The organism is Streptomyces guryensis (assembly GCF_021261325.1).
GTDB lineage: Bacteria > Actinomycetota > Actinomycetes > Streptomycetales > Streptomycetaceae > Streptomyces > Streptomyces guryensis.
Genome location: NZ_JAJSBI010000014.1, coordinates 57,253 through 113,861, shown reverse-complemented (window position 1 = coordinate 113,861; position 56,609 = coordinate 57,253). Strand labels below are relative to the sequence as shown.

General features: G+C 71.4%; 51 protein-coding genes and 1 pseudogene (2 of these 52 only partly in view). 24 read left to right on the top strand and 28 right to left on the bottom strand.

The window, feature by feature from the left end; all coding sequences use genetic code 11:
- Together LJ657_RS26635 and LJ657_RS26630 are read right to left on the bottom strand one after the other, a co-directional pair.
- Positions 1-1,002: the 5' portion of an SDR family oxidoreductase gene (locus LJ657_RS26635; protein ID WP_232651276.1), read on the bottom strand. Its footprint begins 36 nt before the window's first position; only the first 1,002 of its 1,038 coding nucleotides appear in the window; it begins with the start codon at positions 1,000-1,002; its stop codon lies off the left edge, out of view.
- 6 nt (positions 1,003-1,008) lie between these two features.
- Complete coding sequence (locus LJ657_RS26630; RefSeq protein WP_232651275.1) at positions 1,009-1,551, bottom strand: phage holin family protein; 543 nt, start codon at positions 1,549-1,551, stop codon at positions 1,009-1,011.
- 148 nt (positions 1,552-1,699) lie between these two features.
- On the opposite strand from LJ657_RS26630, the gene LJ657_RS26625 reads away from it, so the two are divergent.
- Positions 1,700-2,248: a hemerythrin domain-containing protein gene (locus LJ657_RS26625; RefSeq protein ID WP_232651274.1), complete on the top strand. Its 549-nt coding sequence runs from the start codon at positions 1,700-1,702 to the stop codon at positions 2,246-2,248.
- Positions 2,249-2,338: 90 nt separating this feature from the next.
- The gene (locus tag LJ657_RS26620) at positions 2,339-2,686 is read left to right on the top strand and encodes a VOC family protein (protein WP_232651273.1); all 348 of its coding nucleotides are present in this window, start codon (positions 2,339-2,341) and stop codon (positions 2,684-2,686) included.
- 67 nt (positions 2,687-2,753) lie between these two features.
- Here LJ657_RS26620 and LJ657_RS26615 read toward each other — a convergent pair whose 3' ends face one another.
- The 12 genes from LJ657_RS26615 to LJ657_RS26560 all read right to left on the bottom strand — a co-directional run bounded on the left by LJ657_RS26615 (position 2,754) and on the right by LJ657_RS26560 (position 19,323).
- Entirely contained in the window at positions 2,754-4,682 is a 1,929-nt protein-coding gene (locus LJ657_RS26615; RefSeq protein ID WP_232651272.1) for a DUF5107 domain-containing protein, read from the bottom strand.
- Positions 4,683-4,822: 140 nt separating this feature from the next.
- Entirely contained in the window at positions 4,823-5,389 is a 567-nt protein-coding gene (locus tag LJ657_RS26610; RefSeq protein WP_232651271.1) for a GNAT family N-acetyltransferase, read from the bottom strand.
- A gap of 19 nt (positions 5,390-5,408) precedes the next feature.
- Positions 5,409-5,654, bottom strand: coding sequence for a LapA family protein (locus tag LJ657_RS26605; protein ID WP_232651270.1), 246 nt, complete (start codon positions 5,652-5,654; stop codon positions 5,409-5,411).
- A gap of 59 nt (positions 5,655-5,713) precedes the next feature.
- Complete coding sequence (locus LJ657_RS26600; RefSeq protein ID WP_232651269.1) at positions 5,714-7,489, bottom strand: CocE/NonD family hydrolase; 1,776 nt, start codon at positions 7,487-7,489, stop codon at positions 5,714-5,716.
- A 133-nt stretch (positions 7,490-7,622) separates the two neighbouring features.
- Entirely contained in the window at positions 7,623-8,546 is a 924-nt protein-coding gene (locus LJ657_RS26595) for a S66 peptidase family protein (RefSeq protein WP_232651268.1), read from the bottom strand.
- Positions 8,543-10,495 (bottom strand): prolyl oligopeptidase family serine peptidase, encoded by a 1,953-nt coding sequence (locus LJ657_RS26590; RefSeq protein ID WP_232651267.1) that lies wholly within the window; start codon positions 10,493-10,495, stop codon positions 8,543-8,545. The genes LJ657_RS26595 and LJ657_RS26590 overlap by 4 nt, the downstream gene beginning before the upstream one ends.
- Positions 10,496-10,512: 17 nt before the next feature.
- Positions 10,513-11,817 carry a M20/M25/M40 family metallo-hydrolase gene (locus LJ657_RS26585; protein ID WP_232651266.1) on the bottom strand — a complete coding sequence of 435 codons (1,305 nt, stop codon included), beginning with the start codon at positions 11,815-11,817 and terminating at the stop codon, positions 10,513-10,515.
- A complete protein-coding gene (locus LJ657_RS26580; protein WP_232651265.1) occupies positions 11,810-12,643 on the bottom strand; it encodes a M55 family metallopeptidase in 834 nt (277 codons plus the stop codon). Before LJ657_RS26580 ends, LJ657_RS26585 begins: the two co-directional genes overlap by 8 nt.
- A 108-nt stretch (positions 12,644-12,751) precedes the next feature.
- Positions 12,752-13,486 (bottom strand): class I SAM-dependent methyltransferase, encoded by a 735-nt coding sequence (locus LJ657_RS26575; RefSeq protein WP_232651264.1) that lies wholly within the window; start codon positions 13,484-13,486, stop codon positions 12,752-12,754.
- A 162-nt stretch (positions 13,487-13,648) separates the two neighbouring features.
- Positions 13,649-16,156, bottom strand: a complete 2,508-nt coding sequence (locus LJ657_RS26570; protein ID WP_232651263.1) for a SpoIIE family protein phosphatase — start codon at positions 16,154-16,156, stop codon at positions 13,649-13,651.
- 153 nt (positions 16,157-16,309) lie between these two features.
- Entirely contained in the window at positions 16,310-18,733 is a 2,424-nt protein-coding gene (locus LJ657_RS26565) for an MFS transporter (RefSeq protein ID WP_232651262.1), read from the bottom strand.
- Positions 18,734-18,879: 146 nt separating this feature from the next.
- Positions 18,880-19,323, bottom strand: a complete 444-nt coding sequence (locus LJ657_RS26560) for an SRPBCC family protein (RefSeq protein WP_232651261.1) — start codon at positions 19,321-19,323, stop codon at positions 18,880-18,882.
- A 179-nt stretch (positions 19,324-19,502) separates the two neighbouring features.
- On the opposite strand from LJ657_RS26560, the gene LJ657_RS26555 reads away from it, so the two are divergent.
- From LJ657_RS26555 to LJ657_RS26540, 4 genes and pseudogenes are all read left to right on the top strand, one after another.
- Positions 19,503-20,546 carry an Rv2578c family radical SAM protein gene (locus LJ657_RS26555; protein WP_232651260.1) on the top strand — a complete coding sequence of 348 codons (1,044 nt, stop codon included), beginning with the start codon at positions 19,503-19,505 and terminating at the stop codon, positions 20,544-20,546.
- Positions 20,547-20,681: 135 nt separating this feature from the next.
- Positions 20,682-22,265: an alpha/beta hydrolase gene (locus LJ657_RS26550; protein WP_232651259.1), complete on the top strand. Its 1,584-nt coding sequence runs from the start codon at positions 20,682-20,684 to the stop codon at positions 22,263-22,265.
- 62 nt (positions 22,266-22,327) lie between these two features.
- Positions 22,328-22,726 carry a RidA family protein gene (locus LJ657_RS26545; RefSeq protein ID WP_232651258.1) on the top strand — a complete coding sequence of 133 codons (399 nt, stop codon included), beginning with the start codon at positions 22,328-22,330 and terminating at the stop codon, positions 22,724-22,726.
- A 20-nt stretch (positions 22,727-22,746) separates the two neighbouring features.
- Positions 22,747-23,232 (top strand): annotated as a pseudogene (locus LJ657_RS26540) (GNAT family N-acetyltransferase); the annotation flags it as partial.
- Between the two features lie 30 nt (positions 23,233-23,262).
- Here LJ657_RS26540 and LJ657_RS26535 read toward each other — a convergent pair.
- Positions 23,263-23,838 carry an adenylosuccinate lyase gene (locus tag LJ657_RS26535; protein WP_232651257.1) on the bottom strand — a complete coding sequence of 192 codons (576 nt, stop codon included), beginning with the start codon at positions 23,836-23,838 and terminating at the stop codon, positions 23,263-23,265.
- Between the two features lie 396 nt (positions 23,839-24,234).
- Between LJ657_RS26535 and LJ657_RS26530 the strand changes: the two genes are divergently transcribed.
- From LJ657_RS26530 to pssA, 9 genes are all read left to right on the top strand, one after another.
- Complete coding sequence (locus LJ657_RS26530; protein ID WP_232651256.1) at positions 24,235-26,040, top strand: 3-hydroxyacyl-CoA dehydrogenase family protein; 1,806 nt, start codon at positions 24,235-24,237, stop codon at positions 26,038-26,040.
- 118 nt (positions 26,041-26,158) lie between these two features.
- Positions 26,159-26,992, top strand: coding sequence for a TetR family transcriptional regulator (locus LJ657_RS26525; RefSeq protein WP_232651255.1), 834 nt, complete (start codon positions 26,159-26,161; stop codon positions 26,990-26,992).
- A 414-nt stretch (positions 26,993-27,406) separates the two neighbouring features.
- Positions 27,407-28,750 carry a crotonyl-CoA carboxylase/reductase gene (gene ccrA, locus LJ657_RS26520; RefSeq protein ID WP_232651254.1) on the top strand — a complete coding sequence of 448 codons (1,344 nt, stop codon included), beginning with the start codon at positions 27,407-27,409 and terminating at the stop codon, positions 28,748-28,750.
- Between the two features lie 17 nt (positions 28,751-28,767).
- Positions 28,768-30,816, top strand: coding sequence for an ethylmalonyl-CoA mutase (locus tag LJ657_RS26515; protein ID WP_232651253.1), 2,049 nt, complete (start codon positions 28,768-28,770; stop codon positions 30,814-30,816).
- Positions 30,813-31,778: an HpcH/HpaI aldolase/citrate lyase family protein gene (locus LJ657_RS26510; RefSeq protein ID WP_232651252.1), complete on the top strand. Its 966-nt coding sequence runs from the start codon at positions 30,813-30,815 to the stop codon at positions 31,776-31,778. Before LJ657_RS26515 ends, LJ657_RS26510 begins: the two co-directional genes overlap by 4 nt.
- Position 31,779: 1 nt before the next feature.
- Positions 31,780-32,286, top strand: coding sequence for a MaoC family dehydratase (locus LJ657_RS26505; protein ID WP_059195327.1), 507 nt, complete (start codon positions 31,780-31,782; stop codon positions 32,284-32,286).
- A 5-nt stretch (positions 32,287-32,291) separates the two neighbouring features.
- Positions 32,292-33,497: an acyl-CoA dehydrogenase family protein gene (locus LJ657_RS26500; RefSeq protein ID WP_062710448.1), complete on the top strand. Its 1,206-nt coding sequence runs from the start codon at positions 32,292-32,294 to the stop codon at positions 33,495-33,497.
- A gap of 170 nt (positions 33,498-33,667) precedes the next feature.
- A complete protein-coding gene (locus LJ657_RS26495; RefSeq protein WP_030936947.1) occupies positions 33,668-34,324 on the top strand; it encodes a phosphatidylserine decarboxylase in 657 nt (218 codons plus the stop codon).
- A 22-nt stretch (positions 34,325-34,346) separates the two neighbouring features.
- Entirely contained in the window at positions 34,347-35,165 is an 819-nt protein-coding gene (gene pssA, locus LJ657_RS26490; protein ID WP_232651383.1) for a CDP-diacylglycerol--serine O-phosphatidyltransferase, read from the top strand.
- Positions 35,166-35,426: 261 nt separating this feature from the next.
- On the opposite strand, the gene LJ657_RS26485 is transcribed toward pssA, so the two are convergent.
- Positions 35,427-36,545: a glycerate kinase gene (locus tag LJ657_RS26485; RefSeq protein WP_232651382.1), complete on the bottom strand. Its 1,119-nt coding sequence runs from the start codon at positions 36,543-36,545 to the stop codon at positions 35,427-35,429.
- A gap of 289 nt (positions 36,546-36,834) precedes the next feature.
- Here LJ657_RS26485 and LJ657_RS26480 point away from each other — a divergent pair, with 289 nt between their 5' ends.
- Both LJ657_RS26480 and LJ657_RS26475 read left to right on the top strand, forming a co-directional pair.
- The gene (locus LJ657_RS26480) at positions 36,835-37,908 is read left to right on the top strand and encodes an ADP-ribosylglycohydrolase family protein (protein ID WP_232651251.1); all 1,074 of its coding nucleotides are present in this window, start codon (positions 36,835-36,837) and stop codon (positions 37,906-37,908) included.
- 230 nt (positions 37,909-38,138) lie between these two features.
- Positions 38,139-38,633, top strand: a complete 495-nt coding sequence (locus LJ657_RS26475) for an NUDIX domain-containing protein (protein ID WP_232651250.1) — start codon at positions 38,139-38,141, stop codon at positions 38,631-38,633.
- A 12-nt stretch (positions 38,634-38,645) separates the two neighbouring features.
- Here the strand turns inward: LJ657_RS26475 and LJ657_RS26470 are convergent, their stop codons facing one another.
- Entirely contained in the window at positions 38,646-38,846 is a 201-nt protein-coding gene (locus tag LJ657_RS26470; RefSeq protein WP_232651249.1) for a type II toxin-antitoxin system VapB family antitoxin, read from the bottom strand.
- A gap of 76 nt (positions 38,847-38,922) precedes the next feature.
- On the opposite strand from LJ657_RS26470, the gene LJ657_RS26465 reads away from it, so the two are divergent.
- Positions 38,923-39,660: an SIR2 family NAD-dependent protein deacylase gene (locus tag LJ657_RS26465; protein WP_232651248.1), complete on the top strand. Its 738-nt coding sequence runs from the start codon at positions 38,923-38,925 to the stop codon at positions 39,658-39,660.
- A gap of 51 nt (positions 39,661-39,711) precedes the next feature.
- On the opposite strand, the gene LJ657_RS26460 is transcribed toward LJ657_RS26465, so the two are convergent.
- The 4 genes from LJ657_RS26460 to LJ657_RS26445 all read right to left on the bottom strand — a co-directional run bounded on the left by LJ657_RS26460 (position 39,712) and on the right by LJ657_RS26445 (position 43,908).
- Positions 39,712-40,956, bottom strand: a complete 1,245-nt coding sequence (locus LJ657_RS26460; RefSeq protein WP_232651247.1) for a serine hydrolase domain-containing protein — start codon at positions 40,954-40,956, stop codon at positions 39,712-39,714.
- A gap of 151 nt (positions 40,957-41,107) precedes the next feature.
- Complete coding sequence (locus tag LJ657_RS26455) at positions 41,108-41,881, bottom strand: DeoR/GlpR family DNA-binding transcription regulator (protein WP_232651246.1); 774 nt, start codon at positions 41,879-41,881, stop codon at positions 41,108-41,110.
- 42 nt (positions 41,882-41,923) lie between these two features.
- Complete coding sequence (locus LJ657_RS26450; RefSeq protein ID WP_232651381.1) at positions 41,924-42,406, bottom strand: methylated-DNA--[protein]-cysteine S-methyltransferase; 483 nt, start codon at positions 42,404-42,406, stop codon at positions 41,924-41,926.
- A 20-nt stretch (positions 42,407-42,426) separates the two neighbouring features.
- The gene (locus tag LJ657_RS26445) at positions 42,427-43,908 is read right to left on the bottom strand and encodes an AlkA N-terminal domain-containing protein (protein ID WP_269786964.1); all 1,482 of its coding nucleotides are present in this window, start codon (positions 43,906-43,908) and stop codon (positions 42,427-42,429) included.
- 147 nt (positions 43,909-44,055) lie between these two features.
- Here LJ657_RS26445 and LJ657_RS26440 point away from each other — a divergent pair, with 147 nt between their 5' ends.
- A complete protein-coding gene (locus LJ657_RS26440; protein ID WP_232651379.1) occupies positions 44,056-45,201 on the top strand; it encodes an MFS transporter in 1,146 nt (381 codons plus the stop codon).
- A 494-nt stretch (positions 45,202-45,695) separates the two neighbouring features.
- Here the strand turns inward: LJ657_RS26440 and LJ657_RS26435 are convergent, their stop codons facing one another.
- Positions 45,696-46,583 (bottom strand): M56 family metallopeptidase, encoded by an 888-nt coding sequence (locus tag LJ657_RS26435; protein ID WP_232651245.1) that lies wholly within the window; start codon positions 46,581-46,583, stop codon positions 45,696-45,698.
- A gap of 95 nt (positions 46,584-46,678) precedes the next feature.
- Complete coding sequence (locus LJ657_RS26430) at positions 46,679-47,062, bottom strand: BlaI/MecI/CopY family transcriptional regulator (RefSeq protein ID WP_232651244.1); 384 nt, start codon at positions 47,060-47,062, stop codon at positions 46,679-46,681.
- A gap of 135 nt (positions 47,063-47,197) precedes the next feature.
- Here LJ657_RS26430 and LJ657_RS26425 point away from each other — a divergent pair, with 135 nt between their 5' ends.
- The 4 genes from LJ657_RS26425 to LJ657_RS26410 all read left to right on the top strand — a co-directional run bounded on the left by LJ657_RS26425 (position 47,198) and on the right by LJ657_RS26410 (position 51,555).
- A complete protein-coding gene (locus LJ657_RS26425; RefSeq protein ID WP_232651243.1) occupies positions 47,198-48,706 on the top strand; it encodes a hypothetical protein in 1,509 nt (502 codons plus the stop codon).
- A 152-nt stretch (positions 48,707-48,858) separates the two neighbouring features.
- Positions 48,859-49,758 (top strand): lysylphosphatidylglycerol synthase transmembrane domain-containing protein, encoded by a 900-nt coding sequence (locus LJ657_RS26420; protein ID WP_232651378.1) that lies wholly within the window; start codon positions 48,859-48,861, stop codon positions 49,756-49,758.
- 46 nt (positions 49,759-49,804) lie between these two features.
- Positions 49,805-50,665 carry a COG4705 family protein gene (locus tag LJ657_RS26415; RefSeq protein ID WP_232651242.1) on the top strand — a complete coding sequence of 287 codons (861 nt, stop codon included), beginning with the start codon at positions 49,805-49,807 and terminating at the stop codon, positions 50,663-50,665.
- On the top strand, positions 50,662-51,555 hold the full coding sequence (locus LJ657_RS26410; protein WP_232651241.1) for a COG4705 family protein: 894 nt from the start codon (positions 50,662-50,664) through the stop codon (positions 51,553-51,555). Before LJ657_RS26415 ends, LJ657_RS26410 begins: the two co-directional genes overlap by 4 nt.
- Here the strand turns inward: LJ657_RS26410 and LJ657_RS26405 are convergent.
- From LJ657_RS26405 to LJ657_RS26385, 5 genes are all read right to left on the bottom strand, one after another.
- Positions 51,536-52,963 (bottom strand): sensor histidine kinase, encoded by a 1,428-nt coding sequence (locus LJ657_RS26405; protein ID WP_232651240.1) that lies wholly within the window; start codon positions 52,961-52,963, stop codon positions 51,536-51,538. The two genes, LJ657_RS26410 and LJ657_RS26405, sit on opposite strands and share 20 nt — an antisense overlap.
- Positions 52,960-53,622: a response regulator transcription factor gene (locus LJ657_RS26400; protein WP_232651239.1), complete on the bottom strand. Its 663-nt coding sequence runs from the start codon at positions 53,620-53,622 to the stop codon at positions 52,960-52,962. Before LJ657_RS26400 ends, LJ657_RS26405 begins: the two co-directional genes overlap by 4 nt.
- A 46-nt stretch (positions 53,623-53,668) precedes the next feature.
- Positions 53,669-54,751 (bottom strand): phosphatase PAP2 family protein, encoded by a 1,083-nt coding sequence (locus LJ657_RS26395; protein ID WP_232651238.1) that lies wholly within the window; start codon positions 54,749-54,751, stop codon positions 53,669-53,671.
- Between the two features lie 398 nt (positions 54,752-55,149).
- Positions 55,150-55,755 carry a phosphatase PAP2 family protein gene (locus LJ657_RS26390; RefSeq protein ID WP_232651237.1) on the bottom strand — a complete coding sequence of 202 codons (606 nt, stop codon included), beginning with the start codon at positions 55,753-55,755 and terminating at the stop codon, positions 55,150-55,152.
- On the bottom strand, positions 55,752-56,396 hold the full coding sequence (locus LJ657_RS26385; protein WP_232651377.1) for a DedA family protein: 645 nt from the start codon (positions 56,394-56,396) through the stop codon (positions 55,752-55,754). Before LJ657_RS26385 ends, LJ657_RS26390 begins: the two co-directional genes overlap by 4 nt.
- A 140-nt stretch (positions 56,397-56,536) precedes the next feature.
- Between LJ657_RS26385 and LJ657_RS26380 the strand changes: the two genes are divergently transcribed.
- Positions 56,537-56,609, top strand: the 5' portion of a protein-coding gene (locus LJ657_RS26380; RefSeq protein WP_232651236.1) for a BlaI/MecI/CopY family transcriptional regulator. Its footprint extends 353 nt past the window's final position; the window shows 73 of its 426 coding nt (coding positions 1-73); it begins with the start codon at positions 56,537-56,539; its stop codon lies beyond the right edge, outside the window.

Sequence of the window (56,609 nt, the reverse complement as noted above, 5' to 3'; positions counted from 1 at the left end):
CAGGACGCCTGCGCCGACGGTGAGCGCCGTCCCCACCCGGCCCCGGTTCCGGGACATCCACTCCTGCGGACTGTCCGCCCGGGACTCGTCGTCGAACCGCCCGTGCGCCCCGAAGTCCCGTCCGTGCGCCCCGTCCGCCGGGGTCCACAGGTTGCCGAGTTCGCCGTGCTCACCCTCGTCCTGCTGGGCGTCGAATCCGGTGCGGGCGAGATAGCGGTCGAGCACTCCGGGAGCCACCGCGTTGGCGATCAGGGTGGCCACCGTGGAGCTTCCGACCCAGTACTCGCGCCGTCGGCCGTGGGACGCCGCGTGCACGATCGCGCGCGCCGCTACCTCTGGCTGGAACACCGGCGCCACCGGTCGGGCCCGCCCCGGCATCCGGCTCAGCACCCAGTCGAACTGCGGGGTGTTGACGGCCGGCAGCTGCACCATCGTCGTACGGACCCCGCTGCCGCTGTGCAGCAGTTCGCACCGCAGCGACTCGTTGAACCCCTGGATCGCGTGCTTGGCCCCGCAGTACGCCGACTGCAGCGGGATGCCGCGGTAGGCGAGCGCGGAGCCGACCTGCACGATCGTGCCCCGGTCGCGCGGCAGCATGTGGTGCAGCGCGGCGCGGGTGCCGAACACACAGCCCAGGTAGGTCACTTCGGTCACCCGGCGGAACTCGTCCGGGGTGACCTCGGTGAACGGCGCGAACACCCCGGCGAAGGCGTTGTTGACCCACACGTCGATGTGCCCGAACGTGTCGGCGACCTGCTGGGCCGCGTCGTCGACCGCCTTGGCGTCGGACATGTCGACGGTGACCACGAGAGCCTCGCCCCCGGCGCGCTGCACCTCGTCGGCGGCAGCGGCCAGGCCCTCACGTCCGCGGGCCAGCAGGGCGACCCGTTCGCCCCGGGCGGCGAAGGCCAGGGCCGCGGCCCGCCCCACGCCGCCACTGGCTCCGGTCACGACGACGGCTTTGCGGCCTCCCGGCACGGGCACACCCCAATGGCTTCGCATGGCGCATCACGCCCGGTGGTGCGGCTGCTCGGGGTCGGTGTCGTCCGGGCGCGGCGCCGGAGTGACCGCGCCGCCCGGTTCGCCCGCGACGGGCGCGCCCGCGGCCCCGCCCAGACCGCCGGGCGCGACCGGCGGCATCGGCGGATACGGTGCCCCGAGTCCGCTCGGCGGCGCGGCGGGTGCCCGGCCGCCGACGACGGGGTCGCCCTGACTCGCGGCGGCCTGCTCCGCCGCCCGCTCCGGCGTGGGCCGGGACGCGGCGGGGCGGGCCATGCCGCGCAGGACATAGGCGACGACTCCGAGAATCACCGCAGTGATCAGCGCGGCGGCCCAGCCGGGCAGGCCGACCGCGAGGGCCAGTCCGAGGGTGAGCGCGAGGGCCGCGCCCGCGTACAGGGCGACGGCCCCGGACACGGCGTACAGCATGGCCCTACGCCGCTGCTTGCGAGTCTGTTCGCGCAGTTCGTCGCGCACGGTCTCGCGCGCCACCTGCGCCAGCTCGTCGACCAGGTGCCTGTCCAGGTGCTCCAGATGATCCAAGCCTTCCATGGCCGCCGAGTACCCGTACGGGCGTACGGATAACGCGGTCCGTCACGGCCGGAAAGCGGTGCGTCAGCCCACGGCCCCCGGGTACCCGGCCCGCTCGCACGACCGCACGACCAAAACCCTCACAGACCCCTCTACCAGGAGTTGCAGGATGACCGAGCGCACCCATGTGGTGGAGCTGCTCAAGGCTCAGCACATCCGGATCCGAGAACTGTTCGACGAGGTGGCGAACGCCAAGGGCGAGGACCGGGCGCGGCACTTCCACGACCTCGTCCGGCTCCTCGCGGTGCACGAGACCGCCGAGGAGGAGGTCGTCCACCCCTTCGCCCGCAAGCACCTCGACGGCGGCGAGCTGGTCGTGAAGGACCGGATCGAGGAGGAGGAGAAGGCCAAGTCGGCCCTGTCCCGGCTGGACGACATGGATCCGGACTCACCCGAGTTCCTGGACCAGTTCGCGGCCCTGCGCCAGGACGTGCTCGCCCACGCCGCCAACGAGGAGCGGTACGAGTTCGCCGATTTCAACCGGGTCGCCGACCGCGGCAGGCTGGAGACCCTGGCCCGCGCCGTGCAGGCGGCCGAGGCGCTGGCGCCCACGCGTCCGCACCCGGGCACGGACACCGCCCTGAAGAACGTGGCGGTGGGCCCGGTCGCGGCCGTCGTCGACCGCACGCGTGACGTCGTACGCAAGGCGATGGGCTGATCCACGCCCCGGGGCGGCCGGGCCGAGGACGATCTCCCGAAACAATCGGAAGTGATCTCCTCGCCCGGCCGCCCCAACTAGGCTTTCCGCATGGACATTCTGGGAGCCACGCTGCGCATCTGCGTCGACGACCTGGAGACCGCGATCCCCTTCTACGAACGGCTGGCGGGCGGCGCAGCCCAGCGCTTCGAGCGCGGCGGCGTCCAGGTGGCCGCCGTCGGCTGCTTCCTGCTGATGAGCGGTCCCGCGGCCGAGCTGGACGTACTGCGCAAGATCTCCGCGACGATCGCCGTCAAGGACGTCGAGGAGACCCACCGGGTGCTCACCGGGCTCGGCGCGCACATCGTCGCGGGCCCGGTACCGACGCCGGGAGGCCGCAACCTGATCGCGATGCATCCGGACGGCATGGTGTACGAGTACGTGGACCGCAACGTGTAGGTCCCTGGGGCCTGTCGTTCGGATCAGGTCGGCTGCACAGAACGGTGCCTTGTGGCTGTGACAGGGCCTACGCCTGCGGCGGTCGCATGCGGAAGTCGTGGTGGGCCGGGAGCGGTTCGTCGGTGAGCCTCGACCACAGGCGGCCGATCGCCTCCGCTCCCTCCCGCAGATCGGCGGCCTCGAAGCCCGCACGGAAGACGTCCAGGGCCTCCTCCCGCCGCCCCTCGGCGAGCAGCAGCCCGGCCTCGATCAGCCGGAACCGGCCGCGCTCCCGGGTGGCGGGGTGCAGCCGCTCCCAGACGCCGCGTGCCTGAGCGGTGCGGCGTACGGCGAGCAGGGCCTCGATCGTCTCGCGGCCCAGCGCGGCCGTGGCCGCCGTCCACCGTTCCCCGCCGTCGCGCCGCTCGTGGCACAGGTCGTCGAAGGCGTCGGCGTACCGGTCCGCGGCGCGCTCGTGGTTGCCGCTCTCCTGGTCGGCGACGGCGAGGCAGCGCAGCAACGGCCAGAGAGAGGGGGCGAGTTCGAGGGCCCGCTCCCAGCTGCGCACCGCCTGCGCCCGGTCTCCGGCGTGCCACTGGGCCACCCCCAGGTGGTACTCGGTGAGCGGGGACGCGGGTGCGGTCTCCAGCATGTCACGCCAGTGCGGGGCGACCAGGGTCTCACCGGGCGGCCGTACCCGGCGCGGCTCGGGGAGGGCACCGGTCCGCAGCAGCTGCAGCCAGGGTTCCTGGGCCTCGCCGAGCGTGGCCTCGCCGAAGGGTGTGCCGGGCAGCTTCCAGTCGGCGCGCAGCACTTCGAGCGCACCCCAGCCGGAGCCGACGGCGAGGATCTCGCCGGGTTCGGTGTCGGCGTGCGGCTTCCAGGCGGCGTGGGCCGTGTCGACTGCGGCGCGCGGGAGTGCGGTTTCCAGGCGGGCTTCCACTTCGTCGGCCGCCTCCGGGGAGCTCAGCGGACCGTAGGCCTCCAGCCAGGAGACCTCGCTCTCCGGCTCCAGCCGTACGTGCTCCGACTGGGTGCGGGCGAGCCCGGCCTGGATCTCGCAGTAGCCGCCCGTGCCGGGTTCGGTGAGCCACTGTTGCCAGCGGCGCCCGCCGGGGCCCTTCCCCCAGACGAAGAGCTTGCGTCCGCGCAGCAGGTCGGTGGAGGTCTGCACCAGACCGTGCCCGTCCTCGTCGAGGGCGGCGATCCAGCGACGTCGTGCGTCGGTCAGGTCGTAGAAGTAGTCGGCGGCGTAGGGGAGTTGCTGAATCTCATCGCACGACGGGGCGGGCACCCGCCGCAGGTGCCGCTCGTGGCCGAAGTGCCAGGCCTCCTCGGCGGGGGCCAGCACCCGGCGCTCCTCCGGTACGGCGATGTTGGACCACCAGTAGGCCGGCACGGGCCGCTCGTGCGGGTTGCGGATGCGGACGCCGACGTACAGGAAGTCGGAGTCCTCCGGGAGCCAGAGGTCGACCTGGAAAGGCAGGTCGCGCAGGCGTTCCCACTCCCACAGCCGGAGCATCTCGCCGCCGTCGGGGGCGGGGACGCGGGCGGCGTGGAGCGGGGCGCAGGAGAGGGTGGTGTGGCCGGTGGCGCCGATGTTCCATTCGATGCCGCCGGAGTACCAGGCGCCGTTGAGGGCGAAGTTCGCGGGCTGGAACACCGGGTTGCGGTAGAGGAGTTCGCGGCCGGTCGGCTTGTGCACAAGGGAGGCGACACGGCCGCCGAGACCGGGCAGTACGGTGGCGCGCAGCCGGCCGTTCTCGATCACGAGGGCGTCGAACTCACGGGGTTCACGCGCCCGCCCGTACCCGTCCCGGACCGGCACCGGCAGCAGACTGCGCAGCGGCTCGTAACCGACCTGCCGGGCGATCTCACGCGGCAGGTCGTCCCGGTCCCGGTCCTCGATGCGGTGCACCTCATGCGGCGACCGCAGCGGGGGCAGTGGATTGTCCGGCCCCAACTCCGCGGCGGGCAACGTCAGTACCTCACGTCGGATGGTCGTCACGATCACCATGGAAGCCGCTCCCCGGTGAACCGGCCAGGGGCCCTACCGGTCAGGATTCCGCAAAGGCGGACGCGCGCCCCGAAGGGGCGCGGGGAACCGCGCGCCCGGCCACGGCGGCGAGGCGGCCAACCGACAACCCATCGCCGCCCTCACAGCGAAGCGCGCCGCATCTCTGCCGTGACCGCCCAGCGCTCGTGATCCCGCCAGTCCCCGTCGATGAAAATCATCTTCGGCGAGAACCCTTCGAGCCGAAAGCCACAGGCGCGCGCCAGCGCGATCGACGCGGCGTTCTGCGGCTGCGCGTTGATCTCCAGCCGGTGCAGCCGCATCGGTCCGAACGCGTACCCCACCACCAGGTCCAGCCCCTCGCGCATCAGCCCGCGCCCGGCGGCGTGCGCGAAGGCGCCGTAGCCGAGCGCGCCGCACTGGAAGCCGCCCTCGACGATGTTGTTGATGTTGATGTACCCGGCGATGGCCCCCTTGCCCTGCGCACCGTCCTTCTCACAGACGAGGAACCCGGCCTTGGTCGGGTCCTCGATCAGCCGGCCCGCGTACGCGGCGTACGCGCCCGCGGTGTCCGGCGGGAACAGCCAGGGGTGGTGCAGGTCCTTGCTCTCGCGGGCACGGGCGGTGAACTCGGCACCGTCCTCGTAGGTGAAGTGACGTATACCCACGCGGGGGCCTTCGGCGAGGTAACGGGATGCGGTGTGCGGCATCCCGCCACCCTACGGCGGGCTAACGCCTCCGCCTCATCACATACGCCCCGAAGAACGAGCCGATCAGCGCCGCGACGAGCAGCGCCGTCGACAGTGGCATCGTGACCTCGGGGATCAGGAGGCGGATCCTGGTGTGGCGGGTGTTCTGGAAGATGAAGATCAGGGCGAAGACGGCGAGCAACAGGACCGCGACCCGGCCGGGCGTCACGGCCGGGCCCCGCTCACCGCTGCGCGTGGCTCCCCGCTCGGAGGTCCTCGGGCTCATACCACCAGGATGCGCCCGCAGACCCCCTCACGCACGGTGAGGGCTCCCCGCAAAGCTCCTCATCCGCCCAGCACGGGCAGCTCCAGCACCCCGGTGTTCCCGGGCGCACTGACCACGGTCACCGCCTTGATCCCGCGGTTGCCGAAGTACGCGTCGTCGCTCGCGGCGATCACGAACCGCAGCCGGTGCCCCTTCTCGTACCGGTGCACGATGCCCGGCAGGGTCACGGTGAAGCTCTTGGACACGTCCGGCACCCGGACCGGCGCGACCAGCCGGTGCACCAGCGTCTTGGTGCCGTCGCGCGCGACGTCGTACAGCTTGGCGAACAGGACCAGCCGATCGGCGGCGTTGCCGGAGTTCTGCGTCCGCGCGGCCTGCGGGGAGACGACCCTGAGCGTGGCCCGGGGCGCGCCGACGACGTCGGTGGTGCGGGTGAGCGGTTCGCTGGTCCAGCCGAGGTAGGTGCCCTCGGTGTCGAACGGTGCCGGGTCCGGCAGCCCGCCGATCGCGGCCAGCGAGGTCTCCGAATGGCTCGTTGGAGTCAGCTGGTTGGCGTACGTGCGGCTGCCGGCTGCCACCTTCTTGCCGTTGTCGACGAGTTTGCCGTCCCCGGAGAGGTAGAGCTTCCGGCTGAGGGCGGGGAGCCGGCCGGTCGTGGCGTAGGTGTGGTTGGGGTCGGTGATCCAGTCACGGTAGTAGGCGAGGGCCGGTCCGGTGTCGGTGTGCTGCTTGCGGAGGTAGTGGTCGAACCAGGAGAGGATCCGCCTGCCGACGTAGCTGCTGTCCAGGTTGCCCTGGGTGAGGTTGAGTTCACCGTCCACCATGCCGCCGCTGTGCCCCCAGGACTGCCAGATCATCTTGGCGGGTGTGCCGCGGGCCTTGAGTGCCTTGTACGTGGCTGTCGCCTCGTTGAGGTTGAAGAGGCTGTCGGCCTGCCCCTGGATCAGCAGGGTGGGCGCCTCGACCCGGTTCAGGTACGACGCCGGGGAGACGCTGTTGGCGTAGGCGAGCATCGCGGCGGTGGGGCCCGCTCGGTAGCTTCCGGAGTTCAGTGTGCGGATGGTGGCGCAGGCCCGGGTGACGAAGTGCAGACAGGTCAGGGAGTTGATCCGGGACGGGTCGAGGTTCGGCTGGGTCAGCGCCTGGCCCTCGCCGAGGAGGTAGAACCCGTTGGTCCACTGCCATTTGAAGGCGCCCGGGACGGTGGCGTCGGCGTTGTTCGGGTCCAGCGCGTAGGCGAGGCTGTTCCAGGTGATCAGGGGGACCAGCGCGTCCACCCGGTGGTCCACGGCTGCCGTGGCCAGCTGGATGGCACCGCCGTACGAGCCGCCGATCATGCCGACCCGTGGGTCGCCCGCGCCGTCGAGGGTGACGAAGTCGGCCCTGGTGCCGTCGTCGGCGGCGCGGCTGCCGCCCAGGAAGTCGATCAGCCGGGAGGCGGCGGTGCCGTCGATGCCGGGGTCGTCGAGCGAGATCAGACAGCCGGAGCGGCCGAAGCCGAGGCCGGAGTAGATCAGGGACACATAGCCGCGCGAGGCGAGGGCCTTGCCGACGGCGTCGGTCGTACCGTCGGACTTGCTGCCGCCGAAGCCGTTCGTGGCGAGCACGGCCGGGGCGCGGTGGGCGCTGTCGACGCCCGCCGGACGGTACAGATCGGCGTCGACCGCGCAGCGGCGGCCACCCGCCTGGACGGTGAACTTCAGTGCCGTGACGCTGTATTGGCCAGCCGCGGACACGGGAGCGGTGAGCGCCTGGGGCACGGCGAGCGCCGCCCCCAGGGCGAGAGCGAGCGGCGCTCGCGATCTGAACACGCCTCGGGACACTGAGACCTCCACACTCAGGGCAGCCCTGCTTACCGACCAGTAAGTAACGACCGCTAGTCATGGTGTGGCAGGCGTCATGCGAGGTCAATCGCCCAGACGAGTGTTCTTGACGGATATTCAGCAAAAAGGGTGCGGTGGAGGCGGCTCAGCGAAGAGCGGGCCGGTCGAGTGTCAAGGTGCCCGCGTCGGCGTCGAGTTCGGCCGCCACGCCGAAGGGGATGGTCAGCGCCCCCGCACAGTGCCCGAAGCCGAACTCCTCGACGACGGGAACGCCAAGGCCTCCGAGCCGGTCGGCGAGGACAGCGCGCACTTCGTCGTAGGGACCGCAGTTGACCCATGACCCGAGCGCGATCCCGCTGACGCCGTCGAGCCATCCACTGCGCAGCAGCTGGGTCAGCATCCGGTCGATGCGGTACGCCCGTTCGCCGACGTCCTCGATCAGAAGCAGCCCACCGCGGACACCGTCGTGGGCGTGCGGCGTCCCCAGGTCGGAGGCGAGCATGCTCAGACATCCGCCCAGCGTGACGCCCCGGGCCCGTCCGGCGACCAGAGCGGTGCCGTCGGAGACGAGGGTGCGCACCCTCTCCGGAGCGAACAGGGTCGCTTTCAGGTGTTCCTGCGCCCGGGCGTGCTTGATGAAGTCGATCCCGGCGGCCGCCGGTCCGTGCAGGGTGACCAGGCCCAGCCGGTTGGCGAACGCCTGGTGCAGCACCGTGATGTCGCTGAAGCCCACGAACACCTTGGGCCCGGCGGCCCGCATCGCGTCCCAGTCGAGCAGGTCGACCGTCCGCTGCGCCCCGTAGCCGCCCCGCGCGCACAGCACCGCGTCCACCGACGGGTCGCACCAGGCGGCCTGCAGGTCGGCGGCCCGGTCGGCGTCCGTGCCCGCCAGGTAGTCGAACTCGCCGTGCCGGTCCAGCACATGCGGTGCCACCACCGGGTCGAGGTCCCACCCCCGCAGCAGGTCGAGCCCGGCCTGCACCCGCTCCTCCGGCACCGGCCCGCTGGGCGCGACGACGGCCACGCGCGCGCCGGGGGCAAGCCGGGACGGCCGCAGGAGCTCTCTCATTTCGTCAGCTCCAGTGTGGGGATACCGCGCGGGTTGAGCCCGAAGGCCTGGGCGTAGAGGGAGAGTTCGGACTCCAGGACACGGATCATGGTCTCCGCCCGCCGGAAGCCGTGCCCCTCCCCCTCGAAGGCGATGTAGGCGTGCGGCACCTGTCTGCCCTCCATCCGTGCCAGGAACCGTTCGCACTGGGCGGGCGGGCAGATCACGTCGTCCACGCCCTGCAGCAGCAGAAAGGGCGCGGTGATGCGGTCGGCGTGCTCCGCGGGCGACCGCTCGGCGTACCGGCCGGGGACCTCGGCGAGCGGCCCGACCAGGGTTTCCAGGTACTGCGACTCGAAGTCGTGGGTCTCCCCCGAGCCCCACCCTGCGAGGTCGAGGACGGGGTAGAGGATCGTGCCGCAGGCGTAGACGTCGGTGGCGGCCAGGGAGGCGGCCGTGGTCCAGCCGCCCGCGCTGCCGCCGCGGATGGCGAGCCGTTCGCGGTCGGCGGTGCCCTCGTCGGCGAGGGCGAGGGCGACGGCCGCGCAGTCCTCGACGTCGACCACGCCCCACTGCTCGCGCAGCCGGTTCCGGTACTCGCGCCCGTGTCCGGTCGAGCCGCCGTAGTTGACCTCGGCGACGCCGATGCCCCGGGAGGTGAAGTAGGCGATCTCCAGGTCGAGCACGAGCGGGGCCCGGCTGGTGGGGCCGCCGTGCGCCCAGACGACGTAGGGCGGCAGCGCGTCGCCGGGCGAGACACAGCGCGGGTTGTGGGGCGGGTAGATGTGCGCGTGGATGTCGCGTCCGGCGGGTCCGGTGAAGGTGCGGATCTGCGGTTCGGGGTAGTACGCGGGGTCGACCGCGTCCTCGTGCTCGGCACCGACGACGCGGGCCCGGCCGGCCCGGGTGTCGAGCTCCACCACCTCGTACGCGCTGCGCGGGCTGGCTCCGACGGTGACGACCCGCTCCCCGTGCACCGCGAGCGTGGACGCGAACTCGGTCCAGGGTCCGGCCGCGTCGACGACCTCGCCGGTCTCGGGGTCGAGGACTCCGAGCGCGGTGGCACCGCGGCCGTGCACGACGGCGACGAGTCCGCTGTCCAGCGGGGCGAACCAGCGCTGCCCGAGCTTCCACAGCGGCCCGCCGAACTCCTCCTCGCGCGGACAGAGCGGCACGCCGTCGCGGTAGAGGTTCCACCAGCCGCTGCGGTCGCTCGCGTAGAGGAGCGAGCCGTCACGGGCCCAGTCCGCCTGTGCGATCGACTCGTCCGGACCGCCGACGAGCGTGCGCGCGCCCGTCAGGGTGCCGTCCTCGGCGACCCCGGCCAGGACCAGTTCCGTGCCGTCCCACGGCATCCGCGGGTGGTCCCAGGCGAGCCAGACCGCGCTGCGCCCGTCGGGCGAGATACGCGGCCCCGTGACGAACCGGTGCCGGTCGTCCGTGAGTTCGCGTACCGCGTCCCGGTCCTGGACCGCCGAGCCGTCCAGCGGCACCGCGGCCAGGACGCGCCGCACATCAGTGGGTCCGTCGCCGGTGAACTCCTCCAGCACGCACCACACTTCGCCGCGGTCGACCCGCAACTGCGGCTCCACCCAGCGCAGTCCGCCGCCCACGAGCGACACGGGCGTGAGGGGACGCGGGTCGCCTCCGGGCTCGTAGCGGTAGAGCCGCTGGTCGGCGAAGTTCACGAACACGACGAGCGGCCGTCCGTCCACGACCGTCCCGGCCCAGGGCTGTCCGCCGTACTCGATGACGCGGCTGCGGACGTCCCACGGTGCGGGCAGCAGGGACTCCTCCCGGCCGTCGGCGCTCCGCCGCACCAGGGTGCGACGGCCGCCCTCGGCGGGCCGTGGCTCGGTCCACCACGCCTCGTCGCCGACGAAGCCGGCGTACTCGGGACGCCCGTCGTGCGCGGCGGCGAGCGCCGCGTCGATGGGCGAGGGCCAGGAACCGTACGGCAGTCTCTGCACGTTCTCCCCCAACTCGCCTAGGCCGTCCGCAGGAAGCGGTCGAGGACGCGGACGCCGAAATGCAGCGCCTCGACCGGTACCCGCTCGTCGACCCCGTGGAACATGGCCTGGTAGTCGTACCCCTCCGGAAGCCTCAGCGGTGTGAAGCCGTACCCCGTGACGCCGAGCCGTGAGAACTGCTTGGCGTCCGTGCCACCCGTCATGCAGTACGGCACCACATGCCCTTCGGGCGCGAACTCCTCGACGGCGGCACGCATCTTCGCGTACGTCGGTGAGTCCAGCGGCGCCTGGAGGGCCACCTCACGGTGGTGGAACTCCCACTCCACGTCGGGTCCGGTGAGCAGGTCAAGGGTCGTGCGGAACTCGTCCTCGCCGCCGGCCAGATACCGCCCGTCGACATACGCGACCGCTTCCCCAGGGATCACGTTGACCTTGTAGCCGGCGTCCAGCATGGTCGGGTTGGCGCTGCTGCGGACGGTCGCCTCCACCAGCGTGGCGGCCGGGCCGAGCTTGCCGAGCAGCCCGTCGATGTCGTCCGGGTCGACGTCGAGGCCGTAGAGCGCCGCGAGTTCGGTCAGAGCGGCCCACACGGTGGGGGTCGGCCGCAGCGGCCACTCGTGCTCGCCGATGCGGGTGATCGCGGCGGCGAGACGGGTGACCGCGTTCTCCCTGTTCACCTTGGAGCCGTGTCCGGCGCGTCCGCGCGCGGTGAGCCGCAGCCAGCCCGTGCCGCGCTCACCGGCCGCGATCGGATAGATCTGCCGCCCGCTGCCGTCGTGGAAGGTGAACGCCCCCGACTCGCTGACGCCCTCGGTGCACCCCTCGAAGAGTTCCGGATGCTCGTCGGCGAGGAATCCGGACCCGTCCCGGGCGCTGTCCTCCTCGTCGGCGGTGAACGCGACGACGAGGTCACGCCGGGGCCGCACCCCTTCGCGCGCCCAGCTCCGCAGCACGGCGAGGATCATCGCGTCCATGTTCTTCATGTCGACGGCGCCGCGCCCCCACACCACCCCGTCGCGGATCTCCCCGGAGAAGGGGTGCACTGTCCAGTCGTCGGCCTGGGCGGGGACGACGTCCAGATGACCGTGGAGGAGCAGCGCGTCGGCCGCCGGGTCGGTCCCCTCGATGCGCGCGACGACGTTCGTGCGCCCCTTGGTGCGCTCCAGCATCAGGGGTTCGAGACCCGCCGCGGCCAGCTGCTCGGCGGCGTACTCGGCGGCGGGCCGCTCCTGGCAGTCGCCGCCGCCGCGGTTGGTGGTGTCGATGCGGATGAGGTCGGAGGTGAACCGGACGACCTCGTCCAGCGCCTGCTGGTCAGCCATACTGCTCCTCCACGGCGGCCGAGACGATCGTGGTGACCGCCTTGAAGGTACGGATCCCCTCGTACATCGTCTCGCTGGTGTACGCCACCTTCCGCTCCCCGATGCGGCCGACTCCCGGCACGACGGTGGCGGCCATGGCGAGATGCTCCGCGTCGAATTCGAGGGCGACGGTGAACGGCCCTGCCTGGGCGGGCTGGTGGCGGACCGCCAGCTGTGCCGCCTCCTTTGCGGCGGCCCGGATGTCGGACGCGGTCCTGGCCGGAGTACGGCACACGGCCGCGTACCTCGACACATGGTCCTTGACCGCGACCTTCAGCGCCCCGGGCGCGTACCCGAGGGCGTCCTCGCAGGCCACGTCGTCGCCGGTGACGAGGACGACGGGCACCCCGTACTCGGCGACGACGTGCGCGTTGAGCAGCCCCTCACTGGCGCGTACGTCGTTCAGCCACACCCCGGTGATCGAGTTGGCGAGGTAGGTGTGGGCGAGGACGCCCTCCATCCCGGCGCCGGCGTGATAGCCCACGAAGGCGATGCCGTCCACGTCCCCGTGCTGCACGCCCTCGACCATGGAGAGGGACTTGTGCCGCCCGGTGAGCATCTCGGTGCGCTCGTCCAGCTGTTCCAGGAGCAGGTTGCGCATGGTCCAGTGGGCCTCGTTGACGAGGACCTCGTCCGCCCCGCCGTCGAAGAACCCCAGCACGGCGGCATTGACGTCCGAGGTGAACAGGGCACGGCAGCGCTCCCACGGCGGTGTCCCCGGCAGCACGTCGGCCGGCCAGGTGACCCCCGTGGCACCCTCCATGTCGGCGCTGATAAGGATCTTCATGCTGCGTCACGTTACGCGGCGAAGCGCATCGAGACCAGGAATGGCCCGGTGACGTGACGAAGCGGCCGGCCACGAGGCCCGGCCGGCCGCCTTGCCCGGTCCGGACGCCTACTCGGCCGTCTTCTCACCGCCCGCGAGGACGAACCAGCGTGCGGGCAGGTCGATGCGGGTGCCGTCCGCCAGGTACTCGGTCTGCGGCAGGCTCGTCTCGCCGGTTGCGAGGATCTCCAGGCCGGCTGCGCCTAGCAGGCTCGGCACCTCCTCGTCCTGTGCGTCGGCGGGCTTGAGGCCGTGCTGGAAGACCCGGCGCAGCTTGGGCGGCGGGCCCCCCGGATCGTCCACGGCACGGCCCAGCACCTGTCGCGAGCCCGAGGTGAGTTCGACGACGAACGCCCGTCCGCGGGCACCGACGAGCTCGGCGACGGCACGGGCCACCGCGGGGCGCGCTTCCGGTTCACTCTGATGGATGACGGCGCGCATGTACACGTTGCTGTCACCGAGGCGGGAGTGAAGCACGCGTACGGCCTCGGTGTCCGTCAGGTCGAGCTGCTGGAACTCCACGGCGTGGCCGTCCGCGGCACGGCGGGCGTGCTCGATGGCGGCGTGCGAGAGATCGACGCCGACGGCACGGGCGAACCGCGTGGCCAGGTACCGCGTCTGGGTTCCGTTGCCGCAGCCGAGGTCGACGATGGTGCGCGTGGTGTCCGCGTGCGGCAGGAGCAGCTCGCTGTGCGGCATCGCGGTCAGGGCCGGGTCGGAGTCCCAGATCGCCTCACCCGGCGCGTCGGTGGTCTCCAGCCAGTAACTCTCCCAAGCATTGCGGTAGTCCTCCGAGACGTTCATGCGAGCTCCCCACGGTCGGTGCCGTGATCGGAGTATCGCGGGTGGCGGGTACACCGCAAGTAGCAGGTGCCTTCTTTCGCGGTATGTCCGAGCCCGCGCACGCCGGGGCGCACAGGAAGAACTGTCAGAAGACGGTGTCCACGGGGCTCGTCCGGCTTCCTCTCAACGTTCCCGTCGAGGAGGCGTCAGCGGCTGCTCGAACCACACCGTCTTGCTGTGCCCGGCGACGCTGGCGCCCCATTCGCGGGCCAGGCGGCTGACCACGCGCAGGCCGCGGCCCGACTCGTCGTACGGGCCCGCGCCGAGCAGGGCAGGCAGGTCCGGTTCACCGTCCGTGACCTCGCACAGCAGCGCGTCGGTACACACCAGCCGCAGCCCGATCCGGTCGCCGGTCGCGTGCCGTACGGCGTTGGTGACGAGCTCGCTGACCAGCAGCTCCGCTGTGTCCACCGCGTCGGCGAGCCCCCAGTGCAGCAGTTGGGCGCGGACCAGTCGGCGGGCGCGCGCCACCTCTCGTGGATCGCGGGTGAGCTGCCACTCGGCGACGTCGTCGGCCAGGATGCCGTTGAGCCGAGCCATGAGCAGCGCGACGTCGTCCTTGCGTCCGCCGTGCGTGTTGAGTGCCCGGATGATGGTGTCGCAGGCGTCGTCCATCGAGGCCGCGGGGTGCGCCGCGGACTCGCACAGCGCGGCGAGGCCCTCGCCGATGTCGACGCCGCGCACCTCCACCAGTCCGTCGGTGCACAGCACCAGCCGGTCGCCTGGCCGGACCCGGACGACGGTGGTCTCGAAGGCCACGCCGCCGACGCCGATGGGCGCGCCGGTCGGCAGATCGAGCAGTTCGCTTCGGCCATCCTCGGCGCGCACCAGAACGGGCGGGATGTGCCCGGCGTTGGTCAGCTGGAGTTCGCCGCGGATCGGGTCGTACACCGCGTACAGACAGGTGGCGAGGTAGGTCTCACCGAGCCGCCTGGCCAGGTCGTCAAGGTTGCGCAGGAGTTGCGCGGGCGGCGTCTGCATGGCGGCCATGGTCTGCACGGCTGTGCGCAACTGGCCCATCATGGCGGCCGATTTGAGGCCGTGCCCCATGACGTCGCCGACCACCAGCGCGGTGCGCGAGCCGGGCAGTTTGACGGTGTCGAACCAGTCGCCGCCGACCCTGCCGAGGCGGGTGCCGGGCAGATAGCGGGTCGCTGTGTCGCAGCCGGCCATGCGGGGGGCCACCTGCGGGAGCATGCTGTCCTGCAGGGTGTCGGCGACGTTCTCCTGGTACGTGTACATGCGGGCGTTGTCGAGCACGAGGCCTGCGCGGGCCGCGAGTTCGGCACCCGTGGTGCGGTCGATGGCGTCGAACGGCTCACGGCCCGGCCGGCGCATCAGCACCATGAAGCCCAGGACGACGTTGCGGGCCTTGAGCGGCACCACCAGCATGGAGCGGCCGTTGATGAGCGGCCTGAGGTCGCGCTTCTCGAACTCCCCGGAGATCCGGTTGCCCATCTCCTCACTGATCAGCGGGATGAGGACCGGTTCGCCCGTGCTCATGCACTGGAAGAACGGCGTGTGTTCGGGGAACGCGATCGCCTCGCCGACCGGCACGGTGTCGTCCCAGCGGCCGGGCTCGTCGTTGTGCTCGACCCAGACCCGGTGCCAGACGGTGGTCACGTCAGGGACGCCGTCCGGGAAGCCCTCGCCAGCGAGGACCGCGGCACGCAGGTGGGTGCCGGCGAAGTCCGCGAAGCGGGGCACGGCGGCGCTGGTGACCTCACGGATGGTTGCGTCGAGGTCGAGCGAGGAGCCGATGCCGGTGCTGACCTCGTTCAGGAATTCCAGCCGCTCACGGACGGCCACGTACTCCAGGTCGTGCTCGGCGCCGGCGGGGACGACGATCTGCTTCGCCGCCGCCCAGGGCTGACCGTCGGAGCGGTGGCGGCCGGCGCGGCGCGGCACGCCCCAGTCGGGGGTGACGGGCACCCGGTCGCACTGGCTGAACTCCAGAACCGGGTAGCCGAGTTCGAGGACCTGGGAGATGATGCGGCCGCTGAGGCCGGGCCCCATGTTGGGCAGGATGTCGGGCAGTCGCCGGGCGAGCTCGTCGGAGGCGGGCAGTTCGGTGTGGCGGGCGAAGCCGGGCGAGATCCGCTCGTCGACCTCGTCGTCGTGGCCCCGTTCCATGCGCAGCCGTGCCGCGTCGGCGGCCAGGATGAGCAGCCGTGCGGGCTCGGCGCCGACGAGTGGGTAGGCCCACCAGAGGATGTCGAGCCGCTCTGCGCCGTACTCGCTTTCCCCGTCCGGTGCGTCGGACCACCCGTCCCCCGACCCGTTGATGCGGGCTCGCCCCGCCGCCGGATAGGCGCTGAGGCCGCCCAGCGAGGCCTCGAGGCCGGGGCTCAGTCCGTCGTCGTCCGGGTAGGCGGTGCCGTCGTCGTCCTCGGGCAGCGCGCCGGAGACGGGGAGCAGGTCGGCGACGGATCGGCCGATCGCCTCCTCCTTGACGGTGCCGAAGAGCCGGTGTGCGCCCCGGCTCCAGTGGGAGACCAGGCCGTCACGGTCCACCACGACCACGGCCAGCGGGATGCGGCCGGCCGCGGCGTACTCCGTTGCCTCGCCGTTCCCAGCTCCGCGGCTGGGAGGCGCGTCCCTCTCGGTGCCACGGTCGGTGCCATTTTCCATGGCCCAGGCCCTCTCTCCCCACGGCTCCGCAAGATCTGTGCCGCCTGCTCCACCGTACGGCTACCGCCGGTGGTGATGTGCGGCAATGCGGGAATTGGTGCGACGGGACGGCCCCCGCGCGCGGGGGCGCGCGCCGGAGCGTATGACGTCGCGTCAGTCTTCGTGCCCCAGTTGCAGGTCCCGCTCGGTCCGTCCGCCTGCTGCCACCTGGAGCACCGTGGCAACCGGCGGGTAACCGGCCGCGATGACGGTGTACTCGCCGGAGGACAGGTCGACGAACCGGAACGTTCCGTCGAGGCCGGTGGTCAGCGTGTCCACCACGTTGCCCGCCGCGTCGAGCAGCGTCACGCGCGCGTCCTCGACGGCGCGGCCGCCACTCGTCCGCACGGTGCCGCGCAGCACGGCACCGCCCGCGAGTTCGACGTCCTGGCTGGTCTCCCGGGATGCCTGGACGGTGACGGGGAGCGCGGCCGGGCGGAACCCGTGGGCACTCGCGGCGAGGGTGTACTCCCCGGCCACCAGCTCGGTGACGACATAGCGGCCCTCGTGTCCACTGCGGGTGGTGGCGACGACCTCGCCGCGCACGTCGGTGAGCGTGACGGTGGCGTCGCGCACGGGGGTGCCCTCGGCGGTGAGCACACTGCCCGCGAGGCGTCCGGCGCCGCCGAGGACGACGTCCAGGTCGACGGGGCGCTCGCCGACGGTGACGGAGACGGCCTGCGGCTGGTGGCCGCCCGCGGCGGCGATGAGGACGTACGCCCCCGTGCCGGGCGTGGACAGCGCGTACCGCCCGTCCTCGCCGCTGGCTCCCCGCCCGACCTGCTGTCCGGTCGCGTCGATGAGCGTGAGCGCGGCGCGGGGGACGACGGTGCCGTCGGGGTGCTGCACCGTGCCGCTGACGGGGGCCCCGGGTGCGTACGGCGAGCGAAGCGAGATGGGGGTCCCTCCGCCCGAAGGGTGGGGCAGGGCCTGCGGGACGGCGGCGGTCGCGGGCTCGGTTTCGGCGGCGTTGTACGACACCAGTGGTCTCTCCTTGAGGAAGAACGCGATGAGCAGGCCGAGCCCGAGCACCGGCACCAGGTAGAGGAAGATCCGGGGCATGGCGTCGGCGTACGCCCGGATGTAGTCGTCGCGCAGCGGCGCGGGCAGTGCGTGGACGAGCTGCGGGGTGAGGGACTCCGGGTCGGGAAGCTGCGCGCCCGCGTGCGGGGGGAGCCGTTGTGCGAGAGCGTGGGTGAGCCGGTCGGCGAAGAGGGTGCCGAAGACCGCGGCGCCGACGCTGCCGCCGATCTGCCGGAAGTAGTTGTTGGCGCTGGTGGCGGCGCCGAGGTCGGTGGGGCGCACGGAGTTCTGCACGGCGAGGACCAGGACCGGCATCACCATGCCGATGCCGGCGCCGAGGACGGCCATCCAGATGCTGTAGTCCAGCCGGGGCGTGTCGACCTGGAGGCGGGAGAGCAGCCACATGCCGACGACGGCCACGGCGCTGCCGAGGACGGGGTAGATCTTGTAGCGCCCGGTGTGGCTGATGAGCTGCCCGGAGACGATCGAGGCGCCGACGATGCCGCCCATCATGGGCAGCATCAGCAGGCCCGACTCGGTGGCGGAGGCCCCGTCGACCATCTGCAGGAAGGTCGGCAGATAGCTGGCGGCGCCGAACAGGGCGACGCCGATCACCAGTCCCACCAGGCCGGTGACGTTGAAGACGGAATCCTTGAACAGCCGCAGCGGGATGAGGGGTTCGGCGGCGAAGTGCTCGGCGACGAGGAAGAGGACGGCGGCGACCGCCGCTCCCGCGCCGAGCCCGAGGATCACCCGCGAGTCCCAGGCGTACTCGGTGCCGCCCCAACTGGTCAGCAGGACGAGGCAGGTGGAAGCGGCGGCGAGCAGCAGCGCGCCCGGCACGTCGAGCCGCGCCTTGGCCAACGGCTTCGGGAGCTTCAGCACGACGGTGACCACGGCGAGGGTGACCAGGCCGAAGGGGACGTTGAAGTAGAAACACCACCTCCAGGAGAGATGGTCCGTGAAGTAGCCGCCCAGCAGGGGGCCCGCGACCGAGGCGAGACCGAAGGCGGCGCCGATCAGGCCCATGAAGCGGCCGCGCCGGCGGGGCGGCACGATGTCCGCGATGATCGCCTGGACGCCGATCATGAGCCCGCCCGCGCCGACACCCTGGACGGCGCGGAAGGCGATCAGCTGGTCCATGGACTGCGCCCGCCCCGCGAGCGCGGCGCCGATCACGAAGACGACGATGGCGAACTGGAACACACCCTTGCGGCCGAGCAGGTCGCCGAGCTTGCCGTAGACCGGGAGGCCCACGGTGGCCGTGAGGAGATAGGCGGTGATCGCCCAGGACATCCTGTCCAGGCCGTGCAGCTCGCCGACGATCTTCGGGAGCGCGGTGGCGACGATCATCTGCTCCAGGGCGGCGAGCAGCAGCGCCAGCATCAGCCCGAGGAAGACCAACCGCACCCGGCGCGGGCTCAGTTCGACCGGGGCGGCCCGTACCGCGGGGGTCTGCGGGGGCGCCGCGGCGGGTTCGCCCCGCAGTTCGCCCTGCGCCGTCGTCCCGCTCACGTACCGCTCCCCTCGCCGCGCTGCCACAGAGTTCCGCTCAAGGCGGCAACTACGGGCAGGCGCGGCGAGTTACGGCGGACCGGCGCGGCGCAAGGAGATCCACTCGATCCGGTGAGGGGCGTCAACACCCCCCGGACGACCGGGACTTACTTCTCGACCTCGGTGGCGAGCCTCTGGAGCACGGCGTCGTAGATCCGGCCGAGACCCTTGGGGGCGAAGGTCTTCTCGAAGAAGCCGCCGATACCGCCGGCGCCGTTCCAGACGGTGGTCACGACGACGCGGGACCTGCCCTCGCCGGCCGGGGTGACCCGCCAGGTGGTGACCATGGAGGAGTTGCGGTCCTTCTCGACGAGCTCGCCGTCGGTGGGCTCGCTGACCTCCAGGAGGCAGTCGCGGACCCGCTTGCTGGTGGCCTGGAGCTTCCAGTGGACGAGGGTGCCCTCGCCGTCACCGCCCTCGCGCACCTCGTACTCGCTGAAGTGCTCCGTCAACACGTTCCCGCGCGTGCCGCTGTAGTCGGCGAGGGCGTCGAACACCTTCTCCGCGTCTGCCGCGACGACCCGCTCGGTAGTGGCCTCGACCTGCGCCATCGGTTTCCTCCAGGACTTGCTTTTCTCGGGGTGGGGGCAAGCCAACCACCCCCGCCCACGGCCGCCCAAATCGGGGTGCCCCAGGACGCCCTCGGGGGCGCCCTGGGCGATCGGAAACAGGCCTTGCACGGCAATTCGAACACGTGTTTCACTCTGAGCAGCGCTACCGAGGAGGCGTCATGCGGTGGGAGAACCTCACAGTGGAGTCCGGCGGGCACAGCCGGGCGGCGGACACCGCGCTGTTCGGCGCGGACGCGGTGGTCAGCCGTACCTTCGACACCCCTGAATTCCGTGGAATCACCTTCCACGAGGTGCGGGCCCGCTCGATCATCAACCGGGTGCCGGGCGCCTCACGCATGCCCTTCGAGTGGACGGTCAATCCGTACCGCGGCTGCTCGCACGCGTGCGTGTACTGCTTCGCCCGCAAGACCCACACCTATCTGGACCTCGACCCGGGTCTCGACTTCGACTCGCAGATCGTGGTCAAGGTGAACGCCCCGGAGCTGCTGCGCCGCCAGCTCGGCTCGCGCCGCTGGCAGGGCGAGCACATCGCGATGGGCACGAACGTCGACTGCTACCAGCGCGCCGAGGGCCGCTACCGCCTGATGCCGGGCATCCTGGCCGCCCTGCGGGACCACGCCAATCCGTTCTCGATCCTGACGAAGGGCACGCTGATCCTGCGCGACCTCGATCTGCTGGTGCAGTCGGCCCAGGTGACGGACGTCGGCGTCTCGGTGTCGGTCGGCTTCACCGACCCCGAGCTGTGGCGCACGGTGGAGCCGGGCACACCCGCCCCGGAGCGCCGCCTCGACGTGGTCCGCACACTCGCCGAGCACGGCATCGGGTGCGGTGTGCTGATGGCTCCGGTGATCCCGTTCCTGAGCGACCAGCCGGCCCAACTGCGCGCCACCGTGCAGGCGATCGCGGCCTCCGGGGCCACCTCCGTCACCCCGCTGGTGCTGCATCTGCGGCCCGGCGCCCGCGAGTGGTTCATGGCCTGGCTCGGCCGCCACCACCCGTACCTGGTGCGCCGCTACGAGCGCCTGTACGCGGACGGTGCCTACGCCCCGAAGTGGTATCAGCGCCGGATCACCCGTCAGGTCCACGAGCTGGCCCAGGAGTACGGGATCGGCCCCACGCGCGCGGGGATGCCACGGCGGATCCTGCCGCCCGAGGCACCCGAGCCGGTGGTGTCCGAACCGACCCAACTCACGCTCATTTGAGAGCATACGAGCGCATCCCGCGACCCAATCGGGTCAAGTCTTGCCAGAACGAGTTCTTCCGAGGGGGCTTTCCGGGACGATGCGGCGGGAACCGTGAGACTCGCGGTTCGAAACCCTCCGTCCTGGGAGGACTTCATGAGAAAACGCGCAGCCGTGCTGTGCGGTGCCGCCGTCGTCGTGGCCGGGAGCCTCACGGCCCCCTCCGCCGGCGCGAGCACCCCACAGACCCCGCACACCTCTCCCGCCGCGAAACTCACCTGGAAGAACTGCGCCACCACGAACTATCCGACGCTCCAGTGCGCGTCGCTCGACGTGCCGCTCGACCACGAGAACCCGCACGGGCAGCAGATCACGCTGGCGCTCTCGCGCGTGAAGCACACCGCGCAGAAGAGCCAAGGCCCGCTGCTGGTCAACCCGGGCGGTCCCGGCGGCAGCGGCCTCACGCTCGCCGGATTCGTCGCGTCCTCCCTGCCCAAGGAAGTCGCGGCCCAGTACGACGTCATCGGCTTCGATCCGCGCGGGGTGGGCAAGAGCAAGCCCGCCCTCGACTGCAAGCCGGGCCACTTCAACCCGGTGCGCCCGGACTCCGTGCCTCGCACGCCCGCTCTCGAGAAGGCCAACCTGGACCGCGCCAAGTCCTTCGCCGCAGCCTGCGGCACCAAGTACGCGAGCCTGCTGCCGTACATCGACACCATTCAGGCCGCGCAGGACATGGACTCGATCCGGGCGGCCCTGGGCGCACGCCGGACCAGCTACTTCGGCTACTCGTACGGCACCTACCTCGGCGCCGTCTACGCCAGGCTCTTCCCACAGCGTGTGAAACACCTGGTCCTGGACTCGATCGTCGACCCGACCGGCGTCTGGTACGACGACAACCTCGCACAGGACCACGCCTTCGACGCCCGCCAGAAGGCCCTGATGGCCTGGATCGCCAAGTACGACTCGACGTACAAGCTGGGCACGGATCCGGCCAAGGTCGAGGCCGAGTGGTACGCGATGCGCAAGGCGCTCGCCAAGAAGCCGGCCGGCGGCAAGGTGGGGGCCTCCGAACTGGAGGACACCTTCATCCCCGGCGGCTACTACAACGGCTACTGGCCCCATCTGGCCGAGGCGTTCGCGGCATACGTGAACGACAAGAACGCCGACCCTCTGGTGGAGGCGTACGGGAACTTCGCCGCCGTCGACGCGTCCGGAGACAACGGCTACAGCGTCTACACCTCGGTGCAGTGCCGTGACGCCTCCTGGCCGCGCGACTGGAACCAGTGGCGCAAGGACAACTGGGCCGTGTACGACAAGGCTCCGTTCATGGCATGGAACAACGCCTGGTACAACGCGCCGTGCGCCTTCTGGCCGACGGACTCTCTGAAGCCGGTGCACATCGCCAACGACAAGCTGCCGCCGGTGCTGCTTTTCCAGGCGACCAACGACCCGGCCACCCCGTACGAGGGGGGCTTGACGGTCCACCGCCTGCTGGCCGGGTCGAGCTTCGTGGTCGAGCAGGGCGGCGGGAACCACGGCATCACGCTGAGCGGGAACACCTGCCTGGACAAGTACCTGGCCGCGTATCTGACGGACGGCACGGTGCCGCGCGGCGGTGGCGCGATCGACGCGGTGTGCGCGAAGACGCCCGACCCCAAACCGCTCAGCGCCAAGATGGCCACGACCCCCGCGGCCGTCGGCGGCGCGACGCTGCACGGACTGGTCGGCTTCCGCGGCTGAGCACGCGGCGAGACCGAGGTCCCGTCGGGGGCGTTGTCAGACCCATGGTCCACGATGGACGCATGAGTGAACTGACCAGGATTTCCGCCCCTGACGGGGTCTTCCCCGCCGCGCAGTACAGCCACGTCGTCATGGGCACGGGCCGTTTCGTCGCGATCGCGGGCCAGCTCGCGCTGGACGAGGACGGCAGGCCCGTCGGCGTGGGCGACCCCGGGGCCCAGGCCCGCCAGGTCTTCGAGAACCTCCACCGCTGTCTGGCCGCCGCCGGGGCGGCCTTCGACGACGTCGTCAAACTCACCTTCTTCGTCACGGACATGGCGCACCTGCCCGCGATCCGCACGGCCCGCGCCGCCCACATACCCGACGACCGGCTCCCCGCCGCCTCCGCGGTACAGGTCGCCGCACTCGTCCGCCCCGAGTTCCTGATGGAGATCGAGGCGTACGCGGTCGTGGGCGAGTGAGTGGTCCCGCCGTCCGGGAGATGGTTCTCGCCGACTGCGAGGGTGTGGCCGAGATCCGCGTCGCCGGCTGGCAGACGGCCTATCGGGGGATCATCCCGCAGTCCTACCCAGACGCGATGAGCGTGCCGCAGAACACCGAACGCCGGCGGATGCGCTTCCTTCAGAAAAGCCCGGCGTGCTGAACCTCGTCGCCGTGCAGGACGGGGAGATCATCGGCTGGCTCTGTCACGGCCCGTACCGGGACGGCGAAGTACCCACGGACGACGCCGAGTTGTACGCGATCTACGTCGCCCCGGGGCCGGTACCGCGACGGCGTCGGGCGGGCCCTCCTTCGGCAGTCCACGCGCCGCTGTACGGCCGCCGGGCATGAGCGCATGTTGCTCTGGGTCCTCAAGGAGAACCACCGCGCGCGCCGCTTCCACGAGGCCTCCGGCTTCCGTCCGGACGGAACCGAGGAGCCCTTCGAGGTGGACGCGGTCGCGGTGCCGGAGGTGCGGTACGTCAGGGACTCACGGACCTCACGGACTGACGCGGCGTCACCTCTGTCTCGGAATCCGGGCCAGCGCCCGGACCGCCGCCTCCGCCAGCGCCGGATGGGCCAGCGCCTCGTTGAGCACGGGTCTGGCGCGGGCGTCCTCCAGGTCGCCGAGGCCCTCCACACAGGCGAGGGCCACCCGGCGGTACGGGTCGTGCGGGCGCAGCCTGCGCTCCAGGGTGGTGATCAGCGCGGGCACGGACTCGGGGGCGCGCAGCTCCGCGAGGAGCCGGACCGGGTGGAGGGCGTAGGCGACGCGGAGTTCGTTGGTGGCGAGGGCGGCCGCCGCGCGGGCGGTGCGCGGGTCGTCGAGGTGGGCGAGGGCGTGGGCGGCGGAGGCGCAGCGCTGCGGATCGCGGTGGTTCAGGAACAGGATGAGGGACTCGAAGGCACGCCGGTCGCCCGCGAGCCCCAGCCGGAACGCGGCCAGCTCCCTGGCCCACAGCGGCTGCCCGGGCTCGGTGAGCACCCGCGCCAGCTCGTCGAGGTCCTCGGTGGCCACCAGACGGTCGTATGCGGCGGTCGCTCCCGACTCCGCCCGCAAACGCTCCGTGAGCGATCGCAACTCTTCGTCCATGGCACCGAGATTAGAGGGGCTGCCGATCTCTCGGGACGTACATCACAAACATGGGGACTGGCGCGCTCGTTACCCGCCGGTTAAGCTCAGACGAGCGAGTTACCCACTCGCACCTGCTTACGGCGGCCTGGTGACGCAGCCGTCGTGAGAGAAGTCGGTTCGGTACATCAGGTACCGCAGCACGACCCGGCCACGGGACAGGGCCGGTCGGTTCTCCACCGTTCGCTCCAGGCGTGTGCGCGCCCACGGCGACGGCACCGGGCGTGTGCGCTTGCAGCCCGGCAACACCCGCATTCCTCATCAGCACCCGGTGCGCCATGGTCCGGCTTCGGCCGGGTCTCCCTCGGCGCACCCGGGCGCTCTCCCAGTCGTCACCCTCATGCCTGGAGTCCCGCGATGGCCACTCCCCTGTCCCACACCCCTTCCTCCTCGCTCACGACCATTGCCGTCGTCGGCCTCGGCACCATGGGCACCGGTATCACCGAGGTCCTCGCCAAGGCCGGCCGCGAGGTCGTCGGCATCGACATCAGTGAGGCCGCGGCCGCCAAGGCCGTCGCCACCCTGGAGGCCGCCACCGCCCGCGCCGTGGAGCGGGGCCGGCTGACCGAGCAGGAGCGCGCGGACGTCCTCGCCCGCGTCCGTACCTCCACCGACCTGCGGGCGGCGGCCGACGCCGACCTCGTCATCGAGGTGGCTCCGGAGTCGTACGAGATCAAGCACCAGATCTTCCGTGCGCTCGACGACATCGTGCGCCCGGAGACGATCCTGGCGACCGGCACCAACGCCCTGTCCGTGACCCGTCTGGCCGCCGACTCGGCCCGTCCGGAGCGCGTCCTGGGCCTGCACTTCTTCAACCCGGCGCCCGCGATGAAGCTGGTCGAGATCGTCTCCTCGGTGCTGACCGCGCCGACGGCCGTCACCGCGGTCACCAACCTCGCTCTCGACCTGGGCAAGGAGCCTGTCGCGGTCGGCGACCGGCCCGGCTTCGTCGCCGACGGGCTGCTGTTCGGCTACCTCAACCAGGCCGCCGCGATGTACGAGGCGAAGTACGCCTCCCGCGAGGACATCGACGCCGCGATGCGGCTCGGCTGCGGACTCCCGATGGGTCCGCTCGCGCTGCTCGACCTGATCGGCGTCGACACGGCCCGCACGGTCCTGGAGGCCATGTACGCCGAGTCCCACGACCGGCTGCACGCCCCCGCGCCGATCCTCAAGCAGCTCAGCGAGGCGGGCCTGACCGGCCGTAAGTCGGGCCGCGGCTTCTACACGTACGAGGCCCCCGGCAGCGCCACCGTCGTGCGGGACGCGCTGACGCCGCTGGACGGCGCCGCCCTCACCCCGGGCCGCGAGGTCCGCTCCGTCGGAGTCGCGGGCTCCGGCACCATGGCCTCCGGTATCGCCGAGGTCTTCGCCAAGGCCGGCTACCAGGTCGTGCTCGCCGCCCGCAGCGAGGAGAAGGCGCAGACCGCCAAGGCCCGTATCGGCAAGTCGCTCTCACGCTCCGTCGACAAGGGCCGGATGACCGCCGAGGCGGCCGCGCAGACCCTGGACCGGATCACCGCGGCGGGCTCCTACGAGTCCTTCGCCGACGTGGACCTGGCCGTCGAGGCGGTCGCAGAGGATCTGGAGATCAAGCAGCAGCTCTTCGCGACGCTGGACAAGGTGTGCAAGCCGGGCGCGGTCCTGGCCACCACGACCTCCTCGCTGCCCGTCGTCGCCTGCGCCCGCGCCACCTCGCGCCCGCAGGACGTGATCGGCATGCACTTCTTCAACCCGGCGCCGGCGATGAAGCTGGTCGAGGTCGTCCGTACGGTGCTGACGGCCGAGGACGTCCACGCGACGGTTCGCGAGGTGTGTGGACGGATCAAGAAGCACGCGGTCGACTGTGGAGACCGTGCGGGCTTCATCGTGAACGCCCTGCTTTTCCCGTACCTCAACAACGCGATCAAGATGGTGCAGGAACACTATGCGTCTCTTGACGACATCGACGCGGCGATGAAGCTGGGCGGCGGCTACCCGATGGGCCCCTTCGAGCTCCTGGACGTCGTCGGGCTCGATGTCTCCCTGGCGATCGAGAAGGTCCTGCACCGCGAGTTCCGCGACCCGGGCCTGGCCCCGGCGCCGCTCCTGGAGCACCTGGTGGCCGCGGGCTGCCTCGGCCGCAAGACGGGCCGTGGCTTCCGCGAATATGCCCGCCGCTGAAGGCGCCGGCGACTGGTTCAGAGGCGAGACGGACTGGGGCGGGCTGCTCGGCCCCAGCGGAGGACCCCCGCCCGCACCGGGCGGGGCAACCCCCGTACATGCGCAACAAGCTGCGCACATGCAGTACGTTCGGGTCATGTCCTCGCCCGCCAAGTCCTCACGTACACCAGCTACGCCCGACGCACCGGAAAGTGCCGCAGGCAGTCGCGCGGCCGCCCAGCGGCTCAAGATGCGCCGCGAACTGGCGGCCGCGGCGATGGAGCTGTTCGCGACCAAGGGGTACGAGGCGACCACCGTCGACGAGATCGCGGCCGCGGCCGGAGTCGCGCGCCGCACCTTCTTCCGCCACTTCCGCTCCAAGGAAGAGGCGATCTTCCCCGACCACGACGACACGCTGATCCGGGCGGAGGCCGTGCTCAACGCGGCTCCCGCGCATGAGCACCCGCTCGACACGGTGTGCCGCGGCATCAAGGAAGTCATGCGGATGTACGCGGCCCGGCCGGAGATCTCGGTCGCCCGCTACAAGCTGACGCGTGAGGTGCCCACCCTGCGCGAGGCGGAGATCGCGTCGGTGGCCCGTTACGAGCGTCTCTTCACCCGCTACCTCCTCGGCCACTTCGACGAGCACGCGCACGACGACGACGCCAACGACGACCCGCTGCTGGCCGAGGTCGCCGCATCCGCCGTGGTCACCGCCCACAACCACGTCCTCAGACGCTGGCTGCGGGCCGGCGGGCAGGGCGACGTGGAGGCGCAGCTGGACCACGCCTTCGCCATCGTGCGCAAGACGTTCGGGACGGGCATCGGGGCGGGGCGCAGCACGGCGGCACCGAGGCCGACGGCCCCCGCGGCCGTCTCCACCCAGGGCGAGGTCCTGGTCACCGTCGCCCGCACCGACGCCCCGCTGGACGAGGTCATGCGAACCATCGAGCAGGCGCTCAAGGACCGCTGAGGTCTCTCCGCACCTGTGATGACGGCCACCCTTCGGGGTGGCCGTTTTGGCATGTCAGAGCCCCTTTTCCGACCCCTTTCAACCCCCGTTTCGATCGATCATCGCTCATTTGTTACGTAAAGATTTCACCTGAGGGCAATCTCTGGCACTCAGTGCCTTGCGGGGTGACACGCGGTGTCATACGTTGAAGGAGTCCGGGCGGCCGGCGTGCAGAGACCTACCGCACGTCGGCTGTCCCCTCAAGCCAATGGCTTGCGCGCCCGGACGCCTGCGTCACAGGCAACCTCCCGCGCCACAAAGCGCTGCCGAACAGCACCACCGCCGAACCGACGGCACTTCTCAAAAAACCCTCAGCAGCACCGACGTAACCCTCAGCGTCCCTCCCTCAGGACGCGTACCGCCGGAGGCAACACCGTGACCACGAAGGACATCCTGGACGCGATCCAGTCGCCGGACTCGACGCCGGCCGACTTCGCCGCCCTGCCGCTCCCCGAGTCGTACCGCGCGATCACCGTGCACAAGGACGAGACGGAGATGTTCGCGGGTCTGGAGACCCGCGACAAGGACCCGCGCAAGTCGATCCACCTCGACGAGGTCCCCCTGCCCGAGCTCGGCCCGGGCGAGGCCCTGGTGGCCGTCATGGCCTCCTCGGTCAACTACAACTCCGTGTGGACCTCGATCTTCGAGCCCCTGTCCACCTTCGGGTTCCTGGAGCGCTACGGCCGCACCAACGAGCTGGCCAAGCGCCACGACCTGCCGTACCACATCATCGGCTCCGACCTCGCGGGCGTCGTCCTGCGCACCGGCCCCGGCGTCAACGCATGGAAGCCCGGTGACGAGGTCGTCGCGCACTGTCTCTCCGTCGAACTCGAGTCGTCGGACGGCCACAACGACACGATGCTCGACCCCGAGCAGCGCATCTGGGGCTTCGAGACGAACTTCGGCGGCCTCGCCGAGGTCGCGCTCGTCAAGTCCAACCAGCTGATGCCCAAGCCGGGCCACCTCAGCTGGGAGGAGGCCGCGGCTCCCGGTCTGGTCAACTCGACCGCGTACCGGCAGCTGGTCTCCCGCAACGGCGCCGGCATGAAGCAGGGCGACAACGTCCTGATCTGGGGCGCGAGCGGCGGCCTCGGCTCGTACGCCACCCAGTTCGCACTGGCCGGTGGCGCCAACCCGATCTGCGTGGTGTCCTCGCCGCAGAAGGCGGAGATCTGCCGGGCCATGGGCGCCGAGGCGATCATCGACCGCAACGCCGAGGACTACAAGTTCTGGAAGAACGAGCACGAGCAGGACCCGCGCGAGTGGAAGCGCTTCGGCAAGCGCATCCGAGAGCTGACCGGCGGTGAGGACGTCGACATCGTCTTCGAGCACCCGGGCCGCGAGACCTTCGGCGCCTCCGTCTACGTCACCCGCAAGGGCGGCACCATCGTCACCTGTGCCTCGACCTCGGGCTACAACCACGAGTACGACAACCGCTACCTGTGGATGTCCCTGAAGCGGATCATCGGCTCGCACTTCGCCAACTACCGCGAGGCCTGGGAGGCCAACCGGCTCATCGCGAAGGGCAAGATCCACCCGACCCTGTCGAAGGTCTACTCCCTGGAGGAGACCGGCCAGGCGGCCTACGACGTGCACCGCAACCTCCACCAGGGCAAGGTCGGCGTGCTGTGCCTGGCCCCCGAGGAGGGTCTGGGCGTGCGCGACGAGGAGCTGCGCGCCAAGCACATCGACGCCATCAACCGCTTCCGCAACATCTGAGACACCCGGGGTCATAGATGACTGAGCGTCAGCCCGCCGAAGGCGCGCGGGAGAAGGACCGGCCGTGGCTCATGCGCACGTACGCCGGTCACTCCACGGCCGAGGCGTCCAACGAGCTGTACCGCCGCAACCTCGCCAAGGGCCAGACCGGCCTGTCGGTCGCGTTCGACCTGCCGACGCAGACCGGCTACGACTCCGACCACATCCTCGCCCGCGGCGAGGTCGGCCGGGTCGGCGTGCCGATCGCACACCTCGGTGACATGCGCCGGCTGTTCCAGGACATCCCCCTGGAGCAGATGAACACCTCGATGACGATCAACGCCACCGCCATGTGGCTGCTGGCGCTCTACCAGGTCGTCGCCGAGGAGCAGGGTGCGGACATCACCAAGCTCCAGGGCACGACCCAGAACGACATCGTCAAGGAGTACCTGTCCCGCGGGACGCACGTCTTCCCGCCGGGGCCGAGCCTCCGTCTGACGACGGACATGATCGCGTACACGGTCTCCCACATCCCGAAGTGGAACCCGATCAACATCTGCAGCTACCACCTGCAGGAGGCGGGCGCCACACCGGTCCAGGAGATCGCGTACGCGATGTCGACGGCGATCGCCGTGCTGGACGCGGTGCGTGACAGCGGCCAGGTGCCGCAGGAGCGCATGGGCGACGTCGTCGGCCGTATCTCCTTCTTCGTGAACGCCGGAGTCCGGTTCGTCGAGGAGATGTGCAAGATGCGCGCCTTCGGCCGCATCTGGGACCGGATCACGCGCGAGCGGTACGGCATCGAGGACCCCAAGCACCGGCGCTTCCGCTACGGCGTCCAGGTCAACTCCCTGGGCCTCACCGAGGCCCAGCCGGAGAACAACATCCAGCGGATCGTCCTGGAGATGCTGGCCGTGACGCTCTCCAAGGACGCACGCGCGCGTGCCGTGCAACTGCCCGCCTGGAACGAGGCCCTCGGCCTGCCCCGCCCCTGGGACCAGCAGTGGTCGCTGCGCATGCAGCAGGTGCTTGCGTACGAGAGCGACCTGCTGGAGTACGCGGACATCTTCGAGGGATCCCATGTCATCGAGGCGAAGGTCGCGAAGCTCGTCGAGGAGTCCTTCGCCGAGATCGACCGGATCCAGGAGATGGGCGGCGCGATGGCCGCCGTCGAGTCCGGCTATCTCAAGTCGCAGCTCGTCTCCTCGCACGCGGAGCGCCGGGCCCGTATCGAGTCCGGTCAAGAGAAGATCGTCGGCGTCAACATCTTCGAGACGACCGAGCCGAATCCATTGACTGCCGATCTCGATACAGCAATCCAGACAGTCGATCCAGCCGTCGAGGCGCGGGTCATCTCGTCACTGCAGCACTGGCGCGACACCCGCTACCAGCCGCCCTTCAACCACCCGCGCCCGTGCAAGGCGCTGGAGAAGCTGAAGGAGGCCGCCAAGGGCACCGGCAACCTCATGGAGGCCACCCTGGAGTGCGCCCGTGCGGGCGCCACGACCGGCGAGTGGGCCGGAGCCCTGCGCGAGGTCTTCGGGGAGTTCCGGGCGCCGACCGGCGTGTCGTCCGCGCCGGTGGCCGTCCCCGCCGAGGAGGGCTCGGCCATGTCCGAGGTCCGCCGCAAGGTCGACCTGACGGCGAAGGACCTGGGCGTCGGCAAGCTCCGCTTCCTGGTCGGCAAGCCCGGCCTGGACGGGCACTCCAACGGCGCCGAGCAGATCGCCGTGCGGGCCCGTGACGCCGGCTTCGAGGTGGTCTACCAGGGCATCCGCCTGACGCCCGAGCAGATCGTGGACGCGGCCCTCGCCGAGGACGTGCACGCGGTCGGCCTGTCCATCCTCTCCGGTTCGCACGCCCAGCTGGTCCCGGACGTACTGGACCGCCTCCGTGTGGCCGGTGCCACAGATATACCGGTGATCGCCGGTGGCATCATCCCCAATGGTGACGCCGAACAGCTGCGAGCCGCCGGAGTGGCCGCGGTCTTCACCCCGAAGGACTTCGACATCACCGGAATCATCGGCCGCATCGTCGACGAGATCCGGACAGCGAACAAGCTCGACCCCCTGGAGGTCCCCGCATGACCACGCCCGTCAACCGTCTGCGTCCGCGACGCTCCTGCCTCGCGGTCCCCGGAAGCAACCCCCGCTTCCTGGAGAAGGCGCAGGGCCTCCCCGCCGACCAGGTCTTCCTCGACCTGGAGGACGCATGCGCCCCGCTCGCCAAGCCCGAGGCGCGGCACACCATCGTCAAGTTCCTCAACGAGGGTGACTGGACCGGCAAGACGAGGGTCGTGCGCGTCAACGACTGGACGACCGAGTGGACGTACCGCGATGTCGTCACGGTCGTCGAGGGGGCCGGCCAGAACCTCGACTGCATCATGCTGCCGAAGGTGCAGACCGCCCAGCAGGTCGTCGCCCTCGACCTCCTGCTGACCCAGATCGAGAAGACCATGGGCTTCGAGGTCGGCAAGATCGGCATCGAGGCGCAGATCGAGAACGCCCAGGGCCTCAACAACGTCAACGAGATCGCGACGGCCTCGCAGCGCGTCGAGACGATCATCTTCGGCCCGGCCGACTTCATGGCGTCGATCAACATGAAGTCGCTGGTCGTGGGCGAGCAGCCGCCCGGCTACCCGGCGGACGCCTACCACTACATCCTGATGAAGATCCTGATGGCCGCCCGTGCCAACAACCTCCAGGCGATCGACGGCCCCTACCTCCAGATCCGCAATGTCGACGGCTACCGCGAGGTCGCCCAGCGCGCCGCCGCGCTCGGCTTCGACGGCAAGTGGGTGCTGCACCCGGGCCAGGTCGAGGCGTCCAACGAGATCTTCTCGCCCTCTCAGGAGGACTACGACCACGCCGAGCTGATCCTGGACGCGTACGAGTACTTCACGTCCGAGGCGGGCGGCAAGAAGGGCTCGGCGATGATCGGCGACGAGATGATCGACGAGGCCAGCCGCAAGATGGCGCTGGTCATCTCCGGCAAGGGCCGCGCGGCCGGCATGCAGCGCACCTCCAAGTTCGAGATCCCGGAGGCCTGAGATGCAGTTCGGACGCACCTACGAGGAGTTCGAGGTCGGGGCGACGTACAAGCACTGGCCGGGCAAGACGGTCACCGAGTACGACGACCACCTGTTCTGTCTCCTCACCATGAACCACCACCCCCTCCACATGGACACCAACTATGCGGAGAAGACGACGGACTTCGGCAAGAACGTCGTCGTCGGGAACTACATCTACTCGCTCCTGCTCGGCATGTCGGTGCCGGACATCTCCGGCAAGGCGATCGCCAACCTGGAGATCGAGTCGCTCAAGCACGTGGCGCCGACCTTCCACGGCGACACCATCTACGGCCAGACGACCGTGCTCGACAAGTGGCCGTCGAAGTCGAAGAACGACCGCGGGATCGTCTACGTCGAGACCAAGGGCTACAAGCAGGACGGCACCCTGGTCTGCGTGTTCCGCCGCAAGGTGATGGTGCCGACCGAGACATACATCAAGGAGCGCGGCGGCGAGCAGCCGGGCCGCCCGGAACTTCAGGAGGGCTGAGCCCCATGGCACGCCTCGCCCAGACCGCCGGTCTGACCGACATCCAGCAGGAGATCCTCTCCACCGTCCGCGACTTCGTGGACAAGGAGATCATCCCGGTCGCCACCGAGCTGGAGCACCGCGACGAGTACCCGCAGCAGATCGTCGACGGCCTCAAGGAACTCGGGCTGTTCGGCCTGATGATCCCCGAGGAGTACGGGGGCCTGGGCGAGTCGCTCCTCACCTACGCCCTGTGCGTCGAGGAGATCGCCCGTGGCTGGATGTCGGTGTCCGGCATCATCAACACGCACTTCATCGTGGCGTACATGCTCAAGCAGCACGGCACGCAGGAGCAGAAGGACCACTTCCTGCCTCGCATGGCGGCCGGCGACATCCGCGGCGCCTTCTCGATGTCGGAGCCGGGCCTCGGCTCGGACGTGTCCGCCATCACCTCCAAGGCGGTCAAGGACGGCGACGAGTACGTCCTCAACGGCCAGAAGATGTGGCTGACGAACGGCGGAACGTCAAGTCTGGTCGCCGTACTGGTCCGAAGTGATGAAGGACACCCCGAGGGCACCGCGCCCCACAAGTCGATGACGACCTTCCTTGTCGAGAAGGAGCCCGGCTTCGGCGAGGTCCGTCCCGGCCTCACCATCCCCGGGAAGATCGACAAGATGGGCTACAAGGGAGTCGACACCACCGAGCTGATCATGGATGGCCTGCGGATTCCGGCCAACCGTGTGCTCGGCGGGGAGACCGGCCGAGGTTTTTACCAAATGATGGACGGCGTGGAGGTCGGCCGTGTGAACGTGGCGGCGCGTGGCTGCGGCGTCGCTCAGCGTGCCTTCGAGCTCGGCGTCCAGTACGCCCAGCAGCGCCACACCTTCGGCAAGCCGATCGCCCAGCACCAGGCCATCCAGTTCAAGCTGGCCGAGATGGCTACCAAGGTCGAGGCCGCGCATGCCATGATGGTCAACGCGGCACGCAAAAAGGACTCCGGGGAACGAAACGACCTTGAGGCCGGTATGGCGAAGTACCTCGCCTCCGAGTACTGCAAGGAGGTCGTGGAGGACGCCTTCCGGATCCACGGCGGCTACGGCTTCTCCAAGGAGTACGAGATCGAGCGCCTCTACCGCGAGGCCCCGATGTTGCTGATCGGTGAAGGTACCGCCGAGATCCAAAAAATGATCATCGGTCGCAGGTTGCTCGAAGAGTATCGGTTCCAGGGTTAGATGTCCGGATACGGGGTGTTTTCTTGGAGAAGAAGATCACACCCCGTCAGCACTCTTCGGCCGCCGACTCGGCTTCCTGGCTTGCCCAGTTGTGGCCCGCGACCGGTACCATCCCGGGAAAGCCGCCGTCCCCCGTTACAGCGCGGCATCATCCGCTACGAAGGTCATCCATGCCCCACAGCCAAACCTCTGCACCTCGCGACAGCCGGGCCGGCGTACGCCTCGCGCGCGGAGCATCGCCGTGGCTTCTGCCGACCGTCGCCACCGCAGCCCTCAGCCTGGCCCGTGCGCGCCGCTCCGGCGTCGCCAAGGCCGTGGCCGTGCCCGCCACCGCGCTCGCGGCGGGCATGCTGTGGTTCTTCCGCGACCCCGAGCGCGAGATCGCCCCGGGCCGGGTCATCTCGCCCGCCGACGGTGTGGTGCAGAGCATCATGCCGTGGAAGGACGGCCGGACCCGCGTCGCGATCTTCATGAGCCCGCTCAACGTCCACGTCAACCGGGCGCCGCTCTCCGGCACGGTGACGTCGGTCGAGCACATCCCCGGCGGGTTCGTTCCGGCGTTCAACAAGGAGAGCGAGAACAACGAGCGCGTAGTCTGGCACTTCGACACCGAACTCGGCGACATCGAGATGATCCAGATCGCCGGCGCCGTGGCCCGTCGCATCGTCCCCTACATCCCGCAGGGCACGAAGGTCGAGCAGGGTGACCGCATCGGTCTGATCCGCTTCGGCTCGCGCGTCGACATCTACCTGCCCGAGGGCGTGGAGGTCGCGGTCGAGGTCGGGCAGAAGACCGTGGCTGGGGTGACTCGCATTGACCGTGATTGATCCTGATACCCAGGCGGGCTGGGTGCCCGAGGCCGACGAGGTGGACGAAGAGGAGGAGATGCCCCTCTCTCTCCGCCTCTCAATAGCGGACACCCTCACCCTCGGCAACGCCACGTGCGGCTTCATGGCGGTGTACTTCACCACCACCGGCATCCTGATCCCGCACCTCACCGGCGACCAGGAAACGGGCATGGCCCGCCACAGCGCGGCCACGGCGGTCATCCTGATGCTGTGTGCGGCGGTCTTCGACCTGTTCGACGGCCTGGTGGCGCGCAAGCTGCGCTCCTCCCCCATGGGCGCGGAGCTGGACAACCTGTCGGACCTGATCAGCTTCGGTCTGGCGCCGGCTTACTTCGTGCTCGTCTATGGCATGGTCGCGGACGACGCGCATCAGCGGGTGGCTGCGGTCGGGGCAATCGTGGTGCTCCTGGCCGTGGTGCTGCGGCTGGCCAGATTCTCGTGCGTGTCCGTCCCGAACGGCATGTTCCAGGGCATGCCATCACCGTTCGGCGCACTGACGGTCGTCTCGATCGTCCTGTTGGAGCTGCCCTTCGTGGCGACGCTCCTGGCGATCCTCGGCACGGCCTGGCTGATGGTGAGCCGGGTCGAGTACCCGAAGCCGCGGGGGCGGCTCGCGGTGGCGATGCTGTCCTGGATCGTCGTGTCGATGGGACTGCTGGCGGCCTGGGCGTTCGACGCCCCGAGCGGCCAGCTGCTCCTCCAGACGGGGTGTGCGCTCCAGCTGGTCACCGGTGCGGTGATTCCCCTGTTCGCCACGGCTCGCCGGGTGAACAACTTCCGCGACAACCGGCGTGAGGCGCGGGCGGCGCAGTTGCCGTAGCGGCGCTTGGATGACGACGAAGGGCCCCGAACCATTGGTTCGGGGCCCTTCGTGTTGCGGTGCTCGGCGCTGGTGCGGGCGCCGTCCAGGGCTGCCGCCCCCCAGACCCCCCGCTTTCGGCCTGAACGGCCTCTTCCTCAGACGCCGGACGGGCTGTGAAAAGATCAAAATCAGCCCCTCCGGCGTTTGAGGAGCGGGGGTCCGGGGGCCGGCCCCCGGTACGGGACGGGTAGGGGCGGCGGGGGCGGAAAAAGCCCGGTCTCAGGTCAGGAAGTCCCGGCCGATCTCCTCCGCCACCCGCTCCAGGATCGGTCCGGCGTCCGCGATGCACTTCGCCACGTCCGGCTCGACGGAGGTCAGCGGGTACGCCCGCCGGATCCCCGCCCGCCCCAGCGCGTCCGGCGGCAGCGCCAGCCGCCCGCACACCGCCACGACCTCCTTGTCCGCGGCGCGTGCGGCGGCGGCGACGCCTGCCGGGGCCTTGCCGTGCAGGGTCTGCTCGTCCAGGGAACCCTCGCCGGTGATCACCAGGTCCGCCCACTCCAGCGCCGGCGCGAAGCCGAGCACGTCGAGCATCACCTCGATGCCGGGGCGGAAACCGGCGCCGAGGAGCAGGGCGCCGTAGCCGATACCGCCGGCCGCGCCCGCGCCCGGGGAGGCAGCGAATTCCGCCGCCTTTCCGCCGACCGCGTCCTCCAGCACCTTCGCGTAGTGCGCGAGGGCCGTGTCCAGGGCCTCCACGTCGTCCGGGGAGGCGCCCTTCTGCGGGCCGTAGACGGCGGGTGCGCCCTTCGGGCCGGTCAGCGGGTTGTCGACGTCGCTCGCCAGGACCAGTTCGACGGAGGCGAGACGCGGGTCCAGGCCGGACAGGTCGGCGGAGGCGAGTTCGCTCAGTCCGCCGCCGCCCGGGGGAATTGGCTCCCCGTCCGCGTCACGGAACCGCGCGCCCAGTGCTGACAGCATTCCGGCGCCGCCGTCGGTGGTCGCGCTGCCGCCGACGCCGAAGACGATCGTGCGCGCGCCCGCGTCCAACGCGGCCCGCAGCAGTTCACCGGAGCCGTACGTGGACGCCGTGAGCGGGGCGAAGACGCCGGCCGGCAGTCGCTGCAGGCCACTGGCCTCCGCCATCTCCACGACCGCCGTGCCCGCACGCAGGGCGAAGGCCGCCGTCACTTCGTCGCCCAGCGGCCCCGCGACGCGCACCTCGCGCCGCTCGAAACCGGCCGCGACCGCCGCGTCCACGGTCCCGTCGCCGCCGTCGGCCACGGGCAGCGACTCCACCTGGAGCTCCGGCACGACCCGGCGCAGCCCGGCCGTGACCCGCTCGGCGACCTGCACGGCCGTCAGCGACCCCTTGAACTTGTCCGCGGCGATGAGCACGCGCTGTGTCACCTGTTTCCCCTTGCTCTCCGGGCCTCACGCACATCAAGGCCAGTCGCGCCGCTGCGACCTTAACCGGAGGACGGCCCCGGCGTCATTCCGTGACCGGAGCCTGGACGCTGCGCGAGCTGTACCGATGCGCGACCACCCGCGCACGACGATGTGCCGACGGTCGTCTGCAGCATCGTCGTGGCTGATCGCCCACGCGGCGGAGCCGCATGTCGACACAGCCCCGCGCCCCTTCACCTTCAGGGCGCAGGCGGCGCCCAAATTGGGTAAACCTTCTGCTATGACCCCTGTGGGCACTGAGCCAGAGCTCGCGGACCGCATCCTCGGGGGCTGGCTGGGCCGGATCTCGGGCAACATGCTCGGCAAGCCGGTCGAGCAGGGCGACCTGTGGACGCGGGACCGTATCGACCGCTATCTGCGGCAGGCCGCCGCCCTGCCCCTTACCGACTATCTTCCCGAGCCCGCCGACGAGAGCGACGGCTTCGAGCTGCGCCCCGAGTGGCGCCAGTGCGTGCGCGGCCGTATCCACGGCAGCTGCCGCGACGACGACGTCGACTACGCGATCCTCGGCCTGGACCTCCTGGAGACGCACGGCTTCGACTTCAGCACCGAGCAGGTCGGCGAGCTGTGGCTGCTGCGGCTGCCGTATCTGCAGACCTTCACGGCGGAGCGAGCCACGTACCGCAATCTCGCCAACGGGCTCAAACCGCCGCTGACGGCCACGTACGACAATCCGTACCAGGAGTGGATCGGCGCGCTGATCCGCGCCGACATCTACGGCTGGACATGCCCGGGGGTGCCGCGCCGCGCGGCCTCCCTGGCCCGCCGGGACGCGGTGCTGTCGCACACCGGCAACGGCGTGTACGGCGCGATGTGGGCGGCGGCGCTGATCGCTGCGGCGTTCACCGCGCCCACCGTGCGGCACGCGGTGGACCAGGCCCTCGCCGTCATCCCGGCGAGCAGCCGGCTCGCCCGTACCGTGCGGCGGGTCGTCTCCCTCCACGACACGCGGATGACCTGGGAGGGCACGCTCACCACGGTGGCCGAGGAGACCGCCGGGCTCGGCTGGATCCACACCATCCCGAACGCCGCCGTACTCACCGCGGGCCTGTTGTACGGCGACGGCGACTTCACCCGCACCATCACACTCACCGTCCGCGGCGGCCTGGACACCGACTCCAACGGAGCGACCGCCGGCTCCGTGGCCGGCGTACTGACCGGGGCGGACGCGATTCCGCCGCAGTGGAAGGAGCCGCTGGAGGACACCGTCCGCAGCGCGGTGTTCGGCTTCGACGGGGTGCGGATCAGCGAGCTGGCGGAGCGGACGGTGCAGCTCGCGGGGACGGAAACCTAGCCGACGGGCGCGACGCCACAACCGAACTCCGCGCTCGCGCTGTCGACTGTCGGCTGGGCCGTCGGCTGTTGGCTGTTGGCTGTTGGCTGTTGGCTGTTGGCTGTTGGCTGTTGGCTGTTGGCTGTTGGCTGTTGGCTGTTGGCTGTTGGCTGTTGCGATGATCGCGGTGTTCATGGCGAGAGGGCGCAGTGAGGACGAGAGGGGCCGCGCGAGCTGGTTACCCTTCGTGGATGACCTCCACGCCTGACTTCGCCACGTACCTCGCCGGTCTCCCCCGCATTCTCGCGGGGGCCGCCGCCCTCTTCCGCGATGCCGAGGGCCGGGTGCTGCTCGTCGAGCCCAACTACCGTGAGGGCTGGGCCCTGCCGGGTGGCACGATCGAGTCCGACGACGGCGAGACCCCGCGCCAGGGCGCGCGCCGCGAGACGCTGGAGGAGATCGGTCTGGACCGCGAACTGGGCCGGCTGCTCGCGGTCGACTGGGTGTACAAGCCGAGCTGGCCGCCGCTGGTGGCCTATCTGTACGACGGCGGAGTCCTCGACGAGGACGAGCTCAAGGCGATCCGCCTGCAGGAGGAGGAGCTGCTCTCCTGGCGCCTCGTCCCCCGCGAGGAACTCGACGACTACCTGCTGGGCACCCTCGGCCACCGCGTCCGGGTCGCCCTGGAGATCCTGGCGGAGGGTTCGGGCACGGCCGAGCTGGAGAACGGGCAGCGGGTGGCGTGACCGGGCGCCGGCTCACCCCTCGGGCTCACGGGGCTTGACGTCCACCTCGCGCAGCCCCTCGTCCCGCGCGACGACCCGGGCCTCGGTCCGGTGGCCGCGCTCGATGTAGTCGCGGACCACGAGTTCCACGGCGTCCTGGGGATTGTTGACCCCCGCGAGAACCATGACTTCCACGACGAGTTCGGCATCGAGCGAGACGGTGACCTTGGCCATGGCCGGAACCTAGCACCGGACAGCGCGCACGAATATCCGTTCGCCCCACCCGGTCCGCCGTCCTACCCTCGGTGCCATGAGCAAGCCCCTCGTCGCGATCCTCAGCGGTGCCGGTATCTCGACCGACTCCGGGATCCCCGACTACCGCGGCCCCAACGGGCTGTGGCGGAAGGATCCCGAGGCCGAGAAGCTCGTGACGTACGGGTACTACATGGGCGATCGGGAGATTCGACGGCGGTCCTGGCAGATGCGGCGCAAGAACCGCACGCTGAAGGCCGAGCCCAACGCCGCGCACCGGGCGGTGGCGGAGTTGGAGCGGTCCGGGGTACCCGTGCGGGTCATCACGCAGAACGTCGACGGGCTGCACCAGCTCGCCGGCATGGCCGCCCGCAAGGTGCTCGAACTGCACGGCTCCGCGCGGAGCTTCGTGTGCACCGGGTGTCATGCGCGCGGGCCGATGGAGGACGCGCTCGCCCGGGTCGAGGCCGGGGAGGACGACCCGGCGTGCCTGGAGTGCGGGGGGATTCTCAAGTCGGCGACGGTGATGTTCGGCGAGCGGCTCGACCCGGTGGTGCTCGGCGAGGCCCTCGCCATCAGCAAGGCCTGCCAGGTGTTCATCGCCGTCGGCAGCAGCCTGCAGGTGCAGCCCGCCGCCGGGCTGGTCGGTGTCGCCGCCGACAACGGCGCGCGGCTCGTCATCGTCAACGCCGACCCGACGCCGTACGACGACCGCGCCGACGAGGTGATCCACGAACCCATCGGTACCGCACTGCCCGAACTCCTGGACCGGCTGAACGCGGAGAGCCGCGACTAGGTCCGGACCGCAACGCGTCGTTCGGCAACAGCTCCTGGCTCCGTCGGGAAGTCAGCTCGCCGGGACAAGGGTGCCGAAGGAGGCCGCGGCGATCTGCTGTATGTAGCGCATCTCGGTGCCGTCGAGGTTGTCGGGGTTGAGGGAGTAGACGATCTTGCGGGAGAGGTCGCTGGTGGCGAAGACGCCGCTGGTGTAGCCGGGGCGGGAGCCGGTCTTGCCCCAGACCACCACACCGTTGGATGCCTCGACCCGCATCAGGCCCATGGTCATGCAGGCCCGTCCGGCGTCCATCTGGGTGCGGCACTGGCTGCTGTGGTAGCTCGGGACGTCCGGAACCGTGAAGAGCTCTGCCCGCTGGGCAGGTGCCAGGAGACGGCCGCGGAACAGCGCGGTCATGAAGCGGTCGAGGTCGGCGGGGGTGGAGATCATGCCGCCCTCGGCCCAGGGCCAGGGGCTCTGCTCGGTGACGTCCACCGGGTGCCTGGTACCGTCCGCGGACTTGACCATCAGGTAGCCGTGCGAATGCGGGCCGGGCAGGGTGGGGTCGTCCTCGTCGGGGACGTAGGTGTCGTGCAGCCCGAGTGGCCGGGTGATCCGGGACTGCACCTCGTGGGCGAAGGTGTGCCCGGTGATTTTCTCGATCAGCACGCCGGCGACGTAGTAGTTCATCCCGTTGTACTGCTGCGCGGTGCCTGGCGCGAACTGCATCGGCTGACCGGCCATCAGGTCGATCACCTGCTGCGGGGTGAAGCTCTTCAGACGGTTGGCGGCGAACCATTCGGGGCTGCCGTCGCCGAAGTCCGGGTTGTCGGCCGCGCGCGGCAGGCCGCTGGTGTGGTTGAGCAGCTGGCCCACCGTGACCGGCGGCAGCTCCGCCGGCAGCACGCCCGGCAGATAGTGCTGGACGGGTGTGTCCAGGTCGATCCGGTGCTCCGCAGCGAGTTGAAGCACCACGGTCGCGGTGAAGACCTTGGAGATGCTGCCGATCCGGAAGTGCCCGTTGCGCGGGACGCCCTGGCCGGTCTCCAGGTCGCCCACGCCCGAGGTGCCCGACCAGTGGCCGGCGCTGCCGGTGATCCGCAGGAGCGCGCCGGTGACGTCCGCGCTGGGCAGGCCGCCGATGGCCGCCCTGAGCTGTGCCGGGTCGAGCGCGGGCAGAGGGGTGCCGGTTGCCGCAGGTGCCGCGGCCGGGATCGCGGCGGAGGCGGGGGCGGCCACGCTCACGGCCAGGGCGGCCAGCACGGCGCCGGCGGCTGCCATGGTGGACCAACGGGTACGACGCGCGGTGGAGTTCACGGCAGGGCTCTCCCAGGGTGACGGTCGGACCGGCGGACGTCCGGCCCGGTCACGAGTCTCATGCACCCCGGCAGCCCCGTTCATCAGGAACGTCCCCGAGCAACCCCCCACCGCACCCTGACAACTGACTAGGGGTCAGGGTCCTACCTGCTCAGGGTGACCCTGCCGGAACGGCGTCCACCCGCACCACCCGCACACCCGCTTCCTCCAGCGCCGCACAGGTCGCCGCGTGCGACGCGGCGTCGGTGACGACGAGGTCCAGGTCCTCGGGGTCGCAGATCTTCACCATGCCCGTTCCGGGGAACTTGGCGCTGTCGGCGAGGAGCGCCACCTTGTCGGCGGCGGCGATCATGACACGTCTGGCGGGGACCTCGGCGACCGTGGTGTCCATCACCTGGCCGCCGGCGCGGACACCGCAGGCGCCCATGAAGAGCCAGTCGGCGTGCACCTGACGGAGGTTGTCCTCGGCCAGGAAACCGTCCAGCATGCGCGATTCGCGGATGACCATGCCGCCGAGCAGCATGAGTTCGACGTTCTCGTCCTGGACGAGCTCGTCGTACACCCCGAGGTTGTTGGTGATCACGGTGATACGGCGCCCGTGCAACCGGCGGGCCAGCCGGTGGACCGTCGTGCCCGAGTCGAGGATGACCGACTGGCCTTCCTCGATCATCATGGCGGCCTCGGCGGCAATCGCGTCCTTCTGGGGCACCTGCGCCTCGGCGGCCTCGGCGAAGGGCGCGGGATCCTCCTCGATGACCGCTCCCCCGTGGACCCGGGTGAGCAGTCCGTCCTCCTCCAGCTTGAGGAGGTCACGACGGACGGTCGCGGCACTGGCCCCCAGCCGGGCGGAGAGGTCCGTCACGGTGGCGGTGCCGCCGGATCTCAACGTCTGCAGGATGAGTTGGTGTCGTTGTTCAGCCAGCACGCAACGGACCCTACACGGCCTCGAGTTGCCGCGGCTGAGCAGCTAGAACAGCGCCGTTCCGCTCTCGAAGTCCAGCAGCCGCTGCTTGCGGTCCAGGCCGCCGCCGTAGCCCGTCAGGCTGCCGTTGGCGCCAACGACTCGGTGACAGGGGACGATGATGCCGATCGGGTTCCTGCCGTTGGCGAGGCCGACCGCGCGGGATGCCGACGGGTTGGCCAGAGCGTCGGCCAGGTCACCGTAAGAACGGGTCTCGCCGTAAGGGATCTTGCCGAGTTGGTCCCAGACCGACCGTTGAAACGGCGTTCCGTTCAGACGGAGTTCGATCGTGAACTCCTTCAGCTCGCCCGCGAAGTAGGCCTCCAGTTGCTCCTCCGTCTCGCCGAAGAGCCTGTCGTCGCGGGTCCCGAAGGTCTCCGCCGGCGGGCGGTGGCGCTGCTCGGTCATGTAGAGGCCGCAGAGGGTGCCGTCCTCGGCCACGAGGGTGAGGGGGCCGTACGGGCTGTCGATCACGGTGTGGTGCTTCACAGGGCTCATCGCGAAGGTCCTTACACGGGCAGGAAGTTGATCGGGTGGCTGTCGGTCGCCCACAGGTACTGGACCGCGTACGCCCTCCAGGGACGCCAGGCTGCCGCACGGGCGGTGAGGGCCGCCGGGGTGGAGGGCAGGCCCAGTTCCTGGGCGGCGCGGCGGATGCCGAGGTCGGTGGGGAGGAAGGCGTCGGGGTCGCCGAGGGCGCGCATGGCGATGACGTCAACGGTCCAGGGGCCGAATCCGGGGAGGGCGAGAAGCCGGGTCCGGGTTTCGGGCCAGTCACTCTCCGGGCCCAAGTGAACGGTTCCGTCGGCGAGTTGGCGTACCAGGGTGGTGAAGGTGGTGCGGCGGGTGCGGGGCATGGCCAGGCACTCGGGGTCGAGGTCGGCGAGTGCCTCGGGGGTGGGGAAGAGATGGGTGAGGCCGCCCTCGGGGTCGTCGATCGGGTCACCGTGTGCCGTGACCAGGCGGGCCGCGTGGGTGCGTGCGGCGGCCGTGGAGACCTGCTGGCCGAGGACGGCGCGTACGGCGAACTCCGCCTCGTCGACCGTGCGCGGGACGCGTCGGCCGGGGGCCTTGTCCACCAGCGGCGCGAGCAGCGGGTCCGAGCGTAGCTGGTCGTCGATCGCGACCGGGTCGGCGTCCAGGTCGAGCATCCGGCGGCAGCGGCTGATGGCGACGGGCAGGTCGCGCAGGTCACTGAGGGTGAGGCGGCAGGCGATGTGGTCGGGCTCGGGGGCCAGGGTCGCGATGCCGTGGCCGTACGGGAGACGGAGGGTGCGGCGGTAGGCGCCGTCGCGCCACTCCTCCACGCCGGGTACGGCGGTGGCGGCGAGGTGGCCGAAGAGGTTGTCGGGGTTGAGCGGGGCGCGGAAGGGGAGGCGGAGGCTGAGCGCGCCGGGAGCCGCGGGGGTGTTCTTCTTGGGCAGCCTCGCCCGCAACTCGCTCGGAGAGAGCGCGAAGACCTCGCGCACGGTGTCGTTGAAGGTGCGGATCGAGGAGAAACCGGCGGCGAAGGCGATCTCCGCCATGGGGAGGGCGGTCGTCTCGATCAACAGGCGGGCCGTTTGCGCGCGTTGGGCGCGGGCCAGGGCGAGGGGGCCGGCACCGAGTTCGGCGAGCAGCTGGCGTTCGATCTGCCGGGTGCTGTAGCCGAGGCGGGCGGCGAGGCCGGGGACGCCGTCGCGGTCGACGACGCCGTCGGCGATCAGGCGCATGGCGCGGGCCACGAGGTCGGCGCGCTGGTTCCACTCCGGGGAGCCCGGGCTGGTGTCGGGGCGACAGCGCTTGCAGGCGCGGAATCCGGCCTGCTGGCAGGCGGCGGCGCTCGGGTGGAAGGTCATGTTCTCGGGCTTGGGCGGTACGACCGGGCAGCTGGGCCGGCAATAGATGCGGGTGGTCAGAACCGCCGTGAAGAACCATCCGTCGAAGCGGGCGTCCTTGGACTGGACGGCGCGTACGCAGCGCTCTCGGTCGGTGTGCATCCCGTTCTGCATGCGTCCAGCATCGGCGATGGACGGGCCCGGGGCTGGCGAGAATCCGACATCAAGGTGGTGTGGACTGGTCCGCTCCGGATCACCTTCTCCTCTGCAGTGCAGGTGCTGGGTACGCTGCCCTCCATGGACGGTGGACGGCAGCGACCGATGTGGCCGCTGTACGCGGCGGGATTCACCACCGCCTTCGGCGCGCACGGCATCGCCGCGAACCTCGGGGGTGCCGGAAAGGGCGCGGTCACCTCGCTGCTCGTCCTGGGCGGTCTGCTCGCGCTCTACGACGGGGCGGAGGTCGTGCTGAAGCCGGTGTTCGGGACGGTGGCCGACCGGGTCGGGGCGCGGCCGGTGCTGCTCGGCGGGCTGGTGGCGTTCGCCGCCGCCTCCGCGGTGTACGTCCTCGCGGACAGCCCGGGATGGCTGTGGGCCGCGCGGCTCGGGCAGGGGGCGGCGGCGTCCGCGTTCTCGCCGGCCGCGTCGGCGCTGGTGGCCCGGCTGAATCCCGCGGCCAAGCACGGGCGGGTGTTCGGGAGTTACGGCTTCTACAAGTCCGTCGGTTACACGCTCGGGCCGCTGCTCGGCGGGGTGCTGGTGTGGGCGGGCGGGCTGCGGCTGCTGTTTGCCGTACTTGCGGTGCTCGGTGCCGTCGTCGCGGGGTGGGCGCTGGTCGCCGTACCGGTCGTGGCGCCGCTCCCCCGCGCCCGGCAGACCGTGCTGGATCTGGCGCGGCGACTGACGGACCCGGCGTTTCTCGTGCCGACGGCCGCGCTCGCGGGGGCCACCGCCGCGCTCTCGGCCGGGGTGGGTTTTCTGCCGGTGTCCGGTGCGGTGGCGGGGCTCGGGACGGTGGCGACGGGCGCCGCGGTGTCGGTGCTGGCCGCGTGCGCGGCGGTCGTACAGCCGCGTGCCGGGCGGGCGCTGGACGCGGGGCGGCTCACCGCGGGCGCCGGGCTCACCGCCGGACTGCTGCTCGCCGCGGCCGGCCTGGCCTGCGCGATGCTGCCCGGCCTGACCGGCGTCCTCCTTGCCGCCGCCCTCATCGGCACCGGCACCGGCCTGATCACCCCGCTCGGCTTCGCGACCCTGGCCTCGACGACCCCACCGGAACGGCTCGGACAGACGATGGGCGCGGCGGAACTCGGACGCGAACTGGGCGACGCCGGTGGGCCGTTGCTGGTGGCGGGGGTGGCGGCCGCAGCGACCCTGACGTACGGGTTCGGAGCGTTGGCGGTGGTGTTGGGATGCCTGGCGGTGGGCGTTGTGGCGGGGGTGCGCAGGGGGACGGCCGGGGAGCGCTGAGGCGAGGGTGCGCAGAGGGACCGCCCGGGCGCGCTGAGGCGGGAGCGGGGCCGAACCGGATCACGGGGCTGGCACACGCTGTCCCGCCGGTCGACTCGCACACGCCGTCCATTTCGGGCAGCTCCTGCCCGGTCGACCCCGGGCAGCTCCCGCGCCGTCCGCTCCGGGGAGCTCCCGCCCCGTCCGCTCCTGGCAGCTCCCACCCGGCCCACCTCGGGGGCTCCGACCTTGCCCACCCTGGGAAGCGCCACGCCCGCGTCCGGCCCGGGCAAGCACCCACGCCCACGTCCTGTTCGGGCAAGCACCCATGCCCGCGTGCGGCCCGGACTTGCGCCCACCCTCCGGTCCGGTCCATGGGAGCTCGCGTCCGCCACCGGCCTGGGGTGAGTGCACGCCATCAGCCCGAGGGCGAGTGCCCGCCATCAGCCCCAGGGCGAAGGCCCGCCATCAGCCCGGGGTGACTGCCCGCCATCGGCTCCGGGCAGACCCCCGCCTTACGTCAGCACGCTCCGCAGAAGCTGCAGCAGGTCCCCCGTCGCATCTGCCGCACCGAGTGCGGGCAGGACCCCGAGGGCCAGTACCGCCACGGCGATCGGGCGCAGGTGGGGCGGCGGGGAGATCTGCAGGGCGGCGACGCGGCGGGTGACTGCGCGGTCGGAGAAGTGCAGTGCGCAGCCGGGGCGGTGGGCGACGAGGGCGGCTCGGGCCAGGGCCTGCGCGGTGGTCCGGCGGTCGCCCACGGCCTCTGCGGCGTGTTCGTCGGCCCAGCGCTCCACCAGGTAGGCGACCGTCGTACGCACCGGCGCGAGCAGCGGGTTCGCCGCCGCGGCGAGGGTGACCGCGTGGACGAGCAGGGAGTGGCGGTGGGCGAGGTGGGCGCGCTCGTGGGCGAGCAGGACACGACGCTCGGCGGGGCGCAGCGCGGCGAGCATGGCGGAAGTGACCAGGATCCGGCCCGGGGTGCCGGGCACCGCGAACGCCTGCGCGGTCGGTGAGGCCGCGACGACGAGTTCGGTGCCGTCCGGGTAACCCTCGCACAGACGGCGCAGGGTGCGGCGGGTGGCGCGTTCGGCGCGGACCGCCCGCAGGACCCGCCAGGCGGCGACCGTGAGGAGTGCGAGGGCGGCGACGGCGACGACTTCGGGGACCGGATCGGGCAGCACCCGGCCGTCCTCACGGGCGTCGGCGACGACCGGCGGAGCCTGGCCGACGAGCGTGAGGGTCAGCAGGACCAGCGCCCAGGTGGTGGCGCCCGCGGCGAGCACGGCGGCCGCGGTCAGGGCCCGGGCCGCCGGGGCGGGCGCGAGGCGCAGGCCGACCCGCGGGCTGACGAGGGCGAGCAGCAGGGACAGCAGGAGCGGGGTGTAGACATCGATCCTCATGGCCCGCTCCGCCTCCCTCGCCCGCTGCTGCTCCCGCGCCTCCTGCCGAAGCCGGCCCCCCTCATGAACCCTCTGCCAGTGGTGCCACTGCCCCCTCACGCACCGCTCTCGCGGAGGAGTGAGCGCAGCGCGGCCTCCTCCGCGGGGCTCAGGCCCGTGACGAACTGCTGGAGGGCGGCTATCGGGTCGGGGCCGCGGTCCAGGGCGTGGTGCATGGCCTCGGCCGTCATCTGCGCCGCGTTCTTCGCCGGGCGGTAGGCGCCGCGCCGGCCGTCGGCGTCCCGCAGGACGAGACCCTTGTCGTGCAGTCTCCGCAGGATCGTGTGCACGGTGTTGTAGGCGAGGTCGCCGCCGAGGTCCGTCTGGATCTCGGCCGGGGTGAGCGCCTGGTCCGTCGCCCACAGGGTGGCGAGGACCTCGCTCTCCAGCTCGCCGGGGCTGCGCCGCTCGCCCCTGCCGCGAGGAATCGTGCCTGCCATGGCCACCACCTTACGGTGCGTAGGGTCCGCGGTCACCAAGTCGTACCCGACCCTTACCCGGCCCCGGTTTCGCGCCGACCTACAGCCTGTAGGGTGAGATCAACCCTACAACTTGTAGGGCCGGATGGGTGAACGATGACGAGGACCCCCGACACCGCTCCGACCCGCGCCACCCGGCACGGGCCGCCACCGACCGCCCGGCCGCCGTGGCGCTCTGCGGGCGAATGGTGGCTCGCGGCCGTGGCGGCCGCCTTCACACTGCTCCAACTCGTCCTGGTGCGGCCCGGAATGGGCCTGGGCTGGGACGAGGCGGTGTACGTCAGCCAGGTGAGCTCGCACGCCCCGGCGGCGTTCTTCAGCGCACCGCGCGCCCGTGGCATCACCCTTCTGGTGGCCCCCGTCGCCTCCTGGTCCTCGTCCACCGCACTGCTGCGGGTGTACTTGGCGGTCCTGTCCGGGCTCGGTCTGTACTGGGCCCTGCGAGCCTGGCGGGGACTGTTCCCGGTACGGGTGATCGCGGCCGGCGGTGCCCTGTTCGCGTCGCTGTGGATCACCCTCTTCTACGGCCCGCAGGCCATGCCCAACTACTGGGTGGCCGTGGGCGCGTCGGTCACCGTGGGCTGCTTTCTGCACGCCCGGGCCGACCGTACCCGGCGCGGCGCCCTGTGGGGCGTGGCCGCGGGCGCGGCGCTGATGGCGTGGATGCGGCCCACGGACGCGGTCTGGGTCGCGCTTCCACTGCTCGCGCTCGTCCTGTGCGTCCGCCCGCGGCGCCATCTGCGGCTGCTGCCGGCCCTGGTCGCGGGCCTCGCGGCGGGGGCGACCGAGTGGATCGTCGAGGCGTACGTCGACTACGGCGGCGTCGGCGCCCGACTGGCCGCCGGCTCCCGCATCCAGGGCGGCCTGGGCCTGCACAACGCCGTCACCGACCAGCTCCGCAGCCTCGGCGGGCGGGCGCTGTGCCGCCCGTGCACGGGAGCGATCGCAAGCGCGCCGGTGATCGCCTGGTGGTTCGTCCTGCCGCTGCTCGCAGCCGCCGGGCTGGTGCTCGCCGTGCGGGCCCGCCGTACGGCCGCCACGCTGCTGCCGCTGGCCTGTGCGGTGACCGCGGCCGTGCCCTACCTCTTCCTGATCGGCTATGCCGCACCCCGCTTCCTGCTGCCCGCGTACGCGCTGCTCGCGATCCCGGTGGCGGACGCACTGGCCCGTCTGGTCACCGCGCCGAGCGCGCGATGGCGGACAGTGGCCGTGACGCTGGTGAGCGTGGGGCTCGCGGGCCATCTGGCCGTGCAGTTCACCGTGTTGGAGCGCGCCGTGTCCCGGACCACCGCCGACCACCGGGTCTGGGGCCGTACCGCCACGGACCTGCACCGTCTCGGCGTACGCCCCCCGTGCCTGGTCACCGGGGGCAATTCCGTACCGGTCGCCTTCGCCGCGGGCTGCGCCTCCGCCCACACCGGCGGGCACGACGCCAACACCACCCCCGAGGAACTCACGCGAACCGCCCGCCGAATGCCGGTCGTTCTCCTCACGACACGCCTCGTCCAACCGCCGTCGTACGCCCGCACGTGGCAGCGGCACCGCGTGACGGACGGCTACGCGTACCTGGCTCCCGCCGCCACAGGGAAGCGCGGTCAGGGATGACCACGACCGTCGACGGGGCAGCACGCACGGGCGCCGCCAGCGAAGTCCGGTGCGGTTCGGCAGCGTCCCTCAGGGGCGCGGGGCTGGATCAATGTGCGGCTCCGCCGCGGGGCGCGACCAGCCACAACGGCGCCGCAGACGAAAGACGCCCCATCGCCGCCGTGGCCGCACTCATCCTCACCGCCGGCGCCGCCGCCCTCGCCGCCCGGCACTGGTCCGTCCTCGACTCGGGCGTCGACCGCCTGGCCGCCGCCGACCGGGGCTGGCTGCTGCTGGCAGCCCTGTTCACCCTGCTGACCTGGGCGTGCGCAACGCTCGCACAGCAGGGCGCGGTGCGGGAGCCGCTGCCCGCCGGGCGACTGCTGACGGTGCAGTTCGCGGCGTCCGCGGCGAACCACCTGCTGCCCGCCGGCCTCGGAGCGGGCGCGGTCAACCTGCGGTTCCTGATGCGCTGCGGACTGGCACCCGGCCGGGCGGCCACGGCCCTCGCGGTCAAGTCCACCGCGGGAGCCGTCGTACGGATCGCCCTGATGGCGGTGCTCGCACTGGCCTGCCCCGGCGTGCTGCGGCTGCCGTCGGTCGGCGGACCGAAGCTGCTGGCCGGCGCACTGGTGGCAGCGGCGGCCGTACCCGTGGCCGTCCTCCTCGTGCGCCGGACGCGGCTGCGGCGCGCACTGGCCTGCGCTGCGGCCGACGTACGGGCCGTGCACGAGAACCCTCGGCGCGCGGTGGCCCTGTGGGGCGGCTCGCTGGCGTTCGCGGCCCTGCACACGGGGGTGGTGATCGCCGTCGTCCACGCCCTGGACGTACCGCTGCCCGCCGGGCGAGTCGCGCTCGCCTATCTCGCCGCGAGCAGCGCCGCCGTCCTGCTGCCGACCCCGGGCGGCCTGGGCTCCCTGGACGCCGCGCTCGCCTGGGCGCTGACCACGGCCGGCGCACCGGGCTCGGCGAGTGTGTCGGCCGTGCTCGGCTACCGGTTGCTGACCGTCTGGCTGCCGCTGGTGCCGGGGCTGCTGGTGCTGGCCGGACTGGTCCGTTCGAGAGCCCTGTGACGGCCGGTCAGGATGCTTTCAGGTTTCCGGTGACAGCGTCGGCCGTATGACATCAGATACGTCCGGGACAGCTGAGGCCGCTGCGGCGTATACGCACGGCGCCGCCGCGGCGCCGGCCACCCGTCGCCGATCGCGCCCGCGTCTGAACAAGGTTCCCGAAGTCACCGTATATTTCTGGGTGATCAAGGTGTTGTGCACCACCGTCGGTGAGACGGCGGCCGACCTGCTGAACGACAAGGCCGGCCTGGGCCTGACCGGGGTGTCGGTACTGATGAGCGCGCTGCTCGCGGTGGTGCTGGTCGTCCAGTTCCGTACGAGCGCCTACCGGGCCGGCGTGTACTGGCTCGCCGTCGCCCTGATCAGCGTCGTCGGCACCCTCGTCAGCGACAACCTGACCGACGACATGGGCGTGCCGCTGGAGACCACCACCACGGTGTTCGCGATCCTGCTGGCCGTCGTGTTCGTCGCCTGGTACCGCAGCGAGCGCACCCTGTCCATCCACAGCATCGACACCACGCGCCGGGAGTCCTTCTACTGGCTCGCGGTTCTGTTCACCTTCGCCCTCGGCACGTCGGCCGGCGACCTGGTCGCCGAGCGCATGGACCTGGGCTACTGGGTCTCCGCCGTGCTGTTCGCGCTGGCGATCGCCGCGATCGCCATCGCACGCTTCGCGCTCGGCCTGGACGCAGTATGGAGCTTCTGGATCGCCTACGTCCTGACCCGCCCGCTGGGCGCCTCGGTCGGCGACTACCTCTCCCAGCCCACCGGGGACGGCGGCCTCGGCCTCGGCACCGTGGTGACGAGCGCGCTGTTCCTCACGGTGATCCTCGGCCTGGTCGTCTTCCTGGCGATCACCCGCAAGGACGTCACCGACCCCCTTCAACAAGAGGAGATTGCAACCGCATGACCCGGCAACCCCCCACACAGGCAGCGGAGTCGACGGTCCTGAGCGACCTCGACGCCGCCGCCGGCCGGCGCGATGTACTGAAGAAGCTCCCGGAGGTCACCCTGGCCTTCTGGATCATGAAGATCGCGGCGACCACCCTCGGCGAGACAGCGGGCGACCTCTTCTCGCAGACCCTCAAGCTCGGCTACTTCCTGACCACGGTCGCCCTGTTCCTGGTCTTCGTCGTGACGCTGGTCGTGCAGCTCAGGTCGCGGCGCTACAACCCGTTCTTCTACTGGACCGTCATCCTGTCGACCAGCATGGCCGGCACCACGATGTCCGACTTCATGAACCGCGACGCCAGCACCAAGTACCTTTCGGGCGGTGCCACTTCGCTGGGCTGGGGGCCGCAGGGTCTGGGCCTCGGCTATCCGGCGGGCGCCGCGATCCTGATCTCGATCCTGGTCGTCATCTTCGCCGTGTGGAAGCTGACCGGGATGACGTTCGTCATCCGGGACATCGTCAGCTTCCGCGGGGAGGCGCTGTTCTGGTCGGCGATCCTCGTCTCCAACACGCTCGGCACCTCGATGGGCGACTTCCTCTCCGACAGCTCCGGCCTCGGTTACGCCGGTGGCGCGCTGCTCGTCGGCGGGGTGCTCGCCGTGCTCGTCGCCCTGATGAAGGTGCCAGCGGTGCCGAACGTGCTGCTGTTCTGGTTCGCGTTCGTGCTGACGCGGCCGCTCGGTGCGACGGCGGGTGACTTCCTGACCAAGCCCGTCGCCAAGGGCGGCCTCGACCTCGGCACAGCGGGGTCGTCGGCCGTGCTGCTGGCCGTCCTGGTCGGGCTGATGGGATACGCCCAGGCGCGCGAGCGACGTCCCGCGGACGGCGTCAGCCGGACGGCAGTCTGACCACGAAGCGTGCACCGGGGGTGAGTTCGGGGTCGTAGGAGACCTCGCCCCCCGCGGAGCGGGCCAGGCGCCGTGCCAGCGGCAGCCCCAGGCCCGCTCCGCCGTGTCCGTCGTCCGGGTCGGCGCGGCGGCCGGGCTGGAAGAGCTGCCCGGCGAACGCGGGCGGTACGCCCGGCCCGTCGTCCGTGACACAGATCCGTACACCCCCTCCGTCCCGGTCCGCGCGCAGGATGACGCTCGACTCGGCGTACCGCAGGGCGTTGGCCAGCAACGGGCTGACGATCCGTTCGAGGAGGGCGTCCGGCACGCCCACCTCCAGCCGTCCGTCCATGCCGTCGGCGACACCGGGAACATCGATGGTGACGGTCACATGGCCGGGGGCGTCCGACTGTTCGGCGAGGCGACGCAGGGTGGGCAGGACCGGGGCGGTGCCGGGGGCGGCGGTGGTGGCGTCGTCGCGGGCGCTGGTCAGGAGGGTGTCGCAGATGGTGCGCATCGACTCGGCGGCCTCGGCGATCGTGTCGTGCACGGCCCTGGTCTCGGCCGCGGTGCGGGGGCGTGAGCGGTACCAGTCCAGCTCGGCGACGATCCGGCTGAGCGGGGTGCGCAGCTCGTGCGAGAGCTCGCCGGTCAGCTGCCGCTCGTGCCGCAGCACCGCGCGGATGCGGTCCAGGAGGGCGTCCAACGAGGCGCCCAGGCTGGCGAGTTCGGCCGGGCGGTCCGCGCTGCCGAACCGTTCCTCGGAAGCCACCGCGCTCCACTGGGTCGCCTGGTCGGTCATCGTCCCGACGGGACGCAGCGCGCGCCCCACAGCCAGCCGGGTCAGCGCGTAGGTGCAGGCGAGCATCACGGCGTCGAGGACGAACGAGCCCAGCAGCAGAGTGTCGGCCGAACTCTGGTACGGGGACAGGTCCAGGGCGGTGACGATGGTGGCCGCTTGCTGTCTCCCGCGGACAGGCTCGGAGCACAGACGGACCGGGCTCGATCCGTGACCCGAGGCGGTGACACAGCGCCGTCCGCCCTGACGGGCCAGGCCCTCGGCGACCTGGGTGAGCGGGCCGGCGGAGGGCGGCTGCTCCAGCAGACGCCGGCCGGCGTAGATCCACACGTTCGCGTCCAGGAGCTGGTCGTTGACGGTCTCCAGGACCCGCACCCGGGGGCCGCCGGTGTCGACGGTGGTGGCGACGGCGGCCGCCCGGGTCCGCAGTTCGTCGTCCGCCTGGCGCCGCAGGTGGTGGCGGACCGCCGTGTTGAAGACGACGGTGAGGATCACCATCAGGAGTGCGGCGGTGGTGAGCGCGACCAGGGAGAGTTGCCCGCGCAGGGTGCGGAGGACGAGACGGCGAGGGAGTCCGGCGCCGGGGGTGCGCGGGGCGTCCTGGGCCGGCCGGGGGCGGAGCGCGGTCATGACAGACGGTGTCCGATGCCGCGCGAGGTGCCGATCGTCACGTCGCTGCCTGCCTCACGCAGCTTGCGGCGCAGACGGGTCAGATACTGGTCGAGGGTGTTGTCGCTGACCCTTGCGCCCTCCGGCCAGCCCGCCCGGACGAGTTCGCGACGGCTCACGATCTCGCCGGGGGCCGCCATCAGGAGGGCCAGGAGCCGGAACTCCGTCGGGGTGAGGTCGACGTCGGTTCCGCGGACGGTCAGGCTGTGCCGCAGGCCGTCCAGTACGAGGTCGCCGACTGCGGGGCGGGGCGGGGGTGCGGCGCGTTTGAGTGCCGCCCGCAGCCTGGCGGCGAGCTCCACCAGATGGAAGGGCTTGGGCAGGTAGTCGTCGCCTCCGGCGGAGAAGCCGGACAGCCGGTCGGTCAGGCCCTGCCGTGCGGTCAGAAAGATGACAGGGGCCACGAACCCGTTCGCACGCAACGCCTGACACACGTCCCGCCCGTCCGCATCCGGCAGTCCGACGTCCAGTACGGCCGCCGCCACCTCGTCCCCGGCCAGCCGCAGCGCGGTCGCACCGTCGGCGGCCGGCACAGTGTCGAAGCCCTCGTCCCGCAGGCCGCGCAGCAACACGTCACGCAGGGCGTGATCGTCCTCGACGACCAGGATCTTGGGGGGCATGGTCCTCCATCGGCGGTTGTGTATCGGGCGTCGTGCACCGACGCGGTCACGCGGCGCGCGGTCGGGTGTGGGTCGGACGTGCGGGCGGTGCCCGGTCGGGGGTCGGGCGGACGTGGGGTGGGGGCAGGGGCTCATGGGGAGGGAAGGGCCGGGGGTGGTCAAGAACGCGGGCGAGCGCCGAACGCGGCCGAGCGGGGGTTGGGGCGACGGTGCCCGAAGACGGAGGCGGGCCAGGGGTGGCCGAAGACGAAGGCGGGCCGGAGCTGTCCGAAGGCGGAGACCCGCCGGAAGCCTCCGAAGGGAGGGCCGGGTGGGAAGCATCCGGCGCCGTACCCGGACCGGGCGCCTCGGGTCCACCGGGGCCCGCCGACTCCACGGGCAGCCACCGGGCCAGGCCCCACCACCACAGGCTCAGCCAGGCTGCCGCGAGCAGCCAGCCGCCGATGACGTCGCTCGCCCAGTGCACTCCGAGATACACCCGGGTCACGCCGACCGCGGCCGCCCAGATCACCGCGAGCGTGCAGGTCGTGCGGGCGAGGTCCGCGCGGGCGCGGCGGGTCACCGCCCAGCACAGCAGACCGGCGGTGAGAGCCGAGGTGGTGGCGTGACCGGAGGGGAACGCGAAGCCGGACGCGTGCGTCGCCCAGTCGGCCGGGGCCGGGCGGGCGCGCGCGAAAATTTCCATCAGCCCGGTGCGGACCAGTTGCCCGGCGACCAGCACGACCAGGGCGCCGATGGCGGCCCGAAGCCGCTCGCCCGCGGTGCGCCCCGCGATCACCCCGGCGATCACTACGAGCACGTATGGCCAGGGCCCCGTCCCTGTGGCGGTGATTCCGCGGGCGAGCGCCACCGCCTCCGGGGGCCGGTGTGCGACCCCCCACGTGTGGGCCACCGCGTCCCCTGGCAGGGGAGCGCCGTGTCGCAGGGCCAACGTGGTCGCGAGGCCGGCGAACAGCAGGGCGCAGACGACGGCCGACAGCACCGGCCATGGTCCGGCCTGGCTCACGCTCGGGCCGCGGCCGATCGGGTGGGCACTCGACTCTCCCCCGCCCGGGTAGGCGCTCGACTCTCGTCCGCTCGGGTCCGCGCGCGGCCGCCTGCCAGGGGCGCGCACCTGCGCATCCTCCACTGCCCGCGGCCGCCCTCCTTCGGCCGGTTCCCGCGCTGAACGCCGGTCTCCCCGCGCGGCCTCTCCACCGCGCCCAGCGCCTCCACCGGATCCGGCACCACGCCCGGCCCGCTCGCCACCACCAAACCCGGCAGCACCCCCATCACGCCCAGCACCACTATCAGAGCCGACAGCATCCCCATCGGCCCCGGCATCACGCCCGCCCCGCTCGCCACCACCACCGGACCCGGCACCACTACCGCCGCGCCCAGCACCCCCACCGGACCCGGCGCCCCGCTCCCCGCGCTCGCCAACACCCCCGCCAGCCCCATCAGCACCACCGGGCCCACCAGCCCCAGTCGCACCACCAGGGCCAACCTCGCCCCCGTCCCGCCCGTCCCGGTCCCCGTCCGGCCCCGTCATGAAGCCGTCACCAGTGGCCTGAGCCGAGTGTCGGCCGCGCGACCGACGAGAGGGGCGGCCCGGTCTGCCAGGAGCATGAGGGGCCAGGCGAGGGCCACTCCGAATGCCAGCCCCACGACCACGTCGTGCGGATAGTGCACGCCGATCCAGACCCGGGAGGCGGCCATCAGGACGGCGGCCACGGCAGCGATCCGGCCGAGGCGATGGTGCGCCAGCCACAGCGCGACCGCGGCGGCCCCGGCGATCACCGCATGGTTGCTGGGGAACGACCAGTCGCCCGCCCCCGGGCACGCCTCGACCGTCACGGTGTGCAGCGTCTGGCAGGGTCTGCGCTCGGCGACGGCCGACTTGACCAGCACATCGACCACGTAAGAGACCACCACGACCACAGGTGCCGCCAGTGCCCGGACCATCCGCGCCTCCCCCGCGCTGCGGGCCCGCCACCAGGCGATGAGCATCAGCACGCCGAACAATGCGAGGCCGTAGTCGGACCAGACGGCGATCACGGTGTTCACCGGGTGCGGGGTGTGGCGGGCGAGGCCGGTGATCCAGGTGTAGGCGCTGCCGTCCACCGAGGCTCCGCCGAAGGCGAGGCCGGTCACGAGGATGCCCCCTCGGAGGCACGGCGGGCACGCGCGCGCCGGGCCTCGAGAGCGATCGGGGTGAGCGAGAGGAGAACCACCAGCGCGACCAGCGGCAGCAGGTAGCGGTCGACGTTCGGCACCGAGGAGCCCAGCGCGTAGCCGCCCAGCACCAGACCGACCGTCCACACCAGACCGCCGATCACCTGCCACAGGGTGAAGACGCGCACCGGCACGTCGAGCGCACCGGCCAGCGGGTTCAGCACGGTGCGCACGACCGGCACGAAGCGGGCCAGGACCACCGCCTTGGCGTGCCCGTAGCGCGCGAGCAGTTCCTCGGCCCGCTCCGCGCCCTCGTGCAGCTTCTTCGCACGGCTGCGGGCCAGCAGCGCACGGCCGCCGCGCCGCCCGAGCCAGTACCCCGCCTGGGCACCGAGCAGCGCACCGACCACGGCGGCGACCAGCACCTGCGGAAGCGACAGGTGCACGGATCCATGGACGCCGTGGACGCTCAGCAGCCCGGCTGTGAACAGCAGGGAGTCGCCGGGCAGGAAGAAGCCGACCAACAGGCCGGTCTCCGCGAACATGACGACGGCGATGCCGAGCGCACCGAAGGCGGACAGCAGGGATCCGGCATCCAGGACGTTCACCGCCTGGGCCATGGCGAACTGGGCAGCTGCCACTGAGGCGACCCCTTTCATACTGGGACGTGGACGGAGCGGGCACGGACCCGCACCGAGCGACTACAGTCATGTAGACCGTCTACCGAACTGTAGACGAATGAGAGCCGAGGAGTGTTCCCATGCCCGACGGGCAGATTGACGAGCCGGCCCATGACCCGGTCGACGGGCGCACGGACCGGCGGCCGGCCGGCG

Excerpts from the sequence above, each read along its gene's own strand:
- LJ657_RS26630 (WP_232651275.1), bottom strand. The coding sequence starts at position 1,551 with ATGGAAGGCTTGGATCATCTGGAGCACCTGGACAGGCACCTGGTCGAC.
- LJ657_RS26625 (WP_232651274.1), top strand. The coding sequence starts at position 1,700 with ATGACCGAGCGCACCCATGTGGTGGAGCTGCTCAAGGCTCAGCACATC.
- LJ657_RS26620 (WP_232651273.1), top strand. The coding sequence starts at position 2,339 with ATGGACATTCTGGGAGCCACGCTGCGCATCTGCGTCGACGACCTGGAG.
- LJ657_RS26615 (WP_232651272.1), bottom strand. The coding sequence starts at position 4,682 with ATGGTGATCGTGACGACCATCCGACGTGAGGTACTGACGTTGCCCGCC.
- LJ657_RS26610 (WP_232651271.1), bottom strand. The coding sequence starts at position 5,389 with ATGCCGCACACCGCATCCCGTTACCTCGCCGAAGGCCCCCGCGTGGGT.
- LJ657_RS26605 (WP_232651270.1), bottom strand. The coding sequence starts at position 5,654 with ATGAGCCCGAGGACCTCCGAGCGGGGAGCCACGCGCAGCGGTGAGCGG.
- LJ657_RS26595 (WP_232651268.1), bottom strand. The coding sequence starts at position 8,546 with ATGAGAGAGCTCCTGCGGCCGTCCCGGCTTGCCCCCGGCGCGCGCGTG.
- LJ657_RS26585 (WP_232651266.1), bottom strand. The coding sequence starts at position 11,817 with ATGGCTGACCAGCAGGCGCTGGACGAGGTCGTCCGGTTCACCTCCGAC.
- LJ657_RS26580 (WP_232651265.1), bottom strand. The coding sequence starts at position 12,643 with ATGAAGATCCTTATCAGCGCCGACATGGAGGGTGCCACGGGGGTCACC.
- LJ657_RS26575 (WP_232651264.1), bottom strand. The coding sequence starts at position 13,486 with ATGAACGTCTCGGAGGACTACCGCAATGCTTGGGAGAGTTACTGGCTG.
- LJ657_RS26570 (WP_232651263.1), bottom strand. The coding sequence starts at position 16,156 with ATGGAAAATGGCACCGACCGTGGCACCGAGAGGGACGCGCCTCCCAGC.
- LJ657_RS26560 (WP_232651261.1), bottom strand. The coding sequence starts at position 19,323 with ATGGCGCAGGTCGAGGCCACTACCGAGCGGGTCGTCGCGGCAGACGCG.
- LJ657_RS26555 (WP_232651260.1), top strand. The coding sequence starts at position 19,503 with ATGCGGTGGGAGAACCTCACAGTGGAGTCCGGCGGGCACAGCCGGGCG.
- LJ657_RS26550 (WP_232651259.1), top strand. The coding sequence starts at position 20,682 with ATGAGAAAACGCGCAGCCGTGCTGTGCGGTGCCGCCGTCGTCGTGGCC.
- LJ657_RS26545 (WP_232651258.1), top strand. The coding sequence starts at position 22,328 with ATGAGTGAACTGACCAGGATTTCCGCCCCTGACGGGGTCTTCCCCGCC.
- LJ657_RS26535 (WP_232651257.1), bottom strand. The coding sequence starts at position 23,838 with ATGGACGAAGAGTTGCGATCGCTCACGGAGCGTTTGCGGGCGGAGTCG.
- LJ657_RS26530 (WP_232651256.1), top strand. The coding sequence starts at position 24,235 with ATGGCCACTCCCCTGTCCCACACCCCTTCCTCCTCGCTCACGACCATT.
- LJ657_RS26525 (WP_232651255.1), top strand. The coding sequence starts at position 26,159 with ATGCAGTACGTTCGGGTCATGTCCTCGCCCGCCAAGTCCTCACGTACA.
- LJ657_RS26515 (WP_232651253.1), top strand. The coding sequence starts at position 28,768 with ATGACTGAGCGTCAGCCCGCCGAAGGCGCGCGGGAGAAGGACCGGCCG.
- LJ657_RS26510 (WP_232651252.1), top strand. The coding sequence starts at position 30,813 with ATGACCACGCCCGTCAACCGTCTGCGTCCGCGACGCTCCTGCCTCGCG.
- LJ657_RS26505 (WP_059195327.1), top strand. The coding sequence starts at position 31,780 with ATGCAGTTCGGACGCACCTACGAGGAGTTCGAGGTCGGGGCGACGTAC.
- LJ657_RS26500 (WP_062710448.1), top strand. The coding sequence starts at position 32,292 with ATGGCACGCCTCGCCCAGACCGCCGGTCTGACCGACATCCAGCAGGAG.
- LJ657_RS26495 (WP_030936947.1), top strand. The coding sequence starts at position 33,668 with ATGCCCCACAGCCAAACCTCTGCACCTCGCGACAGCCGGGCCGGCGTA.
- LJ657_RS26480 (WP_232651251.1), top strand. The coding sequence starts at position 36,835 with ATGACCCCTGTGGGCACTGAGCCAGAGCTCGCGGACCGCATCCTCGGG.
- LJ657_RS26475 (WP_232651250.1), top strand. The coding sequence starts at position 38,139 with ATGACCTCCACGCCTGACTTCGCCACGTACCTCGCCGGTCTCCCCCGC.
- LJ657_RS26470 (WP_232651249.1), bottom strand. The coding sequence starts at position 38,846 with ATGGCCAAGGTCACCGTCTCGCTCGATGCCGAACTCGTCGTGGAAGTC.
- LJ657_RS26465 (WP_232651248.1), top strand. The coding sequence starts at position 38,923 with ATGAGCAAGCCCCTCGTCGCGATCCTCAGCGGTGCCGGTATCTCGACC.
- LJ657_RS26445 (WP_269786964.1), bottom strand. The coding sequence starts at position 43,908 with ATGCAGAACGGGATGCACACCGACCGAGAGCGCTGCGTACGCGCCGTC.
- LJ657_RS26440 (WP_232651379.1), top strand. The coding sequence starts at position 44,056 with ATGTGGCCGCTGTACGCGGCGGGATTCACCACCGCCTTCGGCGCGCAC.
- LJ657_RS26435 (WP_232651245.1), bottom strand. The coding sequence starts at position 46,583 with ATGAGGATCGATGTCTACACCCCGCTCCTGCTGTCCCTGCTGCTCGCC.
- LJ657_RS26430 (WP_232651244.1), bottom strand. The coding sequence starts at position 47,062 with ATGGCAGGCACGATTCCTCGCGGCAGGGGCGAGCGGCGCAGCCCCGGC.
- LJ657_RS26425 (WP_232651243.1), top strand. The coding sequence starts at position 47,198 with ATGACGAGGACCCCCGACACCGCTCCGACCCGCGCCACCCGGCACGGG.
- LJ657_RS26415 (WP_232651242.1), top strand. The coding sequence starts at position 49,805 with ATGACATCAGATACGTCCGGGACAGCTGAGGCCGCTGCGGCGTATACG.
- LJ657_RS26410 (WP_232651241.1), top strand. The coding sequence starts at position 50,662 with ATGACCCGGCAACCCCCCACACAGGCAGCGGAGTCGACGGTCCTGAGC.
- LJ657_RS26405 (WP_232651240.1), bottom strand. The coding sequence starts at position 52,963 with ATGACCGCGCTCCGCCCCCGGCCGGCCCAGGACGCCCCGCGCACCCCC.
- LJ657_RS26400 (WP_232651239.1), bottom strand. The coding sequence starts at position 53,622 with ATGCCCCCCAAGATCCTGGTCGTCGAGGACGATCACGCCCTGCGTGAC.
- LJ657_RS26385 (WP_232651377.1), bottom strand. The coding sequence starts at position 56,396 with ATGGCCCAGGCGGTGAACGTCCTGGATGCCGGATCCCTGCTGTCCGCC.